49 protein-coding genes are annotated in these 50,428 nt (G+C 46.9%); 32 read left to right on the plus strand and 17 right to left on the minus strand.

Annotated elements, in window-relative coordinates; genetic code table 11:
• Positions 1 to 52 precede the first annotated feature (52 nt).
• The 3 genes from asd to V5298_RS07240 are packed head-to-tail and all read left to right on the plus strand — an operon-like array spanning position 53 to position 2,491.
• The gene (gene asd / locus V5298_RS07230; protein ID WP_332930788.1) at positions 53 to 925 is read left to right on the plus strand and encodes an archaetidylserine decarboxylase; all 873 of its coding nucleotides are present in this window, start codon (positions 53 to 55) and stop codon (positions 923 to 925) included.
• A gap of 3 nt (positions 926 to 928) precedes the next feature.
• Entirely contained in the window at positions 929 to 1,801 is an 873-nt protein-coding gene (locus V5298_RS07235) for a DMT family transporter (RefSeq protein WP_332930789.1), read from the plus strand.
• The gene (locus tag V5298_RS07240) at positions 1,802 to 2,491 is read left to right on the plus strand and encodes a glycerophosphodiester phosphodiesterase (RefSeq protein ID WP_332930790.1); all 690 of its coding nucleotides are present in this window, start codon (positions 1,802 to 1,804) and stop codon (positions 2,489 to 2,491) included.
• A gap of 8 nt (positions 2,492 to 2,499) precedes the next feature.
• Here V5298_RS07240 and V5298_RS07245 read toward each other — a convergent pair whose 3' ends face one another.
• From V5298_RS07245 to V5298_RS07260, 4 genes are all read right to left on the minus strand, one after another.
• Positions 2,500 to 2,928, minus strand: a complete 429-nt coding sequence (locus tag V5298_RS07245) for a MerC domain-containing protein (protein ID WP_332930791.1) — start codon at positions 2,926 to 2,928, stop codon at positions 2,500 to 2,502.
• Between the two features lie 80 nt (positions 2,929 to 3,008).
• Positions 3,009 to 3,836, minus strand: coding sequence for a divergent polysaccharide deacetylase family protein (locus tag V5298_RS07250; RefSeq protein ID WP_332930792.1), 828 nt, complete (start codon positions 3,834 to 3,836; stop codon positions 3,009 to 3,011).
• A 166-nt stretch (positions 3,837 to 4,002) separates the two neighbouring features.
• Positions 4,003 to 5,004, minus strand: coding sequence for a D-cysteine desulfhydrase family protein (locus V5298_RS07255; protein ID WP_332930793.1), 1,002 nt, complete (start codon positions 5,002 to 5,004; stop codon positions 4,003 to 4,005).
• A gap of 4 nt (positions 5,005 to 5,008) precedes the next feature.
• Positions 5,009 to 6,124, minus strand: a complete 1,116-nt coding sequence (locus tag V5298_RS07260; RefSeq protein ID WP_332930836.1) for a murein hydrolase activator EnvC family protein — start codon at positions 6,122 to 6,124, stop codon at positions 5,009 to 5,011.
• Between the two features lie 237 nt (positions 6,125 to 6,361).
• Between V5298_RS07260 and V5298_RS07265 the strand changes: the two genes are divergently transcribed.
• The 4 genes from V5298_RS07265 to gpsA are packed head-to-tail and all read left to right on the plus strand — an operon-like array spanning position 6,362 to position 8,626.
• Positions 6,362 to 6,787, plus strand: coding sequence for a rhodanese-like domain-containing protein (locus V5298_RS07265; protein ID WP_332930794.1), 426 nt, complete (start codon positions 6,362 to 6,364; stop codon positions 6,785 to 6,787).
• A gap of 10 nt (positions 6,788 to 6,797) precedes the next feature.
• The gene (gene grxC, locus V5298_RS07270) at positions 6,798 to 7,055 is read left to right on the plus strand and encodes a glutaredoxin 3 (protein WP_332930795.1); all 258 of its coding nucleotides are present in this window, start codon (positions 6,798 to 6,800) and stop codon (positions 7,053 to 7,055) included.
• Between the two features lie 51 nt (positions 7,056 to 7,106).
• Positions 7,107 to 7,616, plus strand: a complete 510-nt coding sequence (secB, locus tag V5298_RS07275; protein WP_332930796.1) for a protein-export chaperone SecB — start codon at positions 7,107 to 7,109, stop codon at positions 7,614 to 7,616.
• Between the two features lie 8 nt (positions 7,617 to 7,624).
• Complete coding sequence (gene gpsA, locus V5298_RS07280) at positions 7,625 to 8,626, plus strand: NAD(P)H-dependent glycerol-3-phosphate dehydrogenase (RefSeq protein ID WP_332930797.1); 1,002 nt, start codon at positions 7,625 to 7,627, stop codon at positions 8,624 to 8,626.
• Between the two features lie 3 nt (positions 8,627 to 8,629).
• Here the strand turns inward: gpsA and V5298_RS07285 are convergent, their stop codons facing one another.
• From V5298_RS07285 to V5298_RS07315, 7 genes are all read right to left on the minus strand, one after another.
• On the minus strand, positions 8,630 to 9,994 hold the full coding sequence (locus V5298_RS07285; protein WP_332930798.1) for a TolC family protein: 1,365 nt from the start codon (positions 9,992 to 9,994) through the stop codon (positions 8,630 to 8,632).
• A gap of 3 nt (positions 9,995 to 9,997) precedes the next feature.
• On the minus strand, positions 9,998 to 11,947 hold the full coding sequence (locus V5298_RS07290) for a MacB family efflux pump subunit (RefSeq protein ID WP_416351156.1): 1,950 nt from the start codon (positions 11,945 to 11,947) through the stop codon (positions 9,998 to 10,000).
• Complete coding sequence (locus V5298_RS07295; RefSeq protein WP_332930800.1) at positions 11,940 to 13,133, minus strand: efflux RND transporter periplasmic adaptor subunit; 1,194 nt, start codon at positions 13,131 to 13,133, stop codon at positions 11,940 to 11,942. The genes V5298_RS07290 and V5298_RS07295 overlap by 8 nt, the downstream gene beginning before the upstream one ends.
• 118 nt (positions 13,134 to 13,251) lie before the next feature.
• Positions 13,252 to 13,716, minus strand: a complete 465-nt coding sequence (gene trmL, locus V5298_RS07300) for a tRNA (uridine(34)/cytosine(34)/5-carboxymethylaminomethyluridine(34)-2'-O)-methyltransferase TrmL (RefSeq protein WP_332930801.1) — start codon at positions 13,714 to 13,716, stop codon at positions 13,252 to 13,254.
• Between the two features lie 651 nt (positions 13,717 to 14,367).
• Positions 14,368 to 15,342 (minus strand): alpha/beta fold hydrolase, encoded by a 975-nt coding sequence (locus V5298_RS07305; RefSeq protein ID WP_332930802.1) that lies wholly within the window; start codon positions 15,340 to 15,342, stop codon positions 14,368 to 14,370.
• Positions 15,293 to 16,711 (minus strand): ATP-binding protein, encoded by a 1,419-nt coding sequence (locus tag V5298_RS07310; protein WP_332930803.1) that lies wholly within the window; start codon positions 16,709 to 16,711, stop codon positions 15,293 to 15,295. Before V5298_RS07310 ends, V5298_RS07305 begins: the two co-directional genes overlap by 50 nt.
• Positions 16,708 to 17,415, minus strand: coding sequence for a response regulator transcription factor (locus V5298_RS07315; RefSeq protein ID WP_332930804.1), 708 nt, complete (start codon positions 17,413 to 17,415; stop codon positions 16,708 to 16,710). Before V5298_RS07315 ends, V5298_RS07310 begins: the two co-directional genes overlap by 4 nt.
• A 303-nt stretch (positions 17,416 to 17,718) precedes the next feature.
• Between V5298_RS07315 and V5298_RS07320 the strand changes: the two genes are divergently transcribed.
• Entirely contained in the window at positions 17,719 to 18,510 is a 792-nt protein-coding gene (locus V5298_RS07320) for a Spy/CpxP family protein refolding chaperone (protein ID WP_332930805.1), read from the plus strand.
• Positions 18,511 to 18,573: 63 nt separating this feature from the next.
• Here V5298_RS07320 and V5298_RS07325 read toward each other — a convergent pair whose 3' ends face one another.
• On the minus strand, positions 18,574 to 18,984 hold the full coding sequence (locus V5298_RS07325) for a methylglyoxal synthase (protein ID WP_332930806.1): 411 nt from the start codon (positions 18,982 to 18,984) through the stop codon (positions 18,574 to 18,576).
• 530 nt (positions 18,985 to 19,514) lie between these two features.
• Between V5298_RS07325 and argC the strand changes: the two genes are divergently transcribed.
• The 6 genes from argC to argA are packed head-to-tail and all read left to right on the plus strand — an operon-like array spanning position 19,515 to position 26,171.
• The gene (gene argC / locus V5298_RS07330; protein WP_332930807.1) at positions 19,515 to 20,534 is read left to right on the plus strand and encodes an N-acetyl-gamma-glutamyl-phosphate reductase; all 1,020 of its coding nucleotides are present in this window, start codon (positions 19,515 to 19,517) and stop codon (positions 20,532 to 20,534) included.
• On the plus strand, positions 20,531 to 21,325 hold the full coding sequence (gene argB / locus V5298_RS07335) for an acetylglutamate kinase (protein WP_332930808.1): 795 nt from the start codon (positions 20,531 to 20,533) through the stop codon (positions 21,323 to 21,325). The genes argC and argB overlap by 4 nt, the downstream gene beginning before the upstream one ends.
• Positions 21,322 to 22,233: an ornithine carbamoyltransferase gene (locus V5298_RS07340; protein WP_332930809.1), complete on the plus strand. Its 912-nt coding sequence runs from the start codon at positions 21,322 to 21,324 to the stop codon at positions 22,231 to 22,233. Before argB ends, V5298_RS07340 begins: the two co-directional genes overlap by 4 nt.
• Positions 22,234 to 22,247: 14 nt before the next feature.
• Entirely contained in the window at positions 22,248 to 23,453 is a 1,206-nt protein-coding gene (locus V5298_RS07345; RefSeq protein ID WP_332930810.1) for an argininosuccinate synthase, read from the plus strand.
• Between the two features lie 12 nt (positions 23,454 to 23,465).
• Positions 23,466 to 24,848: an argininosuccinate lyase gene (gene argH / locus V5298_RS07350; RefSeq protein WP_332930811.1), complete on the plus strand. Its 1,383-nt coding sequence runs from the start codon at positions 23,466 to 23,468 to the stop codon at positions 24,846 to 24,848.
• A gap of 9 nt (positions 24,849 to 24,857) precedes the next feature.
• The gene (argA, locus tag V5298_RS07355; protein WP_332930812.1) at positions 24,858 to 26,171 is read left to right on the plus strand and encodes an amino-acid N-acetyltransferase; all 1,314 of its coding nucleotides are present in this window, start codon (positions 24,858 to 24,860) and stop codon (positions 26,169 to 26,171) included.
• Positions 26,172 to 26,657: 486 nt separating this feature from the next.
• Here argA and V5298_RS07360 read toward each other — a convergent pair whose 3' ends face one another.
• Positions 26,658 to 28,349 (minus strand): NAD-dependent malic enzyme, encoded by a 1,692-nt coding sequence (locus V5298_RS07360; RefSeq protein ID WP_332930813.1) that lies wholly within the window; start codon positions 28,347 to 28,349, stop codon positions 26,658 to 26,660.
• 64 nt (positions 28,350 to 28,413) lie between these two features.
• Entirely contained in the window at positions 28,414 to 31,074 is a 2,661-nt protein-coding gene (locus V5298_RS07365) for a penicillin-binding protein 1A (protein WP_332930814.1), read from the minus strand.
• Positions 31,075 to 31,215: 141 nt separating this feature from the next.
• On the opposite strand from V5298_RS07365, the gene pilM reads away from it, so the two are divergent.
• The 11 genes from pilM (at position 31,216) to V5298_RS07420 (ending at position 40,985) form a co-directional block, all read left to right on the plus strand.
• The gene (gene pilM / locus V5298_RS07370; protein ID WP_332930815.1) at positions 31,216 to 32,283 is read left to right on the plus strand and encodes a type IV pilus assembly protein PilM; all 1,068 of its coding nucleotides are present in this window, start codon (positions 31,216 to 31,218) and stop codon (positions 32,281 to 32,283) included.
• Complete coding sequence (locus V5298_RS07375) at positions 32,271 to 32,855, plus strand: PilN domain-containing protein (RefSeq protein WP_332930816.1); 585 nt, start codon at positions 32,271 to 32,273, stop codon at positions 32,853 to 32,855. Before pilM ends, V5298_RS07375 begins: the two co-directional genes overlap by 13 nt.
• A complete protein-coding gene (locus tag V5298_RS07380; RefSeq protein ID WP_332930817.1) occupies positions 32,852 to 33,460 on the plus strand; it encodes a type 4a pilus biogenesis protein PilO in 609 nt (202 codons plus the stop codon). Before V5298_RS07375 ends, V5298_RS07380 begins: the two co-directional genes overlap by 4 nt.
• Positions 33,457 to 34,008 carry a pilus assembly protein PilP gene (locus tag V5298_RS07385; RefSeq protein WP_332930818.1) on the plus strand — a complete coding sequence of 184 codons (552 nt, stop codon included), beginning with the start codon at positions 33,457 to 33,459 and terminating at the stop codon, positions 34,006 to 34,008. The genes V5298_RS07380 and V5298_RS07385 overlap by 4 nt, the downstream gene beginning before the upstream one ends.
• A complete protein-coding gene (locus V5298_RS07390; protein WP_332930819.1) occupies positions 34,001 to 35,779 on the plus strand; it encodes a type IV pilus secretin PilQ family protein in 1,779 nt (592 codons plus the stop codon). Before V5298_RS07385 ends, V5298_RS07390 begins: the two co-directional genes overlap by 8 nt.
• 276 nt (positions 35,780 to 36,055) lie before the next feature.
• Positions 36,056 to 36,571 (plus strand): shikimate kinase AroK, encoded by a 516-nt coding sequence (gene aroK, locus V5298_RS07395; RefSeq protein WP_332930820.1) that lies wholly within the window; start codon positions 36,056 to 36,058, stop codon positions 36,569 to 36,571.
• Between the two features lie 24 nt (positions 36,572 to 36,595).
• Complete coding sequence (gene aroB / locus V5298_RS07400; RefSeq protein ID WP_332930821.1) at positions 36,596 to 37,663, plus strand: 3-dehydroquinate synthase; 1,068 nt, start codon at positions 36,596 to 36,598, stop codon at positions 37,661 to 37,663.
• 83 nt (positions 37,664 to 37,746) lie between these two features.
• Positions 37,747 to 39,435: a cell division protein DamX gene (locus V5298_RS07405; protein ID WP_332930822.1), complete on the plus strand. Its 1,689-nt coding sequence runs from the start codon at positions 37,747 to 37,749 to the stop codon at positions 39,433 to 39,435.
• Positions 39,435 to 39,887 carry a YaiI/YqxD family protein gene (locus tag V5298_RS07410; protein WP_332930823.1) on the plus strand — a complete coding sequence of 151 codons (453 nt, stop codon included), beginning with the start codon at positions 39,435 to 39,437 and terminating at the stop codon, positions 39,885 to 39,887. The genes V5298_RS07405 and V5298_RS07410 overlap by 1 nt, the downstream gene beginning before the upstream one ends.
• Before the next feature lie 82 nt (positions 39,888 to 39,969).
• Positions 39,970 to 40,101, plus strand: coding sequence for a hypothetical protein (locus V5298_RS07415; RefSeq protein WP_332930824.1), 132 nt, complete (start codon positions 39,970 to 39,972; stop codon positions 40,099 to 40,101).
• Positions 40,098 to 40,985, plus strand: a complete 888-nt coding sequence (locus V5298_RS07420) for a Dam family site-specific DNA-(adenine-N6)-methyltransferase (RefSeq protein WP_332930825.1) — start codon at positions 40,098 to 40,100, stop codon at positions 40,983 to 40,985. The genes V5298_RS07415 and V5298_RS07420 overlap by 4 nt, the downstream gene beginning before the upstream one ends.
• 7 nt (positions 40,986 to 40,992) lie before the next feature.
• On the opposite strand, the gene V5298_RS07425 is transcribed toward V5298_RS07420, so the two are convergent.
• From V5298_RS07425 to V5298_RS07435, 3 genes are all read right to left on the minus strand, one after another.
• Entirely contained in the window at positions 40,993 to 41,229 is a 237-nt protein-coding gene (locus V5298_RS07425) for a DUF2970 domain-containing protein (RefSeq protein ID WP_332930826.1), read from the minus strand.
• A 9-nt stretch (positions 41,230 to 41,238) separates the two neighbouring features.
• Positions 41,239 to 41,556 carry a hypothetical protein gene (locus V5298_RS07430; protein WP_332930827.1) on the minus strand — a complete coding sequence of 106 codons (318 nt, stop codon included), beginning with the start codon at positions 41,554 to 41,556 and terminating at the stop codon, positions 41,239 to 41,241.
• A 159-nt stretch (positions 41,557 to 41,715) separates the two neighbouring features.
• Positions 41,716 to 42,438 (minus strand): TorF family putative porin, encoded by a 723-nt coding sequence (locus V5298_RS07435; RefSeq protein ID WP_332930828.1) that lies wholly within the window; start codon positions 42,436 to 42,438, stop codon positions 41,716 to 41,718.
• A gap of 344 nt (positions 42,439 to 42,782) precedes the next feature.
• On the opposite strand from V5298_RS07435, the gene rpe reads away from it, so the two are divergent.
• From rpe to astD, 7 genes are all read left to right on the plus strand, one after another.
• The gene (rpe, locus tag V5298_RS07440) at positions 42,783 to 43,457 is read left to right on the plus strand and encodes a ribulose-phosphate 3-epimerase (protein WP_332930829.1); all 675 of its coding nucleotides are present in this window, start codon (positions 42,783 to 42,785) and stop codon (positions 43,455 to 43,457) included.
• Between the two features lie 35 nt (positions 43,458 to 43,492).
• A complete protein-coding gene (trpS, locus tag V5298_RS07445) occupies positions 43,493 to 44,503 on the plus strand; it encodes a tryptophan--tRNA ligase (protein ID WP_332930830.1) in 1,011 nt (336 codons plus the stop codon).
• A 27-nt stretch (positions 44,504 to 44,530) separates the two neighbouring features.
• Positions 44,531 to 45,169, plus strand: a complete 639-nt coding sequence (locus V5298_RS07450) for an aminodeoxychorismate/anthranilate synthase component II (RefSeq protein ID WP_332930831.1) — start codon at positions 44,531 to 44,533, stop codon at positions 45,167 to 45,169.
• Between the two features lie 98 nt (positions 45,170 to 45,267).
• Entirely contained in the window at positions 45,268 to 46,431 is a 1,164-nt protein-coding gene (locus V5298_RS07455) for an HDOD domain-containing protein (RefSeq protein WP_332930832.1), read from the plus strand.
• Between the two features lie 295 nt (positions 46,432 to 46,726).
• A complete protein-coding gene (locus tag V5298_RS07460; protein ID WP_332930833.1) occupies positions 46,727 to 47,932 on the plus strand; it encodes an aspartate aminotransferase family protein in 1,206 nt (401 codons plus the stop codon).
• 26 nt (positions 47,933 to 47,958) lie between these two features.
• On the plus strand, positions 47,959 to 48,996 hold the full coding sequence (gene astA / locus V5298_RS07465; RefSeq protein ID WP_332930834.1) for an arginine N-succinyltransferase: 1,038 nt from the start codon (positions 47,959 to 47,961) through the stop codon (positions 48,994 to 48,996).
• A gap of 15 nt (positions 48,997 to 49,011) precedes the next feature.
• Positions 49,012 to 50,428: succinylglutamate-semialdehyde dehydrogenase (astD, locus tag V5298_RS07470; protein ID WP_332930835.1), on the plus strand; the 1,417-nt coding region annotated here is incomplete at its 3' end.

Consider the following 50,428-nt stretch of genomic DNA (forward strand, 5'->3'; position numbering starts at 1 on the left):
GAGTAAGGTACAATCCCGGACTAACATCGATTTATGCTGATTTGGAGTTTGTGTGCTCGACTGGTTCAAAGTTAACTTACAATACATTTTGCCAAAACATTTATTATCGCGACTGGTAGGCAAATTTGCTGCCGCAGAAGCGGGTGGACTCACCACCGCAGCAATTAAATTGTTTATCAAACATTTTAATGTGAACATGAGTGAGGCCTTACACCCAGAGCCCACACATTATAAAACCTTTAATGAGTTCTTTACCCGGCCCCTTGCACCCGAAGCCCGCCACATTACTGAAGGCGATGAGGTATTGATTCATGCCGTCGATGGTACGGTAAGCCAGTTTGGGGATATTCAGCAAGACAGTATTTTTCAGGCAAAAGGCCACAATTACAGCTTAACCACCTTGTTAGGTGGCAAGCCGGATTTGGCCAAGCCCTTTAAAGACGGTAAGTTTGCCACCGTGTATCTTGCTCCTAGAGATTACCACCGCATTCACATGCCCGTGGCAGGAACACTCACTGACATGGTGTATGTACCGGGCGACTTATTTTCCGTCAATCCCCTTACTGCGGAAAATATTCCAGGATTATTTGCCCGTAACGAGCGCGTCATTGCGTTTTTTGATACACCCGTTGGCAAGATGGCCATGGTGTTGGTTGGCGCAACCATTGTAGCAAGCATTGAAACCGTATGGTCAGGCACAGTGACGCCGCCCGCCGGAAAAAATGTACAGCACTGGCAGTATGATAAAGACTCTGAAGCCAGCGTAATGTTAAACAAAGGCGAAGAAATGGGCCGCTTTAAGTTAGGCTCAACCATTGTGGTCTGTTTTGAGAAAGACAGCATTGAATTTGAAAATTTGACCGCGGGTATGACAACCCGTTTAGGCGAGCCTTTTGCCCGCATCCCGTCGCCGATGCCTGTATAGCGAATGGATCCAGTTAAACGAAGTCTGATAACCCTTCATCTAACGGTTATCCTACTCGGCGGCACCGGATTATTTGCCAGTATCATTCCTTTGAATGCCACTGATATTACCTTGGGTCGCTCCATATTCGCTTGCATTGCGCTGGCCATTTTTCTGCGATTTTCCGGCGAATCCCTTTTATTGAACAAGCCGAAAGATTATGGGTTCGCCCTGCTATTGGGTATCCTCATCGCTGCCCATTGGGCCACCTACTTTGCCGCCATGCAATATGCGAGTGTCTCAGTAGGCATGATCGCACTTTTTACCTTTCCGGTGATCACCGTCCTTATCGAGCCAATGTTCGAAAAAATAAGCTTGGTTTGGCAGGATATATTTAGCGCCATTGCAGTATTTGTCGGTGTGGCTTTACTGGTGCCGGAAATATCCCTTGAAAACGACGTAACCGTAGGGGTATTAATCGGCATTGTTTCCGCCATTTTGTATGCATTTAGAAACCTGCTTCATCGACAATACTTTTCCCACTATTCAGGGGCCAAAGCCATGACTTGGCAAATTCTGGTGGCCGCACTGTGCCTATTGCCTTTTGCCAGCCCGGATATGTACGTTGCCGATGAGCACACCTGGTTACTGCTTATATTACTCGGCACAGCTTTTACTGCATTACCCCATGCCATGGTAGCCAGTGCGTTAATTTACCTTAGAGCCAAAACCTTTTCCCTGATTGCCTGTATGCAACCAATGTACGGGGTCGTGCTGGCCATTTTATTACTCAACGAATCGCCTGGAATTAAAGCACTAATTGGTGGGATTTTGGTTACCTCAGCCTCCTTGTATGAAACCATGAACGCACAAAAACTTCATAATCGGAAAACGTAAATGCGGATTTTTGCCCATAGAGGGGCCAGCGCTGAAGCCCCGGAAAATACGCTGCAAGCATTCAATCTGGCGGTGGCCGCCGGTGTCGACGGTATTGAATTTGACGCCCGTCAAATTGACGGAGAAATCGTCATCATTCACGATCGTCAATTAGACAGAACCACAAATGCTAAGGGCCTAATACAGGGCAAGAGCCTACATTATTTACGGCAACTTGATGCAGGAAATCAGCAACAGATCCCGATATTGGCTGAAGTACTAAGCACCGCTCCTCCAGGCACCTTGTGTAACATCGAAATAAAGCATCTGTTTGATGTGCACCGTTGGCTTGAGGTGTTCGATAACGCCTGTGCATTAAGTCAAAAGGCCATTGATGACATCATTATCTCATCCTTTAACCATCACTGGCTTTTGGCCCTTAAACAATTACGTCCCGAACTCACCCTTTCATTGTTAACGGCAAGCTACGAGCTTGATCCCTTGAGATTTGCCGCACAGTTTACGCCTTGGTCAATTAATGTTGCCCTAGATGTGGTGGACAGATCCTACATAGAAAAAATCAAACAAAGCGGATGTAAGGCCTTGATTTTTACTGTGGATGATCCCGATGATATGGTTTTACTTAAACAATGGGGTGCCGACGGCATCTTTACCAATAAACCCGCATTAGCCCTTAAAACCTTGGCCTAAAGACCTGACTATTTATTGGTTGCGTGGGTAGAAAAAACCGAATTACGACAGCATAAGCAGTGACGACAAAGACGCATATTGATCACATGGCCACTGATAATTAACAACGCCCCCACAGCAATGGTGAAGGGTTCGAATTCATGCCCAAAGATGTCTTTAAACCAGTAAATACCACCACCTGTGAACAATAATACCAACGGATAATATTGACCGTGATAGCGCAATGCGCCACTTGTTAGTGCAACACCACCAATAAGCATAGAGATAGTAAGAATGGTGCGCTCAAACCAAAGTTGGGCAAAAAAGGTTGAACCTAGCAGCGGAAGCAAGGGTAAAATAACAGGCAACGCCAGACAATGCACAGCACACAGCCCGGATATCCAGATACCCATGCGGTCTAGTTTTGTCGGATTGTCGTTATCCTGATTTTGCGCCATTATAGTACTCGCCAATGGAAGGGACGTTATAATATAACAGCGCAAGCAAAAATCAAAACACCTATTGCACTATTTACGGATTATTTTGGTGCGGCCAAGGGGATTTCCGCTCTTTTCTGTTTCGTCATCATGCTAGGTCGGGGGCTAAACAAATCGCTCACCGTCGCCAAACTAATACCTTGGGCTTGCAAATGGGGGAGTTTACTTTGCAAAAAACGCAGGGTTTCTGGATGAGGATGGGCAATGGCCACCGCCACCCCCTGCTCTCTTGCCAATTTAAGTAAGCGTGCATATTCCCGCGCCATGGCCGCTTCGGTACGCACATGATCTAAAAACACATGACGTCTTGCGACGGGGATCCCTGCATCCAATGCTGTTTCTTCGGCTACCGTTTGCGCCGAAGTGCGACTGTCGATAAAAAATAAATTACGGGCTTTTATCATTGCCATGAAAGTGCGCATGGGAGCCGCTAGACTGGTGAGTCGACTGCCCATATGATTGTTCACACCAATGGCGTAGGGCACGCTGTGTAATGCGCGATCAAATAAATCTTCCATTTGTGTTTCATACATACCGACCTTTAATCCATCGGGGCCCATCGCCTGCCCGTCAAAGGGTTCCATGGGCATATGCAGCATAATGTCCCGCCCCTGAGCGTGGGCCAATTCGGACAATTCAGTGGTTAATGGGGCATCAGGTAAAATCGAGAAGGTAACTTCTTTAGGTAAGGCAAGGGCCTGGCGATCAGAGTAGCGAATACCAATATCGTCAAGGATCAAGACAATTTTAGGATCGACACTCGCAGCAGCAACGGGTAGACACAAGAATGTGAGCAACACACTCAAAAACAGCGCAAACCAATCATGTAACTGACGGTCAGTTTTTTTGAATAAAACAATATTTAGCAAGCGCACGCCTATTATAATTTTCGTTATTGCCTGTCATCTATTTAGGCTGTTTTAGTATTTATATCCATGCACAACGAGCATAACAGCCATTTTCCGTTTTTGAAATTTCAAACCGTACTTTTGTTTGTTTTTTGCGAAAACACCGTACTTTTAACCTAAGATATGACTAGATCACAATATCCGGGTAGGCGTGCAACGCGGTGGCACCGCCGGTATGCAAAAAAATCACCCGATCATGGACACTAAAATAACCCGAGGCACATTTGTCCATTAATCCTGCCAGGGCTTTCCCGGAATAAACCGGATCACTAAGGATCCCTTCTTTTTGCGCCAGCGTATGTACGGCACGATTGCCTTCTACTGTAGGAATACCGTAAGCCTCGCCCTGATAGCCATCCCATAAGGTAAATTCGGGTTCTTCGCTAAACCCAAGTTGACAGTTTTGCCGAATTTGGCTCACTAAAGACTTAATATTGTCTAACACCCCCAGGTGATCTTGCTTATACACATTGACACCAACAATACGCAATGGATTGCCCAACATGGCATTTCCTGCGATCAAGCCCGCTTGGGTGCCTCCGCTGGCGCTGGCATGCACAAGGTAGGTCTGGCCTTTCGATTGTGCATCACATTGATCCACACATTCTTTTAGCGCATTTACATAGCCTAATGCCCCAGTGTGGTTTGAACCGCCCGTAGGAATTACATAGGGCCTGTGTCCCGTACTTTTTAATTGTGCCACTAACCGTTCAATTTTAGGGGCCACCTCCTCAAAATGGGCAACTCGGTGTACATTGGCACCGAGAATGTCATCGAGGAGCACGTTCCCATTTTCGCAATAAACCGCCTGTGTTCGCGGTACCGATTGACTCAGAACGACTTCACATTTGAGTCCTTTGGCAGCGCAAGCTGCCGCGGTCTGGCGTACATGATTGGATTGCACCGCACCACTGGTAATAATAGTATCTGCTTGATGAGAAAGGGCTTCCCCCAGTAAAAACTCCAATTTGCGGGTTTTGTTTCCGCCTTGAGCTAATCCAGTACAATCGTCCCGCTTAATAAAGAGCGCCGGACATGAGGCCCCAATATGGGCCTGTAAACGGGTCATCGGAGTCAGTGGTGTTGGCAAAAAAGCCAATGAAACACGAGGAAATTGATGTAATTGCATAAGGTTATATATCCAGCCATTGAGAGGGATTCAAGGCTTTGCCTTTGTGTCGAATTTCAAAATAAAGGTTAGGGTAACTTTGACCGCCGCTTTGCCCTACCAGCGCGATGGTTTCTCCATCTGCCACAGTATCACCGGCCTGCTTGAGTAAGGCTTGATTATGGCCATAAACACTCATGTAACCTTTACCATGATCGATAATGGTGACCAAACCAAAGCCACGCAGCCAATCTGAGTACAAAACACGGCCATGGGATACAGCCCGCACCGCACTGCCTTCAGAGCCTTCGATGATGATCCCTTTCCACCTTACTTGCCCTTGTCGACGGGTACCGAACAATTTTCTCACCCGCCCATTGGTCGGTTTAAGCAGCTTTCCTTTGTAACCCGATAACCCTGCCAATACAGTTTTTGCCGCGGCAGCCCGTTTTTTAGCTTCTTCAATGGCCCGTACCAAGGCTTCTTCATTCTGTTTAAGGGTTGTCACTTTGGCTGCATCAGAGGTAATTTTCTGATTAAGCTTTTTCAGCGTCTGCTCTCTATCTTTTTGCCGAGTTAACAATACATCGCGCTGTTGCTTTTGCTCAGCCAAAAGGTCGGTGAGGGCATTGGCTTTTTCAACCAGCTCTGCGGTAACCTCTTCTAAGCGCGCAACATTATTTTTAAAACGGCTAATGGTTTTTACCCGCGCCTTGCTTAAGTACTGATAATAAGTAATCACCCGCTCAAATGAGCTGGCTTCATCCTGATAAAAAAGCATTTTTGCATAGTCGTAGTTCCCCGCCATAAAAGCACTACGCAATTGGCCGGCCAACAAGGATTGCTGTTTTAAAATCGCTTCTTTTAGGGATTGTTGTTCTGTTTTTAAGGTTTTTTGCTGACTGCGGTTTTCACTTAATGACGAATCAGTCTGATTCAGTGCTTTTGCCACCTTAGCAATCTCAAGTTCAGATTGCTTTAATGCCTCTTGTAACTCTTCTGCATTGGCTTTATTGGTGGCCAAAGCGGCTTGTCTGGCTTTTAGTTCTGCCTGTAACTGCGCCAACTTTGCCTGTTCCTGGGTCTGTGCACATGCCCATGAGGATGCGCACAAACACAATATGATGGCACAAAGTTTCATGACGACCTGTGGGAAACGGGTGGCGCGATGGTGTTGTGGACTACTCATAAATTCGGTCTATTTAGAGGCCTGTCGCCAATTGATTGCTTTCAATAAGTCCATACTATATCAACAAAATACAGGATTCACCTGCATTCCCCACGATAACATCGCCTTGCCAGACTGGTTTCTGACAATATTTTCTATATACTTTGCAGTCGTTTTATCGTCTTCCATATACATAAGGGTATTTCTGGAATGGAACAGCTCATAGAATTTGCCGGCAATAATATGTTGTTAGCCGGTGCCTGGGTCGCGTTAGTTATTATGCTGATATACAGCTATGTTGCCGGCTTTACCTCCGGTGTCAAAGAAGTTAGCACCCATGAAACAACGTTGTTAATAAACAAAGAAGACGCGGTTATTTTCGATACCCGTACCCCAAAAGAGTTTAAAGCAGGCCATATATTGGGCGCGCGTCAGATAAAGCCGGAAGAACTCCGAGCAAAAGATTTTAAAAAACTTGAAAAGGTGAAAGATAAACCCATTATTGTTGTGTGCGCGATGGGAAATACAGCCCGAGGTGTCGCTGCATCTTTAATTAAAGACGGCTTTGAAAATGTTAGGGTTCTCAAAGGTGGTATGAACGCTTGGTCGGCGGCGAATCTTCCCGTTTCGAAATAAGGAGCACCTTGTGAGCAAAGTAGAAATTTACACAAAAGGGCATTGCCCTTATTGCCACCGTGCAAAAGCACTGTTGGCCCAAAAAGGCGTAGCATTTGACGAGATCCCCATTGATGGCGATTCAAAACTGCGTCAGGTGATGATAGACAGAGCGAATGGGGGCTACACCGTACCCCAGATTTTCATCAACGACACCCATGTGGGCGGATGCGATGATTTGTTTGCACTTGAATCACAACAAAAACTCGATGCGCTGTTAGCGCAATAAGACACTTGCCCGGACGGCAAGTGACATAAATTAGCAAAATCAGGAATAATCATGGCTGAAGAAAATCAGAACACAAACGGCGCAGAAGCTGGCCAGCAAGGTCAAGCCCCCCAATTTAATATTCAACGCATCTATACAAAAGATATCTCTTTTGAATCCCCTAATGCGCCTGCGGTTTTCCAAAAAGAATGGAAACCAGAAATCAAACTCGATATAGACACCTCTACCGATAAACTGGCTGAAGATGCCTTTGAAGTGGTGTTGTCTGTTACCGTTACTGCCACTGTGGCTGATGAAACGGCCTTCCTCTGTGAAGTGGAACAAGCTGGGATCTTCGCAGTATCGGCAGAAATGCCTGATCAAGCTAAAGCACATCTGCTTGGCTCTTACTGCCCTAACCTGCTCTTCCCTTATGCACGAGAAGCGATTTCAAATCTGGTTAACCGAGGCACTTTCCCGCCCCTTAACCTGGCACCAGTAAACTTTGATGCTATCTTCGCTGCGTATATGCAAAAACGAGCTCAACAAGCGCAGGATGGTAGTCAGAAGCTAGACGCTTAAAGGCTATTATGAACACAGAGTCAATTACTGTATTAGGGGCGGGGTCTTACGGCACCGCCCTTGCTTTTTGTCTGGCCAGAAACCAGCACACCACCCTGTTATGGGGCAGAGATAGCCAGCACATGGCATCACTGGCTCAGGACCGGGAAAACAAACGCTATCTGCCGGGGGCACGCTTCCCAGACAAGTTATATGTTGAAGCAGATTTAGCCAAAGCGGTAGATGCCAGCCAGGATATTTTAATTGTTGTCCCCAGCCACGCCTTCAAAGCCTTGCTTCAAAGCATTAAACCGCTGCTTAAGCCCCATCACCGTATTATTTGGGCGACCAAAGGGTTGGAGCCGGGCACGGGTCGCTTACTTCGTGATGTGGCTCTGGACGTGCTTGGTGATAGCTATCCTCTGGCCGTTTTATCTGGGCCTACCTTTGCCAAAGAAATGGCAGCTGGGCTTCCAACCGCGATTTCACTGTCATCTACCGATGAAACCTTAATCAACGACTTTGCGATGAAACTGCATTGCAGTCGCTCCTTTAGAGTCTATAAAAATCCTGATTTTATTGGTGTACAGCTAGGCGGAGCGGTGAAAAATGTGATTGCTATTGGCGCGGGCCTTGCCGATGGGCTTGGTTTTGGGGCCAATGCAAGAACGGCACTGATCACCCGAGGACTGGCAGAGCTTACCCGTCTTGGCGTAAAAATTGGAGCGCAAGCAGAAACCTTTATGGGCATGGCGGGGTTAGGCGATCTCGTATTAACCTGTACAGACAACCAATCCCGTAATCGACGTTTTGGTCTTGCCCTTGGACAAGGCAAAGACGTAGAAACGGCCATCAAAGAAATTGGTCAGGTTGTGGAAGGTTATCGCAATACAGAAGAAGTGCATGTATTGGCGGAAAAATACGGGGTAGAAATGCCCATATGCGAGCAAATTTATGCTGTCCTATATCACGACAAACCCCCTAAAGAAGCGGCGCTGGCACTGTTAGCCCGCGATCTTAAAAGCGAGTAGACGCTATCGCACTACAACTGGGCGGCCACCCGCTTGCTGATATACCGCAGCAGCCGCCGCCAAGCTTTGTTGATAACTGCTAATTAAGGTTAACTGGGACTGAAACCAGCTACGTTGTGCGCCCAATAAATTAAGAAAATCGGCATCACCGGCTTTATAGCGAATTTCAGCCAATCGATAGAGCTGCTCGTTGTTAATCACCGACGCCTCATCTAACTGATAAACACCCTTGTAATATGCATAATTAGATAACGCATCCATCAAAGCTTGGGTGGCCCCAAGGGTTGTTGCCCGATAATTGTTCCACGCAATTTGCAAATCCACATTGGCGATTTTTTCACCGGCATCAATTCTGCCACCGTCAAACAAGGTGATAGCACTGTTTACCGCAGCACCAAGACTCCATCCCGAGGCCAAATCCAAAATATCAGACAAGGTCACATCAGCGCTCAATGACAAACCGGGCAAGCCCTCAATGCCCGCCTGATACACGCTTATATCCGCTTGGCGAAGGGCCACATCGGCCAGTTGGACATCAGGACGGGACGCAATCACCTTCGCCGGTTGGTACAAGGGAATATCAGGCAATACAATTTGCTCTAAAGGTTGTGCTTGAAGCGTTACATCAAACGCATTTTGCCCCAGTAAAACAGAAATAGCGCGTTGACTGATGGTTATTTGATTGGCGAGATTCAAACGCTCTGCCTGCGCACCAATCAGCGTGTTGTGTTGTTGGCTCACTTCGATCCCCGAGGCATCGCCGGCTTCAAAGCGAATATTCACCAAATCTAACAGCCGTTGTGCCGCATCTAGATTTTTCTGCGCAATAGCATAGCGCTGAGTTAACGACAACCAGTTAAAGTATTCTGTCGCCAACAAGACCTGCACCTGTAACGCAGCGTTGCGCAGCGCATAGCGCTGACTATCAATATCTAATGACGCTGCTAATTGAGTGGCATCGCGGCTGCCCCACACATCAAAAGAATAGCTAACTGACAGACGCGCGGATGAACTGTGTGAAGTACTGCCGCTATCAAGATCTTCATTACTGGCACCGCCTAATGATCCTGTCACACCAATATAATTATCGGCTCGACTTTGCTCCAGCAACAACCGCGCACGCTCTACTCGTAGCTTTGCTTCCTGCACGGTCAAATTGCCCCTTTCCATGGTGCGCATTAGTTCGGCTAATGGCTTCGATCCAAACGCGGTCCACCAAGAATCGGAAAGGGTCACGCTGTGCCCTTCTTCCTCGTAAGGGGCTAAATCCTCGGGCACCGTAATGGACTGCTTGGAAGAAAAATCTGCAGGTGTATAAGCACATCCAGACAACAAGATCGTCCCTAATAACCCCAAACACGTCTTCACAAATTAATCCTCACTCAGTGCGTCAATCGGGCTCAGACGGGACGCTTTCAAAGCAGGGGCATAGCCAAATATAACCCCGACACATAACGATGTAACAAAGGCAAGAATGGGTGGCGTAAGGGTATAGGCCACCGTTATCTCAAATTGAGAAATAAGGAATATAACGCAATACCCCAGTAATACACCTACTGCCCCGCCTAATACACAAACTACCCAGGCTTCAATATTAAACTGTTTAAGGATGTCAGCAGGTTTCGCCCCTGTGGCCATCCGTAAACCGATTTCCCGCTTTCGCTCAGTCACATTAACCAACATAATATTCATTACGCCAATCCCCCCGACGAACAAGGAAATCGCTGCCACAGAGGCCAGTAACCACGTCAGCGTGTTTTGTGTTTCGGTAACCGCCTCCACTAACGAATCGGTGGTAAATACCATGACATCCTCTTTACCATGCCGCTGCACCAGGGTAGCAAGTACCGCATCTTTCACCGCGGATGCGACATCAGAACCGCTGGCCTTCACGGTTATGCCCGTGAGGTATGCCCGGCCAAACACCTTCAGACGTCCAGTGGAAATGGGAATTAACACTTCGTCGTCCTGATCACTACCGCCGGCACTGGCCCCTTTGGCTTTAAGTACACCGATAACCTGATACAGGCTGTTGGACATAAGAATGTAACGACCCACAGCTTGGTATTTATCGTCAAACAGGGTTTCAGCCACGGTATCCCCTAACACCACCACCGGCGCATAGCTGGCAACATCCTCTTCAGAGAAAAAAACGCCCTGGGCCATTTCCCAGTCTTTTGCATACAGATAATCCGGTGACGTGCCGGTTATGCGCCCGGAAAAATCATTCTCGGCAAAGCGAATGGTTTTTCGGGAAGTGCGTTCCGGGGCCACATAAGTCACCCCCGGTAACGATCTTAGCGCTTCAGCATCATCTAAGGTCAAGGTGGCAATATCGCCCGTATTCCGCATGTTACCGCCACCGGGACGCACAGAAATCAAATTTGTGCCTATGGCTTCAATCCGTTTAAGTACATCTTTTTTGCCTCCTTCACCGATGGCCATCATGGTCACCACCGCCGCCACACCAATAATAATCCCCAGCAGGGTTAACAAGGTACGAAACCAATTTAAGCGTAAGGCGGAAAAGGCCATTTTTAATGCTGCAAACCCCGAAATGCTGCTAAAGGGCGTAATGTCATGTTTGGAGGAGGACGCAATGGGCGCCTCATTATCCGCCGCCTGTTGCTGTGTTTGCGCAGAATCGGCAACGATTTTACCGTCCAATAAATGGATCTGGCGGTGGGCATGTTCAGCAACAGCACGGTCATGAGTGATAAGGATCACCGTAACCCCCTCCTGATGCAGGCTTTTTAACAATTCAAGCAGTTGCTCACCACTGGTTGAATCCAGCGCACCGGTGGGCTCATCGGCCAGTATAACTTCCGCACCGTTGATAAGTGCCCGGGCGACAGACACACGCTGCTGTTGTCCGCCAGACAATTCTCCAGGCTTGTGTCCTTGCCGATCAGCTAACCTCAAACGGGCCAATAGCGCTGCGGCTTTTTCTTCTCGCGCTTGGACTGGCATATGACTGTATATGGCTGGTAAAGCCACGTTTTCCAACGCTGAAAGTGAAGGCAACAATTGATAACGTTGAAACACAAAACCAAAGGTTTTAAGACGAAGGGCAGATAATTGATCGTTGGATAATTGACTAACGTCGTGACCATGAATGGTATAGGTTCCATTGCTGGGAGTATCCAGACACCCCAATATATTCATCAAGGTGGATTTACCCGATCCAGACTGTCCCATAATGGCAACAAATTCCCCTTTGCGAATGGTCAGGGAAATATCATCGAGGGCCTTAACCTGTGCGCCTTCCGTCTGATATTGACGGGTGACATTACGAAGCGCAATCAATGGAGGGTTAGGCACTACCACGAGGCCCCCGGGGCATACGGGTACCATTCATGCCGGGCATACGACGACTCTCATTTGCACCTTGCTGCCCTGCTGGAGATAGCTGGCCGGCAACAACTTCATCACCCACCTCAATACCAGAGAGTATTTCGATATCGGTTCTGTTGCGGATCCCCGTTTTTACCGGTGTGCGTACCACCTCATCGCCCTGCTTTAACAATACAAAAGCCCGATGGGGCGGCCCTTTCACCGCGGCCAGCGGCACAGTTTTTGTGTCCGTACGCTTTTCTTCTACAAAGAATACCTGGGTGGTCATAGAATCCATCAATGCACCATCAGGGTTTTCTATATCGATTAATACCTGATAGAGCACCACATCATTCACTTCTGTGGGGGTGGGTAAAACCTGTCTTACCGTAGAATGATAGCGCTTATCGGTGTTGCCCAAGGTAGAAAAGTATACCGGCATCCCTTTTTTAATATTGTCCACATCCGCTTCCGACACTTCCGCGCGCAAGGTCATGGTTGTAAGATCAGAAATTTGGAGCAATTCAGGTGCATTTTGATTGGCATTCAAGGTTTGGCCTTCACGCACCGAGATAGAAGCAACGGTTCCGCTGATAGGGGCATAAATTTTGGCAAACCCCAGCGTCGCTTTATCCCCTGCCAACGACGCTTCGTCAGCCTTAATTTGTGCAATACTGGCGGTAATTTGCGCATCCAGTACCTTAACGTCAATGCGGCCGCTAATGGCCACATCTTCGCTCACCGCATTTTTCTCGAACAGTTCGTTATTACGCTTTTCCCTTAACACAGCAAGCTCTCGCTCTGCCCTTAGCTGCGCCAGCTGCGCTTTTTTTGCTTCTAAGGCCGCCTCAGCATTTTGCACTTGGGTTTCAAACACGGTGGCATCGATTTCCACTAACAAGGCGCCACCTTCCACCACATCGCCTTCTTCCACATGTATTTTTTCCACCTGACCCGATACCTGAGCACCAACAACCACATATTGTTTAGGCTCTAGCTGACCGGTGGCAACGATACTTTTTTCTATATCACCGTGGCTTACAGGAACGAACAAAAAATGGGGCGCATTTGTCGAGGATGAAAAGAAATACCCCCAAGCCATATAGCCTACTAGGCCAACTACGACAATGATGCTCAGTCCTTTCAACCAGCCCGTACGTCCGCTTTTGTTCACTTACACATCCTTGAAAAAAAGAAATACAATACGCAAAGTTGACATAACCTTGCGACACCCTTTACACATCTTTACAGATGATAATGATTTATATTTCAATAAGAAAGTCTGTGATGTCTTAACGGGCTTGAGTAAAACCAAGTTGACGCCAGCTTTCATAGACAAAAACTGAAACAGCGTTGGATAGGTTCATGCTTCGGCTACCGGGCAACATGGGAATACGCACCCGCTGCTCAGGTGGCAAAGAGGCAATGATATCGTCCGGTAAACCTCGGGTTTCCGGACCAAATAATAATGCATCATCAGGCTGATAACGCGCGTCACTGTGGAATGATTGGCCTTTGGTCGTACAGGCAAAAACACGCTTGGGGGAACAGTCATTTAAATAATCGTTTAATGTGGCGTGACGACGCACAGTGGCAAACTCGTGATAATCAAGACCAGCACGTCGAAGACGTTTATCGTCCCAATCAAACCCCAAAGGCTCTATAAGATGAAGAGAATATCCGGTATTGGCACACAGGCGGATAATATTTCCCGTGTTTGGTGGGATCTCAGGTTGAAAAAGCACTATATCAAGCATACTTGCACCGCGTTTGAATAATTAGCGTGCAAGAATAAATTGAGATGATAGATGAAACAACCCTTGCTCCGTCAGCTTATAAGGCCGTTGGGGTGTCTTTTATTGGTGCAATGGAAGTTTAATGTGCGCTTAATACTTTATCTGTCTGACTTTGCACTGCCCAGCGCCGAGCCCTGCGTTTTGCCCTTGGGCTGATAAAATGGCGGGGAGCCTCAGTAGATTCGGGATTAACGGTGGCGATTGCATATCCATAAACCGATGATAACGCTTGGTTTTCAGATGCATGCAGAGGCATATTTCGTAACGTTTTGACACTTGGCATAATTTTTCTGTCCTTCACCGGAATTCTATTGCCCGGTTTAATTGTTGTTTTTCTTCACCCACCGAGACGCTGGCAGTCATGGGCGGTTATCGTTTAGTTATACCTTAAGCAAAACTTGCACCGAAATCGCTTTTGTCGTAAAACTTTCATTAAACTCCTGCTCCAACCCCGCCATATCCATAGGCAAATGCACGGTAAGCCCCATTTTTGACACGCCCTTCACTCACCCTCACAGGGTTATTTTCAGTAAAAATAAAGACGCTATGTCTGTAAAAAAGAGACGGCCCGTGTAAAAACGGCGCGCACACTTAGTTGGACCGTTGATCGGTTTATTCTGGTTGCTCAGAAAAAAACTGGAGGATGTGAGACATCACGGGCATACGCATAGGATCAGATTCCATTAACAATTCATGGTATGCCTGGGGAATGGTTATTAACCGAGTATTGGGGGCAAATCGCGCAATGTGGCTTTGTTTTTTGTTATCAACCACCGTATCTTTTTGTGCACTTAATATAAGGGCTGGCACCGTTAGCTCGTTAGCCCGACGATGGATTTCATCCATCGCCGTTAAAGCCGCTTGTAACCAACTGACGGTGACGCCACCGAGTTGAATTTCAGGAACCTGTGCATAGAGCTCGCGAAACAATTGATAGCGTATTTCGCTGTGGGTCAGTCGATTACCCGCAAAACCATGGGGATGGTAATTTTTTTGACCAATAAAATAGCCGGTCGGTTTGCCTGCTCGTTGATAACGTCGCCCGACCCACGTTAGTAATCGGCGAGATAACCACTTAGGCAAAGCCGGACGGATCCCAAACATGGGGGAACAAAAAACCGCGCGGTGGAAACAATCCGGTGATGATAATAGGGTCAACGCACCAATGGCACTTCCCATACTATGGGCAAGAAGGAATCGAGGGCCGGAAGGTTCATTTGGCCGCACAATGTGCGTTATAAAGTCACTAAAGTCCGCCACGTAATCATAAAAATCTGCCACATAACCATAATGGGGATTATCCGTCATTCGTTCTGATAATCCCTGACCTCGATGGTCGAGTATAAAGACAGCAAAACCGTTTACAAACAGTTCCCATATCACTTCTTTATATTTTAAATAGGATTCGATTCTGCCAGAGCTTATCACCACCGTTGCGTGGGCATTTTCAGGGACGCACCAAGCATAGGCGATATCTAACTCACCAGAGCCTTTAAAGACGCCGGTATTGATATGCTTGTGCCAAAAAAGATCGAGCTTATTGGGGGATTGCGTCAGGGAGCTTTCTGTTGAGAGTATCCAGTCCATTTTCTCGGCCATCTATTGGTAGTCGAATGATCACATTCAGGCCTCCATTTTCATTGCGCATGGCCTTTATTTCACCATGATGCATCTGAACCGCGGCCTTTGCAATGGCAAGCCCAAGTCCTACCCCTCCGGATTCCCGTTCCCGTGCTAAACTGGCACGATAAAACGGCGCAAAAATAGAATCACACTCCTGTGCGGTAAGGCCAGGCCCATCATCATTGACACTCAGCATCCAAGCGACATCATCGGCAGTCAGCGACACCGTGATTTTCTGGTTTGCATAGCGAATGGCGTTTCGCACCACATTTTCAATAGCACGACAAATCAAGGTTTCATTCACGATCACAGACACATCGGGAATGGGAGCAATATGGAGTACTTTACCGGAATTTGCCGCTTCAAATTTCGCATCAGAAAATACATTCTCTACTAACGCTGATAACTCAATTTCTTCCATGTCTTGCGTACCCGATTCCGCTCGCGTCAATTGAAGCAACTGATTGATCAGTACTTCCATACGTTCGGCTTCTCGTTCAATTCTTGCCAATGACGCAGGATCAACATTTTGCTGATGTGCCAGTCCTAATGCCATTTGTAATCTGGCGAGTGGAGAGCGAAGTTCGTGGGAGATATCAGCCAATAAGCGTTGTTGACCTGACCACAAACTTTCCAGTTGTGTCGCCATCACGTTAAAATCCCGTGAGAGCTCGCCTAATTCATCCCGACGCAATGAAGGACTGCCCACCCGCGTATCCCAACTTCCCGCCGCCAATTTTCGACTGGCTTCTCTTAATTGATGGATAGGTTTAACCAACGAACGGGCAAAAAGATAGGACAACACCATCGACATGATAAGCGCAATAACGATGAAAAACGTTAATTGACGCTCATTATTTGGTGGGCCAAGGGGATGGGTCATAAATATGGCGATGGGTTTATTTCCCACTTTCATGGTTATGGGGCCCAATGCAGAAAACTCATCTTTTTCCAGCGCAATGGGTTCATCCCGGTAAGCCGCTCTAAGTAGTGCATTCCGTTCCGCGTTTAAAATAGGTGGCCCGGCATTAGGGAAAAGGCGCTGTGCGTCCAAATCCACAGCAATCACCATGGCGCGGGTCATTCTATCTACCTGAGATAAAATATCCGGCACTGGACGACCTTTTTCTGAACTTAACCGAGCAAACAAGGCTTCAATACGCTTAAGCGCAAGAGATTCCCGTTTTTCAATAGGACGAATGGTGACATCCTGATCAAAAAACCGTATCGCATAGAAGGTCACTAAGCCGGTAAAAATAAAGGTTACCCAAAAACCGAGAAATAGACGTCCTACTAGCTGCCTTGCCGGATTAAAACCCGTGCATTTTTTCATGGTGCCATTCTTAATAAATAGCCTGCCCCTCGAATGGTTTTAATTTTTTCTTCCTGCGTCGTTTCAGCGATCTTTTTCCTAAGATTGCTCACATGCATATCAATACTCCGGTCGAAGGCTTGTAATTTCTTACCCAGCACTTTTTGACTGATATCTTCTTTTGTCACCAATTGACCAGCATTCACCATCAGCAAGTGCAAAATAGAGAACTCGGTATTTGTCAGTGTCATAGATTTATCATGACAAGTGACGGATTGTCGACTGGTACTTAACGCAATATTATTAATGGTAATATCTTGTTGCTGACGCGATTGACTACCTAATTCAAGACGTCTGAATATGGCTTTAATACGGGCAACCAGCTCTCTATGATTAAAAGGTTTGGGCAAATAATCGTCAGCACCTAACTCAAGACCAAGAATACGATCATAATCATCGCCCCTTGCCGTTAGCATCAATACCGGCGTCAGGTGACTAATTCGCAGTTTTTTCAGGACTTCGAAGCCATCTAACTGGGGCATCATGACATCTAACAGAATAAGATCAACAGGATCGCCGGTGGTGGCCGCTTCCAATCCTTCTAACCCATTATTCGCCACAGTGACCTGATACCCAGATCCTTCCAGATAGGTTTTTAACATATCTGTAAGCTCTCGATCATCATCAATAATCAAAATCGACTGTGTCGTTGTTGACGCGGCCATACCATTACCTCCTTCAAACTGCTTTATAGTATATCGCTGATTATGCGCAACTGACATTGAACCTAAAGTCGACAGGGACAAAACGCTTCGTGTCATGGTTAATTTCCTCCCCAAGAAGGGTTTATTTTACCTGACTACGACCGTCGTAAAGACCAAACTGCGAAAGCTTTACATAAGCTTTACAGTGAGCTAGCACATCTTTGCAAGTCCTGCTCCTACAATTTGGATCAACTTTATAACCCCGCCCCAAAGCCCAATGTTTGTTTTGACAGACACTTCGGGGCTTTTTACCGGAGAACTGCGATGAAAAAGTGGATCTTTACCACCTTGATCGGCTCGCTATTAATCAGCACCCAGGTAAATGCCAGACCACCCCAGCCTGGCCCGCAGGGAATGGAATTACTGCATTCGTTAAAATCACTTTCACTGTCTCAAAGTCAGCGTCAATCCATTCGCGAATTACTAAAAAGCTTTAGAGAAGAGCACAGCCCCAATTCGGACGAAGATAAAAACGCCCAAAATAGGCCAATGGATCATGAGCCGATGGATTTATCATTAAAACAAATCACCCAGCGGGCGTCTGAACGCTGGCAGATGATGAAAGCCCGGCGCATCGCAATGGCATCGCTAGACCATAACATATGGTCTTTGCTTACCGATGAGCAGAAACAGCAGTATGCGACCCCTACCAACGACAAAAAAAGTGAATTTAAAGATCGTCGCCACGAGCGCAAAGAAAACAAAGATCCCCAGGCCATGATCTTTGATGATCTGGACCTAACCGAAGAGCAACGTACGTCGATAACGGCAATATTACAGGTCCAACAGGTTAATGACGAATCAGCCCGTGAAACCCTAGGCGCCCTGCAAGAAGAAATCGACGAACTGGTATATAGCACAAAATACACTGAATCAGCCCTTTCCGCGCTGATTGACAACTATGAAGATGTGTTTATCACCGATGCAGCTGGTCGCGCACAAACCCATAAAAAAATCATGGCGCTGCTAACGGATGAGCAAAAAGAAGATTTACAGGATATTCTGTTTTTCAAGGGTCCTAAAGGTCAAAGAGCTGGCTTTCCAGGAATGAATTAGCTGTACTGATGGGCTAATATGACAAGATGCTAGGCCGGTTAATCCTTAACCGGCCTTGTTATTTTAATATTCCGGCTTAATACGCACATAATCGGTAGAGAAGAACAACGGCGAGGTGATAATAAGATCCGCCGTTGCCGATGAGCAGGCAACCGGCACGTTCCATACCGAACACAACCGCAACAAGGCTTTCACATCAGGATCGTGGGGCGCTGGGTTTAGCGGATCCCAAAAGAAAATAAGTGCATCTAAGCGCCCTTCGGCGATAAGGGCACCAATTTGCTGATCCCCGCCTAACGGACCACTGTTGTAACGCTGAACCGTGAGTCCCGTATTGTCGGCAATTAACCCTCCGGTGGTTCCCGTGGCACAAAGATCGCATAATTTCATGCTGTCAATGTGTGTTTTAACCCATTCCAACAACTCCGCTTTTTTGTGATCATGGGCCACCAACGCCACTGTTTTTCTATTCATATTCGTCTTTCCTTTTCTTATTCTGCCTCAGGCAATATCAGGCCGTATCCCCAAGTCAGTAAACGATTCTTTGACCTCTTTCTTGTCAACGCTTTGTCACAATACAGCGGTTAACTATATACCGAATACACCAGTTACGACCAGACAGAAATAAATATACATTTTTATTGCATAATTATTCCATTTGAGTATCATAGCTAACGGTTTAATTAATCTCTGCAGTGATCGATAGAAAAAACGGCCAATGCCTATGCTGCTTTTATCGTAAAGACAGAGAATTTGACAGGAAAATCTCATGATTCAAGCAACCAGCAGGTACGACCAGCAGGTTGATAAGGTAAAACAGTTTAGCTCTCCCCTGGCTGGCTACACACTGTATTGCGAGCTCCGACGATTCGGCCTCGCTTTGCTTTTGCGGTAGCGCACTTTTTACCTTTGTACGCATACGAGTGAAAACAGAAAATATTTCGTTCGTGTACAAAGGTAGAAAGTGATTTTTTTTCTCTCTCTCTAATATATGTAATCTCATTATGTTAAACGTATCGATTATTGGAGCCAGTGGTTACACAGGCGCACAACTTGTTGAATTAGTACATCGTCACCCTGCAATGATCTTAAAAGGCACCTATGTTTCTCAAAATAGTGCCGATGCCGGAAAAACAGTGGCGGCACTTCACGGGCAATATGCCCATTTATCCCAATACACCCTAACGCCCCTATCAGATGACACCTTGGCGCAGCTTGCCGCAGAAATGGATCTGGTTTTTCTTGCCACCCCCCATGAAGCCAGTCATAACTGGATGCCCCAGCTGAGCAAAGGAAAAGCGAAGATACTGGATCTTTCCGGTGCATTTCGCATCAAAGATACCCAGGTATTCGAACAGTTTTACGGCTTTGCCCACACGGCGACAGATTGTCTTGATGAGGCCGTATACGGCCTCGCCGAATGGTACGCCGATGATATCGCCGCGGCCCATATTGTCGCCGTACCCGGTTGCTATCCCACGGCCTCGTTGACTGCGTTAAAACCGCTTATGGAAGCCGGTTTACTCGACAACACTGTGCGCCCAGTGATCAATGCGGTTTCTGGCGTCAGCGGTGCAGGACGTAAAGCGGCCTTATCGAACAGCTTTTGTGAAGTTAGCTTGCAAGCCTATGGCGTGCTAGGTCATAGACATACCCCTGAAATCGAAGCCTGGTTAGGGACGGGAGTTATCTTTACCCCTCATCTTGGTAATTTCAAACGGGGTATTTTGGCCACCATTACCGTCAAAGTAAAAGCGGGTACAACCCAACAGCAGCTGGCCGATGCCTACCAGCACGCCTATCAAGATCACCCTATCGTCCGTCTTAGAGACGGCTTCCCCAAACTGGACGATGTGGTCAATTCCCCCTTTGTTGATCTCAACTGGAAACTGGATGAAAGCGCGGGATACGCGGTGATCACCAGTGCCATCGACAACACCATGAAAGGCGCGGCATCGCAGGCGATCCAGTGTGCCAATCTGGTCAGTGGTTTACCGGTTACTGAAGGGTTGGGTGTGATATGACATTATCGCCTATCGTTATTAAAGTCGGCGGCGCACTGCTAGAAGATGAAACCGCTGCAAGCCATCTTTTGCGTTCGGTTAGCGAGGTTATTAAACAACGACCTGTGGTCATCGTCCATGGCGGGGGTCCGTTGGTGGAATCCCTTATGCAAGCGTTGAACTTACCCAGCAAAAAAATCGATGGTTTACGGGTGACCCCCGATGAACACATGCCATACATTTGTGGCACCCTAGCTGGCAGTGCCAATAAATCTCTGTGTGGTCTGGCAATAAAAAATGGGCTAATCCCTGTGGGATTATCCTTGCTGGACGGCAATATGGTAACCTGCGAACCCTTAGCAGAAAAATATGGTGCGGTGGGTGTCCCCACAGCAAATGATGCCACCTTGCTAAAGGTTCTCGTCGCCCAATCCATGTTGCCAGTGGTAAGTTCCATTGGCGCAGGAACCACAGGCAGATTATTGAACATAAATGCTGATCAGGCAGCCACAGTCGTGGCACAATTACTGGATGCCGATCTGTTATTATTATCAAACGTGCCGGGCGTGTTAGATAAAAACAAACAATTGCTCAGCGCACTGGATGAAAACGCCATTTCATCACTGGTGCAAGAGGGCGTGATCACAGACGGTATGCAAGTAAAAACCGATGCTGCCTTGTTGGCAGCCAAAACCCTGGGGCGGGCAGTCACAATTGCCAGCTGGGAAGCAAACATTGCCGATATATTAAATCAGCAAACAGGCACGCGTATAGAAGCGCCGACAAGCCGTATTGCAGGAGAATTTGAATGAAACAGGATTTACTGACCTTTGCAAACTGGACGCCAGAGGGCACAAAGGCACTTTTGGATTTAGCGGTAAATATCAAGCAAAATCCATCAAAATATAGTCAGGTATTGGCAGGTAAGTCGGTGGCCGCGTTTTTTGAAAAACCGTCACTGCGTACCCGTGTAAGTTTTGATATCGGTATCAACAAACTGGGTGGACACATGGTCTATCTTGACAGCCAAGGGGGTAACCTCACTGGACGTGAAGACGCTGTCGATATGGCCGCCAACCTTGCTTGTTGGGCCGATGCAATTGTTGCCAGAGTATTTTCCCACACCACGCTGGAGCAATTCTCTCAAGCAGCGAAGGTACCGGTGATTAACGCGCTATGTGACAAATATCACCCCTGCCAGGGACTTGCCGATTATTTAACAATGTTCGAAGCATTCGGCAAGACAGAAGGCCTTACCATGGCCTATATTGGCGACGGCAATAACGTGACCCATTCTTTGCTTATTGTGGGTGCATTACTAGGCTGTAATCAGGTTGTTGTCACACCCGCCGGTCATGAAGCCGATCCAACTATTGTTGCCCAAGCCCAAGAAATCGCCGTCAAAACCGGCGTTAAAATCGTGCAAAGCAATGATGTGGATGCTGCGATTGGTGCTGATATTTTGTATGCCGATACCTGGTTATCCATGGGCGACGATACGCCTCTTGATGCCATTAAAGACAAATTTATGCCCTATCAGGTCAACGAAGAACTGATGGAGAAAACCGGTGCAAAATATGTGATGCATTGTCAACCTGCTCATAGGGACCTGGAGATCACCGGCTCATTAATCGACAGTAATATGTCGTTGCTAATGCAGGAAGCAGAAAATAGAATGCACGCGCAAAATGCCATCTTAACCAAATTACTCGGTTCCTAAGAGGACAAATTTACATGAAAAAAGTGAATAAAGTCGTGCTCGCCTATTCAGGTGGGCTGGATACATCAGCCATCATTCCATGGCTAAAAGAAAATTATGATTGCGAAGTAGTCGCCTTTGCAGCCGATGTGGGTCAAGGTGATGAGGAGCTGGAAGGTTTACACGAAAAAGCCATCGCTTCTGGTGCCAGTGAGTGCCATATCGTCGATCTGAAAGAAGAGTTCGTCAAAGACTACATTTATCCTACTATTACCACCGGTGCTGTATACGAAGGTGAATACCTGCTTGGTACTTCCATGGCACGTCCGGTTATCGCCAAAGCCCAGGTTGAAATTGCTCGCAAAGTCGGCGCAGATGCCCTGTGCCACGGTTGTACGGGTAAAGGGAATGATCAGGTGCGTTTTGAAAGCACCTTCGCCGCTTTAGCACCGGATCTTCATGTGGTTGCTCCTTGGCGTGAGTGGGACATGGTATCTCGTGAAGACCTATTAGCTTATTTGGCTGAGCGTAATATTCCTACCACAGCGTCTGCCACTAAGATATACAGCCGTGATGCCAATGCATGGCATATCTCCCATGAAGGCGGTGAACTCGAAGATCCATGGCAAGAGCCCACCAAGCAAATTTGGACCATGACAGTGGATCCAGAAGACGCGCCGGATCAACCAGAACGTGTGACCTTGTCATTTAAAGAAGGCGCACTGACCCATGTAAACGATGAGGCCTTATCACCTTATCAAGCATTGGTAAAACTAAACAATATTGCAGCGGCACACGGCGTGGGTCGTATCGACATTGTTGAAAACCGTTTGGTAGGCATGAAATCCCGTGGTTGTTATGAAACTCCCGGTGGCACAGTCATGTTAAAAGCCTACAAAGCGTTGGAAACCATGGTGTTAGATAAAGCGTCCTTTAAACACCGTGAACAGCTGGCATTGGAATTTTCCCATGTGATGTATGACGGTCGTTGGTTCACGCCGCTAAGCGATGCCTTACTGGCTGGTGCCGCATCTTTTGCTAAACGTGTTACCGGTGACATTGTGGTAAAACTGTATAAGGGTCAAGCAACGGTGACACAGCGTCGTTCGCCCAACAGCCTGTATTCAGAAGACTTCGCCACCTTTGGTGCAGATGATGTATACGACCAAAAACATGCTGAAGGCTTTATCCGTCTGTTTAGCTTGTCTAGTCGTATCGAAGCACTTAAAAAGCAGCAGTAACAGGAGAATATCATGGCATTGTGGGGTGGCCGCTTTGCGGCTGACAGCAGCAGTATGTTTCGGCAGGTGAATGATTCCCTGCCCTTTGATCGTGTAATGGCGTCTCAGGATATCCAAGGCTCAATCATCTGGTCTCGTGGTTTGAAAAAAGCCGGTGTGCTCACCGACGATGAACAAGCCCAACTTGAAGCCGCATTAACGGAGTTAAAAGCCCAAGCTGATGCTGGCACGCTGGATTTTGATGCCAGTCCTGAAGAGGATATCCACAGTTTCGTGGAAGCGGCGTTAATTGAAAAGCTCGGCGATATTGGCCGTAAACTTCATACCGGACGCAGCAGAAATGATCAGGTTGCTACCGATTTTCGGTTATGGGTACGTGAACACGTCGACTCCCTTAAAGGCGACCTTGTGGCACTTATTCGATCTTTACTCAACACTGCAAGCCGTCACCAGGAAGCCATTATTCCTGGTTACACCCACTTGCAACGGGCTCAGCCTATTCATTTTGCCCATTGGTGCTTGGCCTACGTAGAAATGTTTAAACGTGACTTAAGTCGCCTTAGTGACATGCAGTCACGTTTAAATCAATGCCCGTTAGGCTCAGGTGCACTGGCTGGCACAACCTATCCGGTAGATCGTGAAACCATTGCCCAAGAGCTGGGTTTCGCCTCGCCTTGCTTAAATAGCTTAGATGCAGTATCGGATCGGGATTTTGTGCTTGAGCTACTGTTTTGTGCCTCCACCAGCATGATGCATATGTCACGTTTGGCAGAAGACTTAATTTTTTACAACTCTGGTGAAGCGGGCTTCCTACAACTGGGTGATTCTGTGACTTCCGGTTCATCCTTGATGCCGCAGAAGAAAAACCCTGATGCACTGGAACTTATGCGTGGGAAATGTGGCCGCGTTTTTGGTCACTTACAAGCGTTGTTAGTTACCATGAAAGGCTTACCGCTGGCCTACAATAAAGATATGCAAGAAGACAAAGAAGGGGCTATCGACGCGGTCAATCAATGGCATTGCTGTTTATGTATTGCCGGCGAAGTGTTGGACTCATTGAGTCTTAACGAAGATCGTTGTCGAGAAGCGGCCACCCAAGGCTATGCCAATGCCACAGAATTGGCTGACTATCTAGTGGGTAAAGGTATTCCGTTTAGAACGGGCCATGATATCGCCGGTCAGGTGGTACTCAAAGCCATTGAGGCTGGCTGTGCCATTGAAGCCTTGCCGTTGTCAGATCTGCAACAGGTATGCGACAAAATTGATGAGGATGTGTACCCGGTATTACAACTGGAATTTGGTGTAAACCAACGTAATATTTTGGGTGGCACCAGCAAAGAAACCGTGACCAAAGCACTTTACCAAGAACTGGAAAGTCTGGACAAATTGGGGTAGTAAATAGCAATGGTGTTAGCTCATCATGAGGGCATTAAGCTGTTCCGCAGCTCTTTGCCCTACATTAATGCACATCGAGGAAAAACCTTCGTTCTCATGTTTGGTGGCGAAGCCATCGAACATGAAAATTTCGCCCATATCATTCATGACATTGCCCTGTTAGCAAGCTTGGGCGTACGTTTAGTCCTCGTCCACGGTGCGCGTCCGCAAATTGACGAACGGGTTAAACTACGGGGTATTGAGGGGCGGTTCAAAGGCGGTATTCGCATTACCGACAAGCAAACCTTAGAATGCGTCAAGGATGCGGCGGGCTCGGTACGTAGCCATGTGGAAGCGTTACTTACCATGGGATTACCTAACTCACCCATGCATGGCGCGCAAATTCGTGTCTGTACAGGTAACCTTGTGGTAGCCAAGCCCATGGGCGTGCGTGGCGGCATCGATTTCGAACACACCGGCTTAGTACGTCGTATCGATACCACAGGCATCAATGATCACCTAAGTGACGGCTCCATCGTGTTACTTTCTCCTATGGGCTATTCCACCACGGGTGAAGTATTCAACCTGTCCCACGAAGACGTGGCTACCCAAGCGGCCATCGCTTTGAAAGCCGATAAACTTATCGTATTTTCAAAAGATGATGGTATTCATCATAACGATGGTAAATTATTGCGCACTATAGAACGTCCGCAACTTGAACAGCTCATCTTCGAAGAAAAAATTCAAACAGAACCCACCGTATTAAGTGCGCTGACCACCAGTGTTGCTGCGGGGATTCCCAGAGCACACTGCATCAGTTATGAAACCGATGGTGCGTTACTCCAGGAATTGTTTACCCGTGATGGCGCAGGTTCGCTTGTGCTGGAACATCACTACGAGCAATTGCGGGGCGCAACCATTGAAGACGTGGGCGGGATCATCAATCTCATTAAGCCCTTGGAAGAAAGCGGAGCCTTGGTGAAACGTTCCAGAGAGCGTCTGGAAAACGAAATTAATCAATTCATCATCATTGTTCGTGACGGTATGATCATCGCCTGTGCAGCCGTTTATTTTTACCCTGAGGAAAGAAAAGCGGAGTTAGCCTGCGTGGCAACCCATCCTGACTATCGTGGTAAAAATCGGGCTGAACGGATCTTAGAAGAAGTTAAGCGTCGGGCACTGGATTCAGGCATTGACACCTTGTTTGTGTTAACGACCCTCACTGCCCACTGGTTTTTAGAGCATGGCTTTATGCCAGCGAGTTTAAGTGCGCTACCAGAAGCGAAAAAAGAACTGTATAACTTTCAGCGCAATTCCAAAGTTTTTACCCTTGCACTAAAGTAAAAGCAGCCTCGCTGCTTTTACTTTTTTCTCGTTATCTCCCTGTGCCTTATTTGCGCTTTAACACATCAGCAAGGCACCCACTAAAGAAAAGAGCGGCCAATCCATTGCCCGCAAACTGGTTCTAAATCATCATTTAGGTAGCCTGAATTAACAAGCTCTATGCCAACTTGAACAAATCCTTTATCATCAATGATTTAAAGTTAAAAAACAAAAAGCGCCACATCAATACATAGGGATTTTGTAGCAAACTAACGACACCTCTTCAGCCAATGCATACGGCTCGCCCTAGGGGATCAGTAAATGGTTAATTTTTATACTCTCGTGCCATCCATTGAATGAAATACATACAGCTGTTGTATTTCGCTCTTTGCCATCGCTGTAACAAATTCGCGACGCGCTGTGCTAGGTGGTTGTTTTAAGGATAAAAAAAGCCGTGAAAGGATCACGGCTCGATGGGTATCATGGAGGCAGGTTTTTGTTAACCGTTTAAATACTCACCCGCTTATAAGGGCGGTATTCCGCTTTCCAGAAGTTGTTCTCAATACTGTCTTTTAATGCTTCATCAGACATTTCCAAGGCCAGTTGTTGCTCCATTGCCACTTTTGCCACAGCAAATGCAATATCTTTGCTCAGGCTGCTGATTTCAGTAAGAGGAGGAAGCAAACTCCCTTCACCGCTATTGGCCATGGGAGACGCTAAGGCTAACGCATTACTGGCGGCCATCAGCATTTCATCACTGATCCGCTTAGCTTTACTAGCAATCACCCCTAAACCGATACCAGGGAAGATATAACTGTTATTACACTGGGCCACAGGATAGGTTTGTCCATTGTATTCCACGGGCTTAAACGGGCTTCCTGTGGCAATAACAACCTCGCCTTCGGTCCACGCTATCACCTGCTCCGGTCTCGCCTCTACCTGACGGGAAGGATTACTTAATGGGAAAATAATGGGGAGATCGCTATAGCTTTTCATCGCCCGTATCACTTGTTCGGTGAACAAACCCGGCTGTCCGGATACACCAATTAATACATCGGGCTTGGCGCAGTGCACCACATCTAGCAACGAAGGATATTCACCGGAGAACGTCCATTGGGATACCGTATCTTTGGATTGTTGAAGTTTCGCCTGAAAATCACGCAACCCTTCCATCCCTTCCGTTAACAGGCCAAATCGGTCCACCATAAAGACCTGTTGACGGGCCTGCGCATCGCTCAAACCTTCAAAGATCATTTGTGAGATAAGCATTTCGGCAATACCACAGCCCGCTGAGCCCGCGCCCACAAAGACCACGTTCATCTCGGATAACTTACGTTGGGTGGTTCGACAAGCCGCTAGGATGGTACCCAGCGTCACCGCCGCTGTGCCTTGTATATCGTCATTAAAACAACAAATTTCGTTGCGGTAGCGCTGCAGTAACGGCATGGCATTGGGCTGAGCGAAGTCTTCAAACTGGATCAACACTTCCGGCCAACGACGTTTAACGGCATGAATAAACATGTCAACAAACTCGTCATACTCGTCCTGGCTAATACGTGGGTGACGAGCCCCCATATACATAGGATCATTTAACAGTTTTTCGTTATTGGTTCCCACATCTAACATAACAGGCAAGGTGTAAGCGGGACTAATGCCGCCACAGGCGGTATACAAAGATAATTTACCGATGGGGATCCCCATGCCACCAATGCCCTGATCGCCGAGACCTAAAATACGTTCGCCGTCGGTCACCACAATCACTTTGACTTTACGCTTGGTGGCATTGCGCACAATGTCATCGAGCAGATGTCGCTCTTCGTAAGATACAAACAATCCCCGGGAACTACGATAGATATCAGAAAACTGTTCACATGCATCGCCCACCGTTGGGGTATAAATGATGGGCATCATTTCTTCAATGTGTGACTGGACTAAACGATAAAACAGGGTTTCGTTATTGTCTTGAATAGCACGAAGATAAATATGCTTGTTTAACGCTTCATCAAAAGATTTGTATTGTAAATAAGCACGCTCTACCTGCTCTTCGATAGATTCATACCGGGGCGGCAATAACCCGGTAAGATTAAACGACGCTCTTTCTCGCGCCGTAAAAGCACTGCCTTTGTTCAGTAAAGGCGTTTCCAGCAATGAGGGTCCTGCATGGGGAATGTATAAATATCGGTTTGACTCTTCTGACATTTTAAATCCGATGGTTTGTAGATGATATTATTAAAAAATCGCCCGATCATGACGGCATGAATACTTAAAATATTTCTTCTGTTTCGGGCGTCGCGTTTTCTTCACTCTGGGCAGGGTCGACCACATCATCATCCAGCACAAACACTTTTGGCTGTGTCCCCTGCTTAAAATATTCGAAGAGTGTCGTATGGTCTGTTCGTCGAGTCAACCTACCAGTGGTACGATCAATGCGCACCCGCACAATGCCATCAGGGATAGGCATGGGTTGTTCCGGTACTCCATCGAGAACCTTTTGCATAAAACGGATCCATGCAGGTTCCGCCGCTTTGGCACCATCTTCGCCACCAATCATGGCATTTCCGAACCAGTTAAACTTCTCGGGATTGCGATTTATGAGGTTTTGATTGCGCGTAGCCCGGCCTAAATTTCTGTTCATATCGTCGAAGCCCACCCAAGCAGTGGCGACAATATTACGATGAAAACCACTAAACCAGGTATCTCGTGCGTCATTGGTCGTTCCGGTTTTACCCGCTAAATCATCCCGTTGCAAAATATTACGTGCCCGCCAGCCGGTTCCCATCCAGTAAGTCTTTTTGCTCCAACTCCCATTGGCTCTAACCCCAGTTCTCATCATATCAGCAACCAAAAAGGCGTTTTGCGAACTGATCACCTGGGGAGCAGAACGTTTCGCTGAAACTTTATCGCCATTATCAGGGATCTTATTAGCCAATCCGCCGGCGGCATTCAATTGGGCTTCCATCAAATCTTCCACATTGTCTTGTTGTTCTATGACATTACCATCGTCATCAGAACATGGATTACAGGCCCAGGTAGGATTACTTTTCCACAGGGTCTCACCGTGCTCGTTTAACACCCGATCGACAAAATAAGGCGTAATAAGATAGCCACCGTTGGCAATGACTGACATGGCCCGTGCCACTTCCAAAGGAGTGTGCGCGCCAGAACCGAGGGCCACCGTTTCATCATTGGGGATCTCGTTGAGGTCAAAACCAAATTTCGCTAAGTGTTCTCTGGCTTTCTGTAAACCCACGCCCCGCAGTAATCGTACCGACACCACGTTCTTGGATTTACCAAGGGCAACTCGCATACGAATTGGACCGTCATATTCAGGCGGCGAATTTTGTGGCCGCCACGCGACGCCGGTAGCCGCATTCCACTGATTAATAGGGGCGTCATTTATGATGGAGGCCAAGGTATAACCGTTTTCCAGTGCCGCAGAATAAATAAAGGGTTTAATATTAGAGCCCACTTGGCGTTTTGCCTGGGTCGCCCGATTAAACTGACTCTGATAGAAACTGTAACCTCCCACCACGGCCTCAACCGCTCCATTTTTAGGATTTAACGCAATGAGGGCACCACTAACGGAAGGAATTTGGGACAAACGCCACTGTTCATCTTTTTTACGGATGTAAATCACCGCCCCCTCAGCAAGGATATCCGCAGCAACTTTCGGCTCATCACCTTGTCTGGAGTCGGTAATATAGGGACGAGCCCAATCCAGCCCTTCCCACAACAGGGTGTGTTCTACCCCGTTGAGATCCAGTACTTGCACTGACTGTTCGTCTACTTGCGTCACCACCGCCGGCACCAATGGATGAAAATGAGGCACCTCGTCCAGCGCCGCCTTAATGTCATCCAACGTCCATTCCGACTTTTTCTTATCCACAACCGGCACTTTGGCTTCGTTACGCGCCAGTGGATCGGCATCATCCTCCGGTAAAGGGGCGTTCCACAACCAGGTTACCGGGCCTCGATAACCGTGCCTCTCATCATAATCATGAAGGTTTTGTATCACCGCATTCTGGGCTGCCTGCTGTATCTGTGAAGTGGCCGTTGCATACACCTGATAACCACCGGTTTCAGCTTCTTCCTTACCATAAAGATCCACCATCTCATGGTAAATATAATCGGCCAGATAAGGCGCATCGAAAGCAATCTCGGCTCCGTGTTTTACCGCCGTCACCGGTGCGTGGCTCGCTGTTTCAAATTCCGCTTTGGTGATAAAACCTTCATCAAGCATACGTAACAATACAATGCGGCGCCTTTCAACGGCGCGTTCGGGACGACTAATGGGGTTTAGCACCGAAGGGGCTTGAGGCAAGCCGGCAATGGTAGCAATTTGTGCCAGCGTTAATTCTTTTAAACTTTTTCCGTAATACACTTGGGCCGCTGCGCCAAAACCAAACGCTCGATGCCCAAGCTCAATTTTGTTTAGGTACAACTCTAAGATTTCATTTTTACTCAGTACCTGCTCCATGTGTATGGCAATAAATATTTCTTTTATTTTGCGCATAAAGGTTTTATCCCGAGATAAGAAAAAACCTCGAGCAAGCTGCATGGTGAGCGTACTGGCCCCCTGCTGCTTCTCCCCGGTTAACACCAGATTCAGGGCTGCACGTGCCACGCCGATAGGATCAATACCGTAGTGTTCATAAAAACGACTATCTTCCGTTGCCAGCACGGCATCAATTAATTTTTGTGGAACATCCTCAAGTTTTACCGGGATCCGCCGTTTAACTCCATATTGGGAGATCAATTTTCCATCGTTTGTGTAAATACGCATAGGGGTCTGAAGACGCACGTCCTTCAGAACAGTAACACTGGGCAAGTCAGGTTTGATATAAAAATACAGACCAAATAATGCTCCCAGCCCAAGGATGCCGCTAATAATGAAAAATAAAAAGAGGGATTTGATGTACTTCACGAAGTTTACGCTACCAAGAATGTTGAGTCGTTCGGACTTAAAAAATTATACCTATGTACCTTATATTGAACCATACAGTTTAAAAAATTTAAGATACATTCTACTTTAGAGCATAAATTTCAAAATTTCGGACGCCAGCAAATGAAATCGCCGTTTAAGAAAAAGCTGCCACCTATTGTGGGCCTTGATATAGGGACTCGTCAAATAAAAGCCGTATTAATTGAACGATCGGCCAAAGGTTTTGTGTTGCAGGGATATGCCTGTGAAGCCATTACAAAAAATGCCTTTTCCGAACGTGAAATTAAAGATTTTGATGCGGTAAGTCTTGCCCTGAAAAAAATAAAACTCGCCTTAAAGATAAAGAACAAGCCGGCAGCGATAGCTGTGGCCGGTTCTTCGGTACTCGCTAAGGTGGTGACCATGGAAAAAGGTCTTACCGATTATGAGCTTGAAGGCCAAATTGAAATCGAAGCAGACAGTCTCATCCCCTACCCCCTTGAAGAAGTGTATCTGGATTTTGAAGAGCTCACCGAAAATAAGGCTCAACCGGGTAAAACCAATGTGCTGCTAACCGCCGCCCACCGCGATCTGGTGGATAGCCGAATTACACTGGTGCGCGAGGTTCCCTTTGAACCCAAGATTGTAGATGTTGAAGGGTATGCCCTTGGTAATGCATTATACTATTTTTATCCCATTGAAAATGAAGAAGAAAAAGTATGTTGCATTCATCTTGGCGCCTCGTTGTTACAACTTTGTGTATGGCAGGCAGGCGAGGTAATATACACCAAAGAACATGCATTCGGCCTGAATACGTTAATGCAGGATCTTGCCGCCATAAACATGTTGGAAGTGGCTGAAGCCGAAAAACAGGCCATTGCCGGTACATTACCTGGCAACTGGCAGGAAGATACCTTGCCAATTTTTGTTGCGAATTTGCAGCAGCAAATAAACCGTGCCATACAAATGTATGTTTCTGCCACTCATGGTGAACGACCCGAGCGCATCATATTTTGTGGCGGCGGTGCCACAGTGCCGGCACTAACAGAAATATTAAAACAAGATTTGGACATGGAAGTGGAAGTTTTCAATCCTTTCGATGGTATGACCATCAACCCTAAACTGGACGCTGACCGTTTGGCAAAAATTGCGCCCCAATTGGTCTTAGCGGCCGGGCTTGCGAGCAGGAGTTTTAGTGAATGGCACATGTAAACCTGCTTCCATGGCGCGAAAAACAGCGCCAATTACAAAAACAAAACTATTTTGCCCTACTCGGCGCCGTGGCCCTAGTGACCGGAGCGATTTTCTGGGGGATAGGCAAAGGTATCGACAACCAAATCAGTAATCAAAATGCGCGCAACGCATTTTTACAAACACAAATTGATGTACTTAATACGCAGATTGCTGAAATTCAGAAAATAAAAGACAGTAAAAAAGCCATCGAACAACGTATGGCACTTATTGAGCAACTGCAAATTAGCCGCAATGTTGCCCCATCGGTGTTTGACGAGCTCGCTCGTATCGTCCCTCCTGGGGTGACGTTTCAAACCATGAAACGGATGGGCAACCAAATAGAAATTACCGGCTTGAGTGATTCAAACAACCGCTTGTCCGATTTCATGCGACGGCTTGAAAATTCAAAAGTTTTCATTGGCGGCGAACTCTCCTCCATCAAAGCAGACACTTCCGCTAGCGATGCCGTAAGCGACTTCACGCTGAAATTTAGAATCAGCCCTACCGTCTCACCTCCTCTTGATCAGGCAGAGAAAGGAGAAAAGAAATGAGTTTCGATTTTAATAAATTAAAGGAACTCAACGAACTGGACTTTGAACAGGTTGCCATTTGGTCCAAAGAGGTCAAAATTGTCATGGCGCTGTTTGTCATGATCGTCGTCGGCGCGTTGGGTTATTGGTTTGTGGTTAAACCTAAACTACCTGTACTGGATAAAGCTGAAGTACAAGAACAAGAACTCAAACTGCAATTTCAAGCAAAATACCGAATTGCAGTTAATTTAGAAAGCTACAAGGCCCAGTTAGATCGGATAGAAAAAGACTTCTCTTCCATGCTACGTTCATTACCTACGAACAACGAAACGCCTGGGCTTCTCGATGATATTACCTACGTGGGTACAACATCTGGCCTCACTTTTAAATTGCTTAACTGGCAACAAGAAATCCCCAAGGAATTTTATACCGAGCTCCCCATTCAAATTGAAGTGTCTGGGGGATACCACAATTTTGGCGCCTTCGTTTCTGAAATTGCCGATCTGCCCCGTATTGTCACCTTGCATGATTTTGAAATTAACCATCAGGGCAATCGCTTAAATCTGCAAATGCAGGCAAAAACCTATCGCACATCGTTGTCTGGACCGGAAGGAGAGCAGCAGTGAGGAATCCGATTCACGTCATAGTAATGGGTATTGCTGCGATGTTACTGGTCAGCGCATGTTCGCCCAAAATCGATGACTTGCAAGCCTACACCCAAGAAATCAGAGCCACCACCAAAGCCCAGGTCGATCCTTACCCAGAATTTACTTCGCAACCCGCGTTTAAATACACGGCGTCGAATCTTCGCAGTCCCTTTGCCCCTCCAGTTGATAGAACCACCCCCTTTGTTGTGGCGAGTAAAAATAATTGTATTCAGCCTGATTTTAATCGAAAAAAAGAAAAATTAGAGCAGTATGGTCTTGATTCCCTGACGTTATCTGGCACATTTACTACTCAGGGTGTACGCTGGGTATTGTTTAAAACAAACGAAGGTACTCTGCTGAAAGCCCGAAAAGGGAACCATGTTGGATTATTCTATGGCGAAATCATTGCCATAAACGATGAATCTATCGTTATTGAACAATTGCTACCCGATGGAGCGGGATGCTGGCAACGGGAAAAAACCACGCTGATGATGCATACATCAGCAGGAGATAATAAGAATGTATAAGCGCTATCTTTTCAATAGAGTTTTTAAGATTAAATCAGCCTCATGGCCGTTGGCGGGAAGCCAGTTTATTGCCTTTGCTTTTACAGCACTTTTCTGTGGGCCGGTGCTGAGTCAGGAACCAGATACCGTTCTTCTCGATCCTTACGCCGATGAAGATAAAGTATTTACCTCCACCTTAACGGATATCGACTTTTCCAGAGAAGCCAATAATCTGGCTGTTACCACCCTCACCTTCGATAACGATAAAGTAGAACCCCAACTTGTTGAAGCCCAAGGCCAACTCACCATTTTCTTGCCTGCCACTGAGTTAGCTGAAGACCAACTGGTTGAACTTACCGTTATCCAATTTGGCACCAGTGTGGAAACCCTCGAGACCTTTCAGGATAGTGATGGCTCAAGACTGGTTATCCGCTATGACGGCGCTGTCGTCGCCCGTCACCATAAAAAGGACAATACCCTGCGGGTAGAAATACAACCCATGACCAAAGAGGAATTGGCCAAAACCAAGGAGGCCCCTGAATACTCAGGCACCCCTATTTCACTCGATTTCCAAGACGTTCCGGTTAGACAAGTATTACAGATTATTGCCCAAACTAACGGCTTTAATCTGGTCACCAGCGATACCGTATCGGGTAATATTACCATTCGTTTAGAAGGTGTACCTTGGGATCAGGCGCTGGCAATGATCTTAAAAATTAAAGGTCTGGACAAGCGCATGGAAGGAAACATTTTATTGGTCGCCCCAGCAGAAGAACTGGCCGCCCGAGAAACCGCTGAGTTGCAAAACAGCAAACAAAAATATGATTTAGCGCCATTACACACCGCAAACATCACCATTAATTACGCCAAAGCCCTCACTCTGGCTAGCATTTTAAAGTCCAAGGACGGCGGCATTTTATCTGAACGGGGTTCAGTGGCGGTGGATGAGCGGACCAATACCTTGTTGTTAAAAGACAGCCTGGCGTCCATCGACGAAGCCCGAACGGTGGTTAAGGCGCTGGATATTCCTGTTAAACAAGTATTGATAGAATCACGCATGGTCACCGTACGTGACAGCGCTGACGAACAACTGGGCGTGCGCTGGGGATATACTGATACCACAAGCAACGGCTCTATTTCCGGATCGCTGGAAGGAACGGAATCGGCTTCTGCTGGCGTCGTGCCTGATCTTTCTGATCGGCTGAACGTTAATTTACCAGTGAGCAGTGATTCTGCAGCCTCAATTGGGTTTCAAATTGCCGAGTTAGTGGATGGCACCATCTTAGATTTAGAATTATCGGCCTTAGAAGCAGAAAGTAAGGGGGAAGTTATTGCCAGCCCCCGTATCACGGTTGCCAATCAGCACGAAGCCTATATTGAACAAGGTACCGAAATCCCCTATGTGGAATCAACCTCAAGTGGTGCTACTTCGGTGGAATTTAAAAAAGCCGTATTAAGTTTAAAAGTCACGCCCCATATTACCCCTGACAACCGTATCATTCTTGATCTTGTCGTCACCCAAGATTCACAGGGTGAAACCGTTAGTACCTCCACTGGAGATGCGGTTGCCATTGATACTCAGGAAATCCAAACCCAGGTATTGGTGGATAATGGCGAAACTGTGGTATTAGGGGGAATATTCCAGCAAACCGACACTGAGGATGTTTCTAAAGTCCCGCTTTTGGGTGATCTTCCTGTGGTTGGCCGGCTATTTAAAAGCCAGTCCACGGTGTACGAAAAACGTGAATTATTGATTTTTGTCACCCCCAAAATTGTCGCAGAATCACTGTAGCGGCTATTTTTGTGCATATTCCTCGCTAAAAATTAATCTTTGACCGACGAATATGCACTTTTCATGCCCCTAACCTACTGATTTATAGATATATAGATTAAAACAACAACAAAACTTGCATCGCTACCTGTGAAACTGAGATAATCGCGCTCTCGAAATTAAAGCGAGGTTTAAAGCGTGGTATCCGTTGAAAATAGAAATGGGTACGAGTGAACGGGTAGTAAAGAAAGCAAGACCGCTGCCCTTAACAGTATAAAAGTTGTGATATAAGCAAATATGGCTGAAAAACGTAATATCTTTCTAATTGGCCCCATGGGTGCAGGTAAAAGCACAATTGGCAGGCACCTTGCAGACGAACTTCACCTTGACTTTTTTGATTCTGACCAAGAAATAGAGCGCCGTACCGGTGCAGACATTACTTGGATATTTGACCTCGAAGGTGAAGATGGATTCCGCAAGCGTGAAGAGGGCGTTATTAACGATCTCACAGACCGGCAAGGAATTGTGCTGGCAACCGGTGGTGGCTCAGTAACAAATAAAGCTGTTCGCAACCGGCTTTCTGCTCGTGGCATTGTCGTCTATCTGCAAACAACCATCGATAAGCAGGTAGCTCGCACTCAGCGCGACAAACGTCGTCCGCTGCTACAAAAAGGCGAGCCAGAACAAGTTTTGCGAGAATTGGCAGAACAACGTAATCCTTTGTACGAAGAAGTGGCTGATTACATTGTTGATACGGATGATCAATCAGCGCGTGCTGTGGCCAATCAAATAATCAGTAAAATCGGATTATAGTGAATTAACTCAGGGAGCTGCGTGATGTCGATGTTAACGGTAAAACTCGGAGATCGTAGCTACCCGATTCATATCGAAGCGGGTCTGCTATCTCAACCCAATTTACTTTCCCCTTATATAAAAGGCCCTTTGGCTGTCATCATAACCAATGACATTGTTGCTCCTTTGTATCTTGAAAAAGCAAAAGCAGCATGTGGTGATGTAAAAATTGAAAGCATCATTATTCCCGATGGCGAGCAACACAAATCCTTAGCACAGTTTGAATTCATCATGACCCGTCTGCTTGAGATGAATGCAGCCAGAGATACCACACTGATTGCTCTTGGTGGTGGCGTGATTGGCGATTTGTGCGGGTTTGTTGCTGCCTCCTATCAACGCGGTGTCCCTTTTATTCAAGTACCTACCACGCTATTGTCGCAAGTGGACTCCTCTGTAGGGGGTAAAACCGCAGTCAATCATCCGTTGGGAAAAAACATGATTGGCGCTTTTTATCAGCCGGTATTTGTTGCCATCGACACCGATTCCTTGTCCACTCTTCCAGAGCGTGAATTTGCTGCGGGCATGGCCGAGGTGATCAAATACGGCATTATTTACGATGAAGTTTTCTTTAAATGGCTAGAACGCCACGCCGAAGAACTAAAATCCCTCGACACTAAAACACTCTCCGAAGCCATATTCCGTTGCTGCGAAATTAAGGCCGACGTGGTCGCTAAGGATGAGCGTGAAGGTGGATTACGTGCCATACTGAATTTAGGTCACACTTTCGGTCATGCCATTGAAGCCGAGATGGGCTATGGCAACTGGCTTCACGGCGAGGCCGTAGCCGCTGGTATGGTGCTTGCTTGTAATACTGCCGTAGCACTTGACTGGATGAATGCGTCAGAAAGCCGACGGATAGTTACGCTTCTGTCTTCCTTTAATCTGCCTGTAACCGGGCCAGATGAAATGAAAAAAACGGCATATATGACACATATGCGTCGTGACAAAAAGGTGGAAGCCGGTAATATACGATTTGTTATTCCACAAGGAATAGGGCATGCAGTTGTGACTAAAGACGTCAGTGACGATATTTTAAGCCAAATTCTAAACTGACATTTCATCAGCCTGAGATTATTGCTGACGAGTTTTCTGGTCTATGTGTAATACCTACCAGTAATTAGCAGAGGGTATTTGAAGTGCAATCTGAGTTGCATGACCGGCTAGAATATCTGGTCAATTATTCATCACAACTGATTTTTGTCAGCGGCGACACCGTCGCACAACAGAAAAAAACACTGGAGTCATTCGTATTCCAGCAGCAAGACGAAACTGAAATTGCGTATTTAACGGCTGATTCGTCTATGGATCTGTCTGACTATCGCAGACAGTTGTGTAGACAATTACTCGGTACTCTAGTGGGCAGTTTTGTGCGTCCGCTCAATGAATTACTGGCCGGCCTGAATGAACATGTTGGCCCCATTCTCATTACCATTACTCAAGCTGAACATATACCTGATGTCTTGTTGCAGGAATTGTGGGATCTTGTTCTACAAAGTCGTTTTGCCGGTAACAAACAGCACTTAAATGTCTTGTTATTCGGTGAAACCGCGTGGGCGGAAAATGCTAAACAGTGGCTCCCGGCGAAAAATACCGATACGCCCCTGCTAATCAGTAGTAAGTCAGTGGCGGCTCAACAACCTGGCTCAGAGTTAGATACTATGATTGAGAACCGACGTAAGGCATTTCACGAGCACTTGGCAAAGCGTAATGGCTACGATGAACAAATTGAGACTAAACAACGGATGTCATTGGGTTCTCCATTGTTTTTGTCACTTATTGCTATCTTATTTTTAGCGGTTTTTAGCGCGTTAATTTACTGGCAATACAGTGACGACATTAACGCGCTGTTCAATCCTATTGAAAATTCGCCCCCACAAGAGCTCGGGGTAAAACCTGGTTCTGCGTTTAATCAACTGGATGATGAGAAAGCGAACAACACGGACATGCCCGCGGCCTCCTGGGACGACGCCACCGTCGCCATTGATGACGAACACCATTCTAACCATGCCAATCATGAAACCGATGAAGACTTACGTAGCTTTATCGAAAACATCAGCAGTGACAATACCCCATCCGGCAATGTGGCTGAAACGACAACCACAGATAAGGCCGCTGAAGAATCCGTATCGCCCCAGAGCAATGAAGCACAGCCCTCTGCTGAGCCAGTCAAAACCATCGCAGACAGTGCTGTAGATGCCATTGCTTCTCTGCCGAGTAGCTCACAGGTATCCCAATCCCCATTGTCCGTCTCCGGTGCCGATTTTATTGCTCCCCAAACGCCGCAAAATAATGGGGATAAATCACAAACCACAACAGACACCTTAGTTCAGGAAGCCACGCCTTCGTCTGTAACTAAAGAAACATCCACTACACCATCAGAAGACGTTATTGACAGTACGGAACAAGCTATTGCGGTAACACTCCCTGCGCGACCGACCTTCAGCGAACCCACGCCTGATGCCGCTGAATCCGTTGAGCCTGTGGCCGAAACACCTAGCCAAACCTTTGATTCTCACGATTATGACAGCAAAAAGCTACTGGAACAGATCATTGTGAGCGATTATGTTATTCAGCTTGCAGGCTTAAAGCATGAAACATTGATGAATGAATTTGTTGAAGACAACAAGCTTGCCGACCATGTATGGATCTACCGCACCCAGCGTTATGGTGGCGATTGGTTTGTGCTTATATACAATCAACGTTTTGATTCCTTTGCCAAAGCCAATGCTGCCAGAGCTGAACTGCCTCCCTTTCATGGTCGGGATGATGCGTTTATTAAACGCGGGCGCGATGTTATTGAAGAAATAAATAAGGTAGCAAGGTAATGGCAGTCTCTATTTGGGTGGATGCCGACGCCTGTCCGGTGGCCATTAAAGAAATTTTATTTAAAGCAGGACCAAGGGCAAAAGTGCGTATTACCTTCGTGGCGAATCACGCCATACGGGTGCCACCTTCTCCCTGGCTTTCACGCGTCCAAGTGGAACAGGGTTTTGATATTGCCGATAACGAAATTGTGCAGCGGGTGAGTAATGGCGATCTGGTAATAACCTCTGACATCCCTTTGGCTGATGAAGTGATCACAAAAGGGGCAACCGTGGTAACCCCCAGAGGTGAGCCTCTCACCAAAGAAAATATTCGTTCCCGACTCAATATTCGTGATTTTATGGACACCATGCGCTCCAGTGGCATACAAACTTCGGGTCCCCCACCTTTGTCCCAACGAGAACGCCAAGCCTTTGCCAATACCCTTGATCGCTATCTGGCTCATGCTGGATAAAACATCACCAATTAGGGAGTTATTGCTGTAAGTATGGCCGTTTAAGCCCAAGGTTGGCGATTGCAGGTTGTGGCGATGATCGATGACAGATACAATCACTAAACGTTTGGTTGTCTGTGGTTTATTTAAACGGGCTGGTAAACCAAAAAAACAATACTGTCCTAAAACACGTTTAAAACGTGATGTGCGCGTGGGTAAAATTCAAAGAGCATGATGCAGAAAAAAAACCGGGCCTTTCTGAAGTGGGCCGGCGGAAAGTACAGCCTGGTAGAAGCCATCAATGCCAAACTCCCATCCGGCAATAGGCTCATTGAACCTTTCGTTGGAGCAGGGTCTGTTTTCCTGAACACCAATTTTAAGCGTTATTTGCTTAACGACATTAATCCGGACTTAATTAATCTCTATAATTTTTTAAAAGCCCAGCCTGATGCGGTTATTCATGATGCCTCACGATTCTTTACCCGTGATCACAATTGCGAAGCCACCTACTACGCATTGCGTGAAGAGTTTAACCAAACCTCCGATGAATATTATCGCGCAATATTGTTTATTTATTTAAACCGACACGGTTTTAATGGCCTCTGCCGCTATAGTTTAGCAGGCCGTTTTAATGTCCCCTTCGGACGCTATAAAAAACCCTATTTTCCCCATGAAGAAATGCTGTTTTTTGCCGAAAAGTCACAAAAAGCCGTATTCACCTGTCTGCCATTTGAAAAAATATTTGGGCGTGCCAGACGGGGCAACGTCATTTATTGCGATCCCCCCTATGCCCCTGTCAGTAAGACCGCGGCCTTTACCAGTTATGCCTCATCAAGTTTTGGGCTTGATGCCCAACATAAACTGGCCAAGCTGGCTGTACGGGCATCCTACAAGCGTGGCATACCAGTTTTAATTTCAAATCATGATTTACCCATAACTCGGCAGCTTTATACGTCGGCTGATATTTCTGAGTTGTCCGTTCGCCGTTCAATTAGTCAAAATGGTGCCACCCGCAAACCCGTGGCAGAAATACTGGCGTATTTCACCCCGAACCTGTCGTTGCCGAAGACCAAAAAACGCCAACAAAAAAGAAGGGCTAAGCAAACTCAAACGGCATAAAACAATGTCAGTTAAGGATAAAATGAACCAGCAAGGCAAGTGATACCACTAGCAAGGCCACAAAGATAATGCCAATGATAATGTACCCTGCAATTTGCCCCGAGTTAAAATCCCGCTCATAGTTTTTATGGCTTTGTACACCGAAGGCACTGGCCAGCACACTTAAAATCATGGCTATCACAGATGAGTCGGATGACAAAAAGGTTCGTTGTAAGTTATCCGTTTGACGTGTTTTCGCTACCATTTTGTGCTCCTAACGCCCTTTTGTAGGGGTATATTCGCCATTGGAATTGTCATAAAGCAATTCAAGAAGATCGAAAAGGTGAAACTGGATAGACGGGGATTTGCCAGAAAGCCATTTTAGCCAGCTGACTTCCATGTTCCCATCTACCAAACAAAACTGAGCCGCAGACTCGTTATATTCCCTTTCGGCCACGGATTGACAGTGGTTGGCTTGATAGGAAAGAGGAGAAAATACACAGACCGCTAAGAGAGTAAAAACGATCACCGTGCAACGGGGACGGGATAAACAGCGTCGATATATTATCGTCAGAGCATCTCTTAAGCGCATAACATTTACCACCGATTAAAAAACCACCTCATTATAACCTGATTCCCCATGAGGACAAGTGAGACTTTCAGCGGATGACTTGGCAAATAAAAACCCGAAGCATCCAGTGCCTCGGGTTTTACTTTCAACGTTATACAAATTGTTGGAATTAAACTTAGCTTACAGTTCGAAATCCATGCCGTAACCGACAACAAATTTCACTGAATCATTGTCGTAAGCATCAGCGCCTGCGTCATCTAAATCAGTACCGGTAATGGCAAAGCTAAAACCGTCTTTGGCAATGGAAATAGACCAGTCGGCATAACCATCGGGAACACCATTAAAGGCTTCAGCGAAGTCACCTTGGTGATAACCCACATGCAAGCCGACTTCTGCACCGCTCGCCACAGGCATTGCGTAATCGAGGGAAACGTATGAAGCTTGGCCGAAACCAAAGTCCTGACCTTCGCCTTCATCCGCTTCAGTATTGGCTAGCAAATACAATGAAACGCTAAAGGCACCGTAACCGACAGTACCGTAGATTTCACCAAAGTCGAACTCCGCTTCAGAATCGTAGTTGTAGTATAAGTAACCTACATCATAGGTGAAATCCCCTGATTCTCCGGAAAAGCCGAGATACAGATCATGCTCGTAAGAATAAATATCGTCTGCACCATAATTGACGTTCGATGCCCATGTTCCTGCATAAAAACCGCTTTCGTGTGAGTAATCGATTCCTCCTTGTACCGCTGCTTCATTGGCAGTCTGAGTAAGACCACGCCAAATGTAGTTATTGGTAACACTCACGTTTGCACTTAGCTCAGCAAAGGAAGGCGCTGAAGTCATTAAGGCAGCTGAAGAAATTGCCACCGCTAGCAAGGTTTTTTTCATCGAAATTTTCATGTGTTCTCCGTTATATTAACTATTATTTTTGCGCAAATGACGAATAGACCATGTACGCGTTTTCTGTCTTATTTTTATTATTTGGTTTTACCCAGTAACGCAAAACTAATGCCCAAATGTAATAGATTAGTAAAGATCCATCATTTCTTGTTAACCAACTGATTTGAAAGATTTTTTATTACTATGGAATAAGAGGATTTCATCGTGCATTTTTCAGGCACCACTTTGGCGCGCACCACTTTGGCACATACTCACACTATTGGTGCAGCGCATAATCAAGACAAACCGGTTTTCACAAGGTATGATTCCCCCTGTTTTTAATACCAGTAAAGAGGTAAAAGGGTATGGCTGAATTTCTAATTGCGCCTTCAATATTGTCCGCCGATTTTGCGCGCTTAGGGGAAGACGTGGTGGCGGTACTTAACGCTGGCGCAGATGTGGTTCATTTTGATGTTATGGATAATCATTATGTGCCAAACCTGACCTTTGGCCCTATGATTTGTTCAGCCTTAAGAGATTACGGTGTCACTGCCCCCATTGATGTGCACCTGATGGTTTCGCCGGTAGACGCACTCATTGAACAGTTTGCCAACGCGGGAGCCAGCTACATCAGCTTTCATCCTGAAGCCAGTCAGCATATTGATCGCTCTTTGCAACTTATCATCGATCATGGATGTAAACCGGGACTGGTGTTTAATCCAGCAACGCCCCTACATTATCTTGATCATGTCATGGACAAACTCCATCATATTCTTATTATGTCCGTTAACCCCGGCTTTTCCGGGCAGGCGTTTATTCCTTCAACGTTAGATAAACTCCGCCAAGTGAAAGAGAAAGTACAACAAAGCGGACAAAATATTCGAATTGAAATTGACGGGGGGGTAAAAGTCGATAACATTCGTTCCATCGCAGAAGCCGGAGCTGACATGTTTGTGGCAGGTTCCGCTATTTTCAATGCCCCGAATTATCAGCATGTCATCACGCAGATGCGGGAAGAATTGGAAAAATCCCGTAAGTAAGCTTAATTTAAGCGTTTTAATCAGGTAATAAAGTAATGAGCAACAAACCTATCGTACTTAGTGGCTGTCAGCCTTCAGGCCAATTGACTATCGGAAACTACATGGGCGCATTGAAGCAATGGGTGTCCATGCAGGATGACTACAACTGCCTGTATATGCTTGTGGATCTTCACGCCATTACTGTGCGCCAGGACCCAAAAGCATTACGGGATGCCTGCCTTGACGGCTTAGCCTTATACCTTGCCTGTGGCATCGACCCGCAAAAAAGTACTCTGTTTGTTCAGTCTCATGTGCCCGAGCATGCTCAACTTGCGTGGGTATTAAATTGCTACACCCAAATGGGTGAGCTGAACCGCATGACACAATTTAAAGATAAGTCAGCTAAAAATGTGAGTAACATCAATGCCGGCTTGTTGACCTACCCGACCTTAATGGCGGCGGATATTTTAATCTATCAGGCCAACCAGGTTCCTGTGGGTGATGATCAGAAACAACATCTAGAACTCGCCCGGGACGTGGCCACCCGCATGAACAACATTTATGGCAATGTGTTTACCATTCCTGAGCCCTATATTCCTGACTTTGGCGCCCGTATTATGAGTCTTCAGGAGCCTGGCAAAAAAATGTCCAAGTCTGACGATAACGTCAATAACTTTATCGGCTTACTGGAAGATACGAAAAAAATCACCAAGAAAATCAAACGTGCTGTTACCGACTCTGACGAGCAGGCCCGTATCTACTTTAATCCACAGGAAAAACCTGGAGTGTCGAACCTGCTCACCTTATTGTCTTTAGCCACGGGGAAAAAGGTCGATGATCTGGTGGGTGAATACGAAGATAAGATGTACGGACACCTTAAAGGTGATGTGGCCGAAGCCGTCGTTGCCTTACTTACCCCAATTCAGGAGCGATTCCGGGCCATTCGGGAAGACCGCAGCTACTTAGATGACGTCATGAAACAGGGGGCAGAAAAAGCCTCAGCCAAAGCCGCGGTGACGTTAGAGAAAGTCTACGACACAGTGGGCTTTATACCCCGTCCCCGTTAACAGACTCCCAATCACAGGGCTCAGTTATTGCTACTACTAATCGATAACTTCGATTCATTTACCCATAATCTTGCCCGGTACTTTACGGAACTGGGCCAGACTGTGCGCGTGATCCGCAACGACGCCATCACCTTGTCACAAATCCAGACCTTAGCGCCGGATATGCTGGTGTTTTCACCGGGCCCTTGTACCCCCAATGAAGCTGGTATTACCCTTGCGGCGATTCAAGCCTTTGCCGGTACAATTCCCATGCTTGGCGTGTGTTTAGGCCATCAATCCATCGGTCAGGCATTTGGCGCACAGGTTGTTGGCGCACGCTGCATAAAACACGGCAAAACCTCACCCTTAATTCATCACAATAGTGGTCTTTTTCAACATCTGCCGACGCCGTTTCAGGTCACCCGTTATCATTCATTGGTTATTGCCCCTGACTCGTTACCCGATACTTTTAGCGTCGATGCTTGGTGCGAAGAAACCCCAGGGGAACGGGAAATTATGGCGGTTAGCCACAAATCCTTGCCCATATGGGGCGTACAATTTCATCCTGAATCCTTACTCACAGAACATGGACACGCATTACTCAACACCTTTATTCAACAAGCAACCCACTATAAAAAGTCATTTGCAGCAATAAAAGCTCAAAAAATACTGCCTACCGGCCGATAACCAAGTTATATTATTTTGATGAATGAGCCCCAACCTTGTTTTATTCAGTATCTGAAGCCTTGTGCACAGGGCCAATTAATCGCCGGAGCCGCACTTTCGTGAAAGCAAGTCATCCATCCCTTCCCCCCTTGGATGAGCGATTCGATAATCTGCTCATCACACCGGCGCGGGTAGCACAAATGTTGGGAAAACGTAGTCCTGGCGAAGTGAGTTTTGACGAATCAGAACAAAATAACGCACGACGACGGTTGCTTCATGTTGAAAAAGTCGCAATAAAAAATAAGCAAATTCAAGCGGATAAAGACGCGTCATACTTAGATCGGGTTAATGCGATGCTGCACCAACGGGTGTTTAATCAGATCCAAGGTCATTTTTCTAAACCCCAGACCGTGTTTAAAGACATCTTAGGGTTAGATGAAAATATCGCCCCTTTGCTGGATATCCTATCGGTAAAATCCACCTCGATTTCCCGTATAGAGCCCCATGCGGCGGCGCTGCCCTGGCTGTATGAAGAATTGCTAAGCGTGGTTAATGCGCCTAAATTTCGGCGCCGTGATGCCCGAGGAAAGGTTATTCCCGTTGAAACATTGCGCACCGCGTTAAGCTTTTTGGGTATTAACAACCTCAGATTGTTGCTGCCATACATTATTCTGCGTAAGGCTCTGCCTAAAATTACCGATCCCTTCCCAGAGATAAAAAACCGCCTACTGCAATACGCCCAAGGCACCGCTTTAACCTTACGGGAGCTTGCACCCGCCAATGATATAGAACCTCACGAAGCCTATACGGTGGGGATTTTTTCCCAGTTAGGGCGCTGCGCTATTGTACGGCTCTACTTTAAATATTTTGAACAAGTTCAGATAGAAATGCTGCAAGAAGCTGAAGCGGAACGAGAAACCACCTTGCACGCGGCGCTAACAAAGTTGCCAGCCTCGGCAAACTATCTTATTGCCATACAAAATATGTATGCCGATACCCTCAATGCCCATATTGTGAAACACATGCATTTTAGTCATTTGCCATTGGCCTCCACCTATTTAGCATGCGTAGAACCAGCAAATGAATCAAATGCACTGGCTGATTTGTTATCCAGCGCTCAACAATACACATCCATAAGAATGCTCCACCAAAGCCAGTTTTTAGACAAGCAAGAAATAGCATCGGCCTTGGCAAACATCGCCCTGACCCGTGCACAGCGCGACCACTTGAAGATGGTGGATATTTTTCAACTTCCGCTGATTGAAAACATCAAAGGAGAATAATTTTTTTGGATATTCATTCATGGTATTGAATATCCTCTTTTATTCCCTGTCACTGCTATAACTTTCCTTTCTTTACATATCAACAAATGGAATGACAAGTGGGGTTGCATCTAAATAGTTATTCACTTTTCTTGCAAAACAAGCCAAACCCCGCGAAAAATAAGGCCTACAGCCAATTTCATTGGCTTACAAATCCAACTTAAAAATGGCATACTACTAGGCTAACTTGTCCTATTCGCATCCACGAACCCCATACAATGAGCCTGCTGGATGCCTGATAACAGAGGGAAATAGAATGAAAGTAACTCGCGCTACCTTCGATGAAGTCATGGTACCAAACTATAATCCAGCGAACATGGTGCCTGTTCGTGGTGAAGGTTCTCGCGTCTGGGATCAGAATGGCGAAGAATATATCGATTTTGCCGGCGGTATTGCGGTAAATGTTTTAGGTCATTGCCATCCAGCCCTTGTGAATGCCCTGACAGAACAAGGCAACAAACTTTGGCACTTAAGTAATGTCTTTACCAACGAGCCCGCATTACGTTTAGCCAAAAAGCTCACCGATGCCACATTTGCAGAACGCGTGTATTTTGCCAATTCAGGTGCCGAATCCAATGAAGCGGCCCTTAAGTTAGCCCGTCGCTTCGCGTTAGAGCAATTTGGTGAACACAAAAACGAGATCATTGCGTTTAATCAAGGCTTTCATGGACGTACTTTTTTCACTGTTACCGTAGGTGGTCAAACCGCTTATTCTGACGGTTTTGGACCTAAACCCGGCGCCATTAAGCATTGCGATTACAACGACCTTGCCGGCTTTGAAGCTATGATCAACGACAACACCTGTGCCGTTATGATAGAACCGCTGCAAGGTGAGGGTGGTATTATTTCCCCTGATCCTGACTTCATCAAAGGAGTACGGGCGTTATGTGACAAACACAATGCTCTGTTAATCTTTGACGAGGTGCAATCTGGAGTGGGCCGTACCGGTCAACTTTACGCCTACATGGGGCTGGATGTGGTTCCCGATATTTTAACCACAGCAAAAGCGTTAGGCGGTGGTTTCCCTATTGGTGCCATGTTAACCACAGCGGCCATTGCTGCGCACTTAAAACCCGGTACCCACGGCAGCACCTACGGCGGTAATCCGCTGGCTTGTGCAGTGGCAGAAGCTGCGTTAGATGTGGTCAACACCCCACAAGTTCTCAACGGTGTAACTGAAAAAGAAGCCCTGTTCCGTCAATTGTTTGCTCAGATCAATGAAAAATACGCTGTATTTGACGAAATCAGAGGTAAAGGCTTATTACTCGGTGCCGCATTAAACAAAAACTACCAAGGCCGGGCGCGGGACTTTCTTGTTGCCGCCACCGATGAAAAGCTGATGTGTTTAGTGGCCGGTGCCAACGTGGTGCGTTTTGCGCCATCGCTTATCATCGGTGAAACCGAGATCCGCGAAGGTATGGCCCGCTTCGAACGTGCCGTAGCGCACGTTGTTAGCGCTTAAAACCCCACATTAAAGAGCGAGCGACTATGTATATTATTCGCCCCATTTCGGCACAAGATTACCCGGCCTTACACCAAGTGGCCGTGGAATCAGGTGTCGGATTTACCTCTTTACCGGTAAACGAAGCCTTATTGAGGAAGAAAATTGCCCGCGCAGAAGCGGCGTTTTCATCACAGGTGAACGCTCCGGGCAATCAGTCCTACCTCTTTGTGCTGGAAGATACCGACACCAACACGGTGGTAGGTACCACCGGTATCGAAGCGGCGGTGGGACTGGATGATGCGTTTTATCACTATCACGTTGGCAAAGTGGTGCATGCCTCCCGTGAACTTAATATTCACAACACCGTCGATATTTTATCGGTATGCAACGACTACACCGGCGTTACGGAGATATGTACGTTATTTCTTCGTGAACAGGCCCGGGGCGGCATTAATGGCCGCTTTTTGTCGAAAATACGCTTTCTGTTTATGATGGAGCACCGGGAACGCTTTTCAGAAACCATCATAGCCGAAATGCGCGGCGTGAATGATGAGGAAGGTCGCTCTCCCTTTTGGGCATGGCTAGAAGAACACTTCTTCTCGTTGGACTTCCCTACCGCTGATTATCTCACCGGTATTGGCAACAAGCGTTTTATTGCCGAGTTAATGCCCAAATACCCCATCTATGTAAACTTGTTAAGTAAAGATGCCCAGGCGGTGATTGGCAAAGTACACGACAAAACCCGCCCAGCGCTGCAATTGTTGCAGGAAGAAGGCTTTGGATATCGCGGGTATGTGGATATTTTCGATGCCGGCCCCACCGTGGAAGCCAACCTCAGTCATATCCGCACTGCACAGGCCAGCCGAAAACTGCCGGTTCTCATCGACGACCAAAAGGTCGCTCAGGAAGGACAAACCTGTTACATCATTAACACCTCAGTGAAAGATTTTCGCGCCGTTGCCACTGATTTGGCGGTTAGCGAAGACAATAATGTTGCCGTAATAACAAAACAAACCGCGGCAGCACTCAATATCAATGAGGGTGATAGTGTGCGTTTTGCACCTATTGCCTATCGAGACTAACGACAGGATCCATACATGCAAACGACACTCTTCATTAATGGTGAGTGGATCGCGGGACAAGGACACACGATTCAATCCGTCGATCCAGCAAAAAACCAGATCATTTGGGAGGGCAAGGCTGCCACACCACAACAAGTTGATTTAGCCGTCAAAGCGGCCCGCAACAGTGCGCCAGATTGGGCAGCACAATCGGTCACACAACGATTAGCCATTATTAAAACCTATGGCGATCTGTTGGGACAAAATAAAGCGGCCCTAACTCAACTCATCGCCAAAGAAACCGGTAAGCCGGAGTGGGAAACGGCCACCGAAGTGGGCGCCATGATTGGCAAAATAGGGATTTCCGAGAAAGCCTATTTTGAGCGCACAGGAACAGTTGAAAATCCCATGCCCGTTGGGCAGGCTTTTATTCGCCACAAACCTCATGGTGTGGTTGCCGTCTTTGGCCCCTATAATTTCCCCGGTCATTTGCCTAACGGACATATCGTGCCCGCATTGTTAGCAGGTAATACCATCGTATTTAAACCCAGCGACCTCACCCCCGCCGTGGCAGCCTTTATGGTGGATTTATGGGCTCAAGCTGGCTTACCCGCCGGTGTACTTAACCTGGTTCAAGGGGAAGTGGAAACCGGTAAAACGCTGGCATCTCACAGTGATATCGATGGTTTATTTTTCACCGGGAGTTCCCGCACGGGCAAAATCCTGCATGAACAATTTGCTGGCCATCCGGGCAAGATATTGGCACTGGAAATGGGCGGCAACAACCCGCTTATTATCAAAGATGCAAAAGACACCGATGCCGTTGTCCATGATATTGTGCAATCGGCTTTTGTCACATCCGGTCAGCGTTGCACCTGTGCCCGACGCCTGTTCCTGCCTGTGGGCAATGACGGTGACAAGATCTTAGCGCGACTCATTGCCGTGACAAAACACATTAAAGTCGGTAATTACGACGATGCAGAACAGCCCTTTATGGGGGCGATGATTTCTGCCGCTGCAGCCAAAATGATGGCCGATGCACAACAGGAGCTAGAAAACCTGGGCGCAAATGTACTGGTACGGCTAACCCAGCCTGACAAACAAAAAGGCTTTGCCACGCCGGGAATTATTGATGTCACCGGCATTCTGGATACCCTGCCAGACGAGGAACATTTTGGACCATTGCTTAAAGTGATCCGCTATGACGACTTCGACTCTGCCATTAGCGAGGCCAATAACACACGTTATGGTCTATCTGCGGGCTTCATTGGCGATAACGAAGAAGACTATCGCTATTTCTTTGCCCGCATTCGTGCTGGTATTGTTAACTGGAACCGCCCCATTACCGGTGCCAGCAGTGCCGCGCCATTTGGGGGAATAGGAGAAAGCGGTAATCACCGTGCCAGCGCCTATTATGCCGCCGACTATTGTGCCTACCCTGTGGCCTCTGTGG

The sequence above is a fragment of the Alteromonas sp. 14N.309.X.WAT.G.H12 genome, assembly GCF_036697315.1.
Classification (GTDB): Bacteria; Pseudomonadota; Gammaproteobacteria; order Enterobacterales; family Alteromonadaceae; genus Alteromonas.

Excerpts from the sequence above, each read along its gene's own strand:
- V5298_RS07235 (WP_332930789.1), top strand. The coding sequence starts at position 929 with ATGGATCCAGTTAAACGAAGTCTGATAACCCTTCATCTAACGGTTATC.
- V5298_RS07240 (WP_332930790.1), top strand. The coding sequence starts at position 1,802 with ATGCGGATTTTTGCCCATAGAGGGGCCAGCGCTGAAGCCCCGGAAAAT.
- V5298_RS07245 (WP_332930791.1), bottom strand. The coding sequence starts at position 2,928 with ATGGCGCAAAATCAGGATAACGACAATCCGACAAAACTAGACCGCATG.
- V5298_RS07255 (WP_332930793.1), bottom strand. The coding sequence starts at position 5,004 with ATGCAATTACATCAATTTCCTCGTGTTTCATTGGCTTTTTTGCCAACA.
- V5298_RS07260 (WP_332930836.1), bottom strand. The coding sequence starts at position 6,124 with ATGAAACTTTGTGCCATCATATTGTGTTTGTGCGCATCCTCATGGGCA.
- V5298_RS07265 (WP_332930794.1), top strand. The coding sequence starts at position 6,362 with ATGGAACAGCTCATAGAATTTGCCGGCAATAATATGTTGTTAGCCGGT.
- secB (WP_332930796.1), top strand. The coding sequence starts at position 7,107 with ATGGCTGAAGAAAATCAGAACACAAACGGCGCAGAAGCTGGCCAGCAA.
- gpsA (WP_332930797.1), top strand. The coding sequence starts at position 7,625 with ATGAACACAGAGTCAATTACTGTATTAGGGGCGGGGTCTTACGGCACC.
- trmL (WP_332930801.1), bottom strand. The coding sequence starts at position 13,716 with ATGCTTGATATAGTGCTTTTTCAACCTGAGATCCCACCAAACACGGGA.
- V5298_RS07305 (WP_332930802.1), bottom strand. The coding sequence starts at position 15,342 with ATGGACTGGATACTCTCAACAGAAAGCTCCCTGACGCAATCCCCCAAT.
- V5298_RS07310 (WP_332930803.1), bottom strand. The coding sequence starts at position 16,711 with ATGAAAAAATGCACGGGTTTTAATCCGGCAAGGCAGCTAGTAGGACGT.
- V5298_RS07315 (WP_332930804.1), bottom strand. The coding sequence starts at position 17,415 with ATGGCCGCGTCAACAACGACACAGTCGATTTTGATTATTGATGATGAT.
- V5298_RS07320 (WP_332930805.1), top strand. The coding sequence starts at position 17,719 with ATGAAAAAGTGGATCTTTACCACCTTGATCGGCTCGCTATTAATCAGC.
- V5298_RS07325 (WP_332930806.1), bottom strand. The coding sequence starts at position 18,984 with ATGAATAGAAAAACAGTGGCGTTGGTGGCCCATGATCACAAAAAAGCG.
- argC (WP_332930807.1), top strand. The coding sequence starts at position 19,515 with ATGTTAAACGTATCGATTATTGGAGCCAGTGGTTACACAGGCGCACAA.
- argB (WP_332930808.1), top strand. The coding sequence starts at position 20,531 with ATGACATTATCGCCTATCGTTATTAAAGTCGGCGGCGCACTGCTAGAA.
- V5298_RS07340 (WP_332930809.1), top strand. The coding sequence starts at position 21,322 with ATGAAACAGGATTTACTGACCTTTGCAAACTGGACGCCAGAGGGCACA.
- V5298_RS07345 (WP_332930810.1), top strand. The coding sequence starts at position 22,248 with ATGAAAAAAGTGAATAAAGTCGTGCTCGCCTATTCAGGTGGGCTGGAT.
- argH (WP_332930811.1), top strand. The coding sequence starts at position 23,466 with ATGGCATTGTGGGGTGGCCGCTTTGCGGCTGACAGCAGCAGTATGTTT.
- argA (WP_332930812.1), top strand. The coding sequence starts at position 24,858 with ATGGTGTTAGCTCATCATGAGGGCATTAAGCTGTTCCGCAGCTCTTTG.
- V5298_RS07360 (WP_332930813.1), bottom strand. The coding sequence starts at position 28,349 with ATGTCAGAAGAGTCAAACCGATATTTATACATTCCCCATGCAGGACCC.
- pilM (WP_332930815.1), top strand. The coding sequence starts at position 31,216 with ATGAAATCGCCGTTTAAGAAAAAGCTGCCACCTATTGTGGGCCTTGAT.
- V5298_RS07375 (WP_332930816.1), top strand. The coding sequence starts at position 32,271 with ATGGCACATGTAAACCTGCTTCCATGGCGCGAAAAACAGCGCCAATTA.
- V5298_RS07380 (WP_332930817.1), top strand. The coding sequence starts at position 32,852 with ATGAGTTTCGATTTTAATAAATTAAAGGAACTCAACGAACTGGACTTT.
- V5298_RS07390 (WP_332930819.1), top strand. The coding sequence starts at position 34,001 with ATGTATAAGCGCTATCTTTTCAATAGAGTTTTTAAGATTAAATCAGCC.
- aroK (WP_332930820.1), top strand. The coding sequence starts at position 36,056 with ATGGCTGAAAAACGTAATATCTTTCTAATTGGCCCCATGGGTGCAGGT.
- aroB (WP_332930821.1), top strand. The coding sequence starts at position 36,596 with ATGTCGATGTTAACGGTAAAACTCGGAGATCGTAGCTACCCGATTCAT.
- V5298_RS07410 (WP_332930823.1), top strand. The coding sequence starts at position 39,435 with ATGGCAGTCTCTATTTGGGTGGATGCCGACGCCTGTCCGGTGGCCATT.
- V5298_RS07415 (WP_332930824.1), top strand. The coding sequence starts at position 39,970 with ATGACAGATACAATCACTAAACGTTTGGTTGTCTGTGGTTTATTTAAA.
- V5298_RS07420 (WP_332930825.1), top strand. The coding sequence starts at position 40,098 with ATGATGCAGAAAAAAAACCGGGCCTTTCTGAAGTGGGCCGGCGGAAAG.
- V5298_RS07425 (WP_332930826.1), bottom strand. The coding sequence starts at position 41,229 with ATGGTAGCGAAAACACGTCAAACGGATAACTTACAACGAACCTTTTTG.
- V5298_RS07430 (WP_332930827.1), bottom strand. The coding sequence starts at position 41,556 with ATGCGCTTAAGAGATGCTCTGACGATAATATATCGACGCTGTTTATCC.
- V5298_RS07435 (WP_332930828.1), bottom strand. The coding sequence starts at position 42,438 with ATGAAAATTTCGATGAAAAAAACCTTGCTAGCGGTGGCAATTTCTTCA.
- rpe (WP_332930829.1), top strand. The coding sequence starts at position 42,783 with ATGGCTGAATTTCTAATTGCGCCTTCAATATTGTCCGCCGATTTTGCG.
- trpS (WP_332930830.1), top strand. The coding sequence starts at position 43,493 with ATGAGCAACAAACCTATCGTACTTAGTGGCTGTCAGCCTTCAGGCCAA.
- V5298_RS07460 (WP_332930833.1), top strand. The coding sequence starts at position 46,727 with ATGAAAGTAACTCGCGCTACCTTCGATGAAGTCATGGTACCAAACTAT.
- astA (WP_332930834.1), top strand. The coding sequence starts at position 47,959 with ATGTATATTATTCGCCCCATTTCGGCACAAGATTACCCGGCCTTACAC.